The sequence below is a fragment of the Streptomyces sp. DT2A-34 genome, from assembly GCF_030499515.1.
Classification (GTDB): Bacteria; Actinomycetota; Actinomycetes; order Streptomycetales; family Streptomycetaceae; genus Streptomyces.
The window spans coordinates 2,112,937-2,169,546 of record NZ_JASTWJ010000001.1 but is presented as its reverse complement, the minus strand read 5'-3'; the positions used below and the strand labels follow the sequence as shown (position 1 = coordinate 2,169,546).

The 56,610-nt window shown below is 70.7% G+C and carries 48 protein-coding genes and 5 pseudogenes (2 of these 53 cut by a window edge); 26 read left to right on the top strand and 27 right to left on the bottom strand.

Going from position 1 to position 56,610, the window contains the following annotated elements; genetic code table 11:
• Together QQM39_RS09360 and QQM39_RS09355 are read left to right on the top strand one after the other, a co-directional pair.
• Positions 1-684, top strand: the 3' portion of a protein-coding gene (locus tag QQM39_RS09360; RefSeq protein ID WP_301996229.1) for a histidine phosphatase family protein. The gene continues 63 nt to the left of window position 1, outside the view; 684 of the gene's 747 nt are visible here — the last part of the coding sequence; the start codon falls outside the window, past its left edge; the stop codon is at positions 682-684.
• Between the two features lie 216 nt (positions 685-900).
• A complete protein-coding gene (locus QQM39_RS09355; protein ID WP_301996228.1) occupies positions 901-2,100 on the top strand; it encodes a condensation domain-containing protein in 1,200 nt (399 codons plus the stop codon).
• A 462-nt stretch (positions 2,101-2,562) separates the two neighbouring features.
• Here the strand turns inward: QQM39_RS09355 and QQM39_RS09350 are convergent.
• The 3 genes and pseudogenes from QQM39_RS09350 to QQM39_RS09340 form a co-directional block, all read right to left on the bottom strand.
• Positions 2,563-2,957: pseudogene (locus tag QQM39_RS09350) on the bottom strand (NADPH-dependent F420 reductase); the annotation flags it as partial.
• 821 nt (positions 2,958-3,778) lie between these two features.
• Positions 3,779-4,747, bottom strand: a complete 969-nt coding sequence (locus tag QQM39_RS09345; RefSeq protein ID WP_301996227.1) for a YihY/virulence factor BrkB family protein — start codon at positions 4,745-4,747, stop codon at positions 3,779-3,781.
• A 101-nt stretch (positions 4,748-4,848) separates the two neighbouring features.
• On the bottom strand, positions 4,849-5,277 hold the full coding sequence (locus QQM39_RS09340) for a hypothetical protein (protein ID WP_301996226.1): 429 nt from the start codon (positions 5,275-5,277) through the stop codon (positions 4,849-4,851).
• Positions 5,278-5,454: 177 nt separating this feature from the next.
• Here QQM39_RS09340 and QQM39_RS09335 point away from each other — a divergent pair, with 177 nt between their 5' ends.
• On the top strand, positions 5,455-5,625 hold the full coding sequence (locus QQM39_RS09335; RefSeq protein WP_301996225.1) for a hypothetical protein: 171 nt from the start codon (positions 5,455-5,457) through the stop codon (positions 5,623-5,625).
• A 12-nt stretch (positions 5,626-5,637) separates the two neighbouring features.
• On the opposite strand, the gene QQM39_RS09330 is transcribed toward QQM39_RS09335, so the two are convergent.
• Entirely contained in the window at positions 5,638-6,474 is an 837-nt protein-coding gene (locus tag QQM39_RS09330) for a DUF1206 domain-containing protein (RefSeq protein WP_301996224.1), read from the bottom strand.
• Entirely contained in the window at positions 6,471-7,289 is an 819-nt protein-coding gene (locus tag QQM39_RS09325) for a SigB/SigF/SigG family RNA polymerase sigma factor (protein WP_301996223.1), read from the bottom strand. Before QQM39_RS09325 ends, QQM39_RS09330 begins: the two co-directional genes overlap by 4 nt.
• Positions 7,290-7,697: 408 nt before the next feature.
• On the opposite strand from QQM39_RS09325, the gene QQM39_RS09320 reads away from it, so the two are divergent.
• The gene (locus tag QQM39_RS09320) at positions 7,698-9,074 is read left to right on the top strand and encodes a diacylglycerol kinase family protein (RefSeq protein WP_301996222.1); all 1,377 of its coding nucleotides are present in this window, start codon (positions 7,698-7,700) and stop codon (positions 9,072-9,074) included.
• Between the two features lie 191 nt (positions 9,075-9,265).
• Here QQM39_RS09320 and QQM39_RS09315 read toward each other — a convergent pair whose 3' ends face one another.
• The 5 genes from QQM39_RS09315 to QQM39_RS09295 all read right to left on the bottom strand — a co-directional run bounded on the left by QQM39_RS09315 (position 9,266) and on the right by QQM39_RS09295 (position 11,508).
• Positions 9,266-9,625, bottom strand: a complete 360-nt coding sequence (locus tag QQM39_RS09315) for an ANTAR domain-containing protein (protein WP_301996221.1) — start codon at positions 9,623-9,625, stop codon at positions 9,266-9,268.
• A 39-nt stretch (positions 9,626-9,664) separates the two neighbouring features.
• Positions 9,665-10,021, bottom strand: a complete 357-nt coding sequence (locus tag QQM39_RS09310; RefSeq protein WP_301996220.1) for a PRC-barrel domain-containing protein — start codon at positions 10,019-10,021, stop codon at positions 9,665-9,667.
• On the bottom strand, positions 10,018-10,419 hold the full coding sequence (locus tag QQM39_RS09305; protein WP_301996219.1) for an ANTAR domain-containing protein: 402 nt from the start codon (positions 10,417-10,419) through the stop codon (positions 10,018-10,020). The genes QQM39_RS09310 and QQM39_RS09305 overlap by 4 nt, the downstream gene beginning before the upstream one ends.
• 83 nt (positions 10,420-10,502) lie before the next feature.
• Positions 10,503-10,781 carry a hypothetical protein gene (locus tag QQM39_RS09300; RefSeq protein WP_301996218.1) on the bottom strand — a complete coding sequence of 93 codons (279 nt, stop codon included), beginning with the start codon at positions 10,779-10,781 and terminating at the stop codon, positions 10,503-10,505.
• Positions 10,782-11,310: 529 nt separating this feature from the next.
• On the bottom strand, positions 11,311-11,508 hold the full coding sequence (locus QQM39_RS09295; protein WP_301996217.1) for a hypothetical protein: 198 nt from the start codon (positions 11,506-11,508) through the stop codon (positions 11,311-11,313).
• 15 nt (positions 11,509-11,523) lie between these two features.
• Between QQM39_RS09295 and QQM39_RS46130 the strand changes: the two genes are divergently transcribed.
• Entirely contained in the window at positions 11,524-11,970 is a 447-nt protein-coding gene (locus tag QQM39_RS46130) for a hypothetical protein (protein ID WP_367668916.1), read from the top strand.
• Positions 11,971-12,025: 55 nt separating this feature from the next.
• Here QQM39_RS46130 and QQM39_RS46125 read toward each other — a convergent pair whose 3' ends face one another.
• From QQM39_RS46125 to QQM39_RS09280, 3 genes are all read right to left on the bottom strand, one after another.
• Entirely contained in the window at positions 12,026-12,385 is a 360-nt protein-coding gene (locus QQM39_RS46125; RefSeq protein WP_367669714.1) for an alpha/beta fold hydrolase, read from the bottom strand.
• Positions 12,328-12,726: an alpha/beta fold hydrolase gene (locus tag QQM39_RS46120; RefSeq protein WP_367668915.1), complete on the bottom strand. Its 399-nt coding sequence runs from the start codon at positions 12,724-12,726 to the stop codon at positions 12,328-12,330. Before QQM39_RS46120 ends, QQM39_RS46125 begins: the two co-directional genes overlap by 58 nt.
• A 288-nt stretch (positions 12,727-13,014) precedes the next feature.
• Positions 13,015-13,986 (bottom strand): SDR family NAD(P)-dependent oxidoreductase, encoded by a 972-nt coding sequence (locus QQM39_RS09280; RefSeq protein ID WP_301996215.1) that lies wholly within the window; start codon positions 13,984-13,986, stop codon positions 13,015-13,017.
• A 54-nt stretch (positions 13,987-14,040) separates the two neighbouring features.
• Here QQM39_RS09280 and QQM39_RS09275 point away from each other — a divergent pair.
• Positions 14,041-14,464, top strand: a pseudogene (locus QQM39_RS09275) (MerR family transcriptional regulator).
• Between the two features lie 26 nt (positions 14,465-14,490).
• Here the strand turns inward: QQM39_RS09275 and QQM39_RS09270 are convergent.
• Positions 14,491-15,255 carry a DUF899 family protein gene (locus QQM39_RS09270; protein WP_301996214.1) on the bottom strand — a complete coding sequence of 255 codons (765 nt, stop codon included), beginning with the start codon at positions 15,253-15,255 and terminating at the stop codon, positions 14,491-14,493.
• A gap of 205 nt (positions 15,256-15,460) precedes the next feature.
• Between QQM39_RS09270 and QQM39_RS09265 the strand changes: the two genes are divergently transcribed.
• Positions 15,461-16,798 carry a cytochrome P450 gene (locus QQM39_RS09265; RefSeq protein ID WP_301996213.1) on the top strand — a complete coding sequence of 446 codons (1,338 nt, stop codon included), beginning with the start codon at positions 15,461-15,463 and terminating at the stop codon, positions 16,796-16,798.
• A gap of 29 nt (positions 16,799-16,827) precedes the next feature.
• Positions 16,828-18,315, top strand: coding sequence for an NAD(P)/FAD-dependent oxidoreductase (locus QQM39_RS09260; RefSeq protein WP_301996212.1), 1,488 nt, complete (start codon positions 16,828-16,830; stop codon positions 18,313-18,315).
• A gap of 67 nt (positions 18,316-18,382) precedes the next feature.
• On the opposite strand, the gene QQM39_RS09255 is transcribed toward QQM39_RS09260, so the two are convergent.
• Positions 18,383-18,862: a DUF6174 domain-containing protein gene (locus tag QQM39_RS09255; RefSeq protein ID WP_301996211.1), complete on the bottom strand. Its 480-nt coding sequence runs from the start codon at positions 18,860-18,862 to the stop codon at positions 18,383-18,385.
• A 216-nt stretch (positions 18,863-19,078) separates the two neighbouring features.
• On the opposite strand from QQM39_RS09255, the gene QQM39_RS09250 reads away from it, so the two are divergent.
• A complete protein-coding gene (locus tag QQM39_RS09250) occupies positions 19,079-19,852 on the top strand; it encodes a carbonic anhydrase (RefSeq protein WP_301996210.1) in 774 nt (257 codons plus the stop codon).
• A gap of 35 nt (positions 19,853-19,887) precedes the next feature.
• Here the strand turns inward: QQM39_RS09250 and QQM39_RS09245 are convergent.
• Both QQM39_RS09245 and QQM39_RS09240 read right to left on the bottom strand, forming a co-directional pair.
• Positions 19,888-23,025 (bottom strand): annotated as a pseudogene (locus tag QQM39_RS09245) (FAD-binding and (Fe-S)-binding domain-containing protein).
• A 70-nt stretch (positions 23,026-23,095) separates the two neighbouring features.
• Positions 23,096-23,503, bottom strand: a complete 408-nt coding sequence (locus tag QQM39_RS09240; protein WP_301996209.1) for a MarR family winged helix-turn-helix transcriptional regulator — start codon at positions 23,501-23,503, stop codon at positions 23,096-23,098.
• Between the two features lie 24 nt (positions 23,504-23,527).
• Here QQM39_RS09240 and QQM39_RS09235 point away from each other — a divergent pair, with 24 nt between their 5' ends.
• The gene (locus QQM39_RS09235) at positions 23,528-23,956 is read left to right on the top strand and encodes a YceI family protein (protein WP_301996208.1); all 429 of its coding nucleotides are present in this window, start codon (positions 23,528-23,530) and stop codon (positions 23,954-23,956) included.
• Here the strand turns inward: QQM39_RS09235 and QQM39_RS09230 are convergent.
• A complete protein-coding gene (locus QQM39_RS09230) occupies positions 23,934-25,631 on the bottom strand; it encodes a hypothetical protein (RefSeq protein ID WP_302003532.1) in 1,698 nt (565 codons plus the stop codon). The two genes, QQM39_RS09235 and QQM39_RS09230, sit on opposite strands and share 23 nt — an antisense overlap.
• A gap of 134 nt (positions 25,632-25,765) precedes the next feature.
• The gene (locus QQM39_RS09225) at positions 25,766-29,791 is read right to left on the bottom strand and encodes a bifunctional nitrate reductase/sulfite reductase flavoprotein subunit alpha (RefSeq protein WP_301996207.1); all 4,026 of its coding nucleotides are present in this window, start codon (positions 29,789-29,791) and stop codon (positions 25,766-25,768) included.
• Positions 29,792-30,014: 223 nt separating this feature from the next.
• Between QQM39_RS09225 and QQM39_RS09220 the strand changes: the two genes are divergently transcribed.
• The 4 genes from QQM39_RS09220 to QQM39_RS09205 all read left to right on the top strand — a co-directional run bounded on the left by QQM39_RS09220 (position 30,015) and on the right by QQM39_RS09205 (position 32,911).
• Positions 30,015-30,434, top strand: a complete 420-nt coding sequence (locus tag QQM39_RS09220; RefSeq protein ID WP_301996206.1) for a cell division protein SepF — start codon at positions 30,015-30,017, stop codon at positions 30,432-30,434.
• A gap of 295 nt (positions 30,435-30,729) precedes the next feature.
• Entirely contained in the window at positions 30,730-31,908 is a 1,179-nt protein-coding gene (locus QQM39_RS09215; RefSeq protein ID WP_302003531.1) for an ATP-binding protein, read from the top strand.
• Complete coding sequence (locus QQM39_RS09210) at positions 31,905-32,231, top strand: nucleotide pyrophosphohydrolase (protein WP_301996205.1); 327 nt, start codon at positions 31,905-31,907, stop codon at positions 32,229-32,231. The genes QQM39_RS09215 and QQM39_RS09210 overlap by 4 nt, the downstream gene beginning before the upstream one ends.
• 209 nt (positions 32,232-32,440) lie before the next feature.
• The gene (locus QQM39_RS09205) at positions 32,441-32,911 is read left to right on the top strand and encodes a DUF6099 family protein (RefSeq protein ID WP_302003530.1); all 471 of its coding nucleotides are present in this window, start codon (positions 32,441-32,443) and stop codon (positions 32,909-32,911) included.
• Between the two features lie 539 nt (positions 32,912-33,450).
• Here the strand turns inward: QQM39_RS09205 and QQM39_RS09200 are convergent.
• On the bottom strand, positions 33,451-33,627 hold the full coding sequence (locus tag QQM39_RS09200) for a hypothetical protein (protein ID WP_301996204.1): 177 nt from the start codon (positions 33,625-33,627) through the stop codon (positions 33,451-33,453).
• A 241-nt stretch (positions 33,628-33,868) separates the two neighbouring features.
• On the opposite strand from QQM39_RS09200, the gene QQM39_RS09195 reads away from it, so the two are divergent.
• From QQM39_RS09195 to argF, 5 genes are all read left to right on the top strand, one after another.
• The gene (locus QQM39_RS09195) at positions 33,869-34,792 is read left to right on the top strand and encodes an LLM class F420-dependent oxidoreductase (RefSeq protein WP_301996203.1); all 924 of its coding nucleotides are present in this window, start codon (positions 33,869-33,871) and stop codon (positions 34,790-34,792) included.
• 454 nt (positions 34,793-35,246) lie between these two features.
• Entirely contained in the window at positions 35,247-36,749 is a 1,503-nt protein-coding gene (locus QQM39_RS09190) for a 3' terminal RNA ribose 2'-O-methyltransferase Hen1 (protein WP_302003529.1), read from the top strand.
• Positions 36,746-39,331 (top strand): polynucleotide kinase-phosphatase, encoded by a 2,586-nt coding sequence (locus QQM39_RS09185; RefSeq protein WP_301996202.1) that lies wholly within the window; start codon positions 36,746-36,748, stop codon positions 39,329-39,331. The genes QQM39_RS09190 and QQM39_RS09185 overlap by 4 nt, the downstream gene beginning before the upstream one ends.
• A 185-nt stretch (positions 39,332-39,516) precedes the next feature.
• Complete coding sequence (locus tag QQM39_RS09180; RefSeq protein ID WP_301996201.1) at positions 39,517-40,740, top strand: arginine deiminase; 1,224 nt, start codon at positions 39,517-39,519, stop codon at positions 40,738-40,740.
• An 86-nt stretch (positions 40,741-40,826) separates the two neighbouring features.
• The gene (gene argF / locus QQM39_RS09175; protein WP_301996200.1) at positions 40,827-41,834 is read left to right on the top strand and encodes an ornithine carbamoyltransferase; all 1,008 of its coding nucleotides are present in this window, start codon (positions 40,827-40,829) and stop codon (positions 41,832-41,834) included.
• Between the two features lie 49 nt (positions 41,835-41,883).
• Here argF and QQM39_RS09170 read toward each other — a convergent pair whose 3' ends face one another.
• The gene (locus QQM39_RS09170; RefSeq protein WP_301996199.1) at positions 41,884-42,336 is read right to left on the bottom strand and encodes an ATP-binding protein; all 453 of its coding nucleotides are present in this window, start codon (positions 42,334-42,336) and stop codon (positions 41,884-41,886) included.
• Between the two features lie 304 nt (positions 42,337-42,640).
• Here QQM39_RS09170 and QQM39_RS09165 point away from each other — a divergent pair, with 304 nt between their 5' ends.
• The gene (locus QQM39_RS09165; RefSeq protein WP_301996198.1) at positions 42,641-43,468 is read left to right on the top strand and encodes an enoyl-CoA hydratase family protein; all 828 of its coding nucleotides are present in this window, start codon (positions 42,641-42,643) and stop codon (positions 43,466-43,468) included.
• 3 nt (positions 43,469-43,471) lie between these two features.
• Complete coding sequence (locus tag QQM39_RS09160) at positions 43,472-45,865, top strand: bifunctional salicylyl-CoA 5-hydroxylase/oxidoreductase (RefSeq protein WP_301996197.1); 2,394 nt, start codon at positions 43,472-43,474, stop codon at positions 45,863-45,865.
• A gap of 31 nt (positions 45,866-45,896) precedes the next feature.
• Here QQM39_RS09160 and QQM39_RS09155 read toward each other — a convergent pair.
• From QQM39_RS09155 to QQM39_RS09140, 4 genes and pseudogenes are all read right to left on the bottom strand, one after another.
• Positions 45,897-46,817, bottom strand: a pseudogene (locus QQM39_RS09155) (GTP-binding protein); the annotation flags it as partial.
• A 1-nt stretch (position 46,818) separates the two neighbouring features.
• Positions 46,819-47,022 (bottom strand): annotated as a pseudogene (locus tag QQM39_RS09150) (phosphoadenosine phosphosulfate reductase family protein); the annotation flags it as partial.
• Positions 47,023-47,036: 14 nt separating this feature from the next.
• Positions 47,037-47,849, bottom strand: coding sequence for a PaaX family transcriptional regulator C-terminal domain-containing protein (locus tag QQM39_RS09145; RefSeq protein ID WP_301996196.1), 813 nt, complete (start codon positions 47,847-47,849; stop codon positions 47,037-47,039).
• A gap of 15 nt (positions 47,850-47,864) precedes the next feature.
• Entirely contained in the window at positions 47,865-49,478 is a 1,614-nt protein-coding gene (locus QQM39_RS09140) for an AMP-binding protein (protein ID WP_301996195.1), read from the bottom strand.
• A gap of 186 nt (positions 49,479-49,664) precedes the next feature.
• Here QQM39_RS09140 and QQM39_RS09135 point away from each other — a divergent pair, with 186 nt between their 5' ends.
• From QQM39_RS09135 to QQM39_RS09125, 3 genes are all read left to right on the top strand, one after another.
• Positions 49,665-50,882 carry an acyl-CoA dehydrogenase family protein gene (locus QQM39_RS09135; protein ID WP_301996194.1) on the top strand — a complete coding sequence of 406 codons (1,218 nt, stop codon included), beginning with the start codon at positions 49,665-49,667 and terminating at the stop codon, positions 50,880-50,882.
• Positions 50,879-51,277, top strand: a complete 399-nt coding sequence (locus QQM39_RS09130; protein ID WP_301996193.1) for a RidA family protein — start codon at positions 50,879-50,881, stop codon at positions 51,275-51,277. The genes QQM39_RS09135 and QQM39_RS09130 overlap by 4 nt, the downstream gene beginning before the upstream one ends.
• A gap of 252 nt (positions 51,278-51,529) precedes the next feature.
• Positions 51,530-51,988: a DUF6299 family protein gene (locus tag QQM39_RS09125; protein ID WP_301996192.1), complete on the top strand. Its 459-nt coding sequence runs from the start codon at positions 51,530-51,532 to the stop codon at positions 51,986-51,988.
• A gap of 957 nt (positions 51,989-52,945) precedes the next feature.
• Here the strand turns inward: QQM39_RS09125 and QQM39_RS09120 are convergent.
• Both QQM39_RS09120 and QQM39_RS09115 read right to left on the bottom strand, forming a co-directional pair.
• A complete protein-coding gene (locus QQM39_RS09120) occupies positions 52,946-54,289 on the bottom strand; it encodes an MFS transporter (RefSeq protein WP_302003528.1) in 1,344 nt (447 codons plus the stop codon).
• A 290-nt stretch (positions 54,290-54,579) separates the two neighbouring features.
• Positions 54,580-55,143 (bottom strand): hemerythrin domain-containing protein, encoded by a 564-nt coding sequence (locus tag QQM39_RS09115; protein WP_301996191.1) that lies wholly within the window; start codon positions 55,141-55,143, stop codon positions 54,580-54,582.
• A 365-nt stretch (positions 55,144-55,508) separates the two neighbouring features.
• On the opposite strand from QQM39_RS09115, the gene QQM39_RS09110 reads away from it, so the two are divergent.
• Positions 55,509-56,501: an NAD-dependent epimerase/dehydratase family protein gene (locus QQM39_RS09110; RefSeq protein ID WP_301996190.1), complete on the top strand. Its 993-nt coding sequence runs from the start codon at positions 55,509-55,511 to the stop codon at positions 56,499-56,501.
• A 42-nt stretch (positions 56,502-56,543) separates the two neighbouring features.
• On the top strand, positions 56,544-56,610 hold the start of the coding sequence (locus tag QQM39_RS09105; protein WP_301996189.1) for a carbamoyltransferase C-terminal domain-containing protein. The gene runs 1,568 nt beyond the window's last position; the window shows 67 of its 1,635 coding nt (coding positions 1-67); it begins with the start codon at positions 56,544-56,546; the stop codon falls past the right edge of the window.

Sequence of the window (56,610 nt, the reverse complement as noted above, 5' to 3'; positions counted from 1 at the left end):
GCAGCCGGACTCGGGAGGAATCAAACCGACGAGCAAATCGCCCCAGACGTGAGTCACTACCTGGGCCGGGTGCCCGACCCACCGCTGTCCGCTCTCGGCATGCGGCAGGCTGAGGCATTGGGAAGGGCACTGCTTGACGAGCGGACTCCCTTCACACCGACGCACCTGTACGCCAGCCCGACGACACGGGCAGTGCAGACCGTCCGTCCGCTCGCCGACGCCGCACGGCGGCCTGTGCTGTTGCACCCGGATGCCTACGAAGTCGGCGGGATCCACGTGTTCGACCCTCCGATGCGCACTCGCCAGGCCCGTCCGGGTGCGACGCTGATGGAACTTCTCCAGCACTGTCCGGCTGTCGAGGCGCCGCCCGGCCTCTTCCACTCCTCCGACGAGCCGTGGAGTGGTGGGCTCGAGACCCAGGACGAGCAGGCCGTCCCCCGCGCTCAACGCCTGCTCGCCCGACTACGCGAGGCGCACGGGCCGGACGACGTCGTACTCGTGGTCACCCATCAGCACTTCAGCCAGTTCGTGCTGGCGGCGGTGCTTGGCTGGGACGGACCGCCGTGGCAACGCTTTCGGCTGGACAACACCGGGCATCTGTCACTGAGATTTGGTGACGGACCCGCCAGCGTTGACTGGGTCAACCGTGTCGAGCACCTTAATCCAGAGGACATTTCGAACTGAGAAGGTCCGGCTTCGGTAATCAGCTGTGGGCAGGCGTGCAGATAGGTGCGCGATGTGAGCGTCGGCCGCCTACTTTTCGCCGCCCCCTTATCTTCGAAGACCATCGATGAGTCATCGAAGATTTTTAGTAGTCTGGTTCGCATCATGGATCACATAAAACAAACAAACGCACTGTCAGGGTCCGGTCTCCCTCTCAATTACGTACAGCTCGATCTAATGGCCAAGATCGGCCGGAATCCCGAGGCCGCGCACTTCTATGATGCGGTCTTCCTCTTCGTCGTGGCAGACGGCACGGACCCTGGGACCATACGTCGAGATCTTGAGCTGCTCTGGCGGCGACACGAATCGCTCCGACTCGCTTACGACCCGGGTTCTGGAACGCTCGTTGAACTCGACGACAGCGAATCCTCGATCCCACCGCTCGAGCACCGCGCTAACCTGGACGAAATTCGGCAACTCGCTCGCGACGTCCGTTACGGCTATCCGCTTCCGTGCGCGCCTCTCTTCCGGACCAGGCTCATTGCTGACTCCACGCAGACTTACCTGATACTCGCCATTCACCATCTCATCTACGACGGTTGGTCTTTGGGTGTGCTGTGGCGGGACCTGAAGGCAATACATGAGGCCACCGTGGGCACGGACGGCGAGGCAATTGTCGAACCGGCTCCGAGGGCGTCTACCCTGACAGCCAGCCAACATGCGGCGTGGGCCAGCGTCGGGGACGAGGCGTTGAGCCACTGGCGGCGTGAGCTCGAGGGCTACCGGCCTCCGCTCCTGGCACAGCCGGTGTCCCCCAACCGCCCGGAACCGGCGGCCTACGAAATGAGGACCAATACCTTCCGGCTCAGTGAGAAGGCGTTCCGTGCGGCCCAAGGCTTGGCGCGGGAGGCTCGGACGCCGCTCTTCACCGCGCTGGCGGCTACGTCAGCGCTCGCGCTTTCGCGGGTGACCGGTGACCGGGACTGGCTGATCGGCACCGATACCGCCAACCGTGAGGTGCGCGCGACCCGGGAGGTCCTAGGTTTCTTGGTGTCGACCCGAGTAGTCCGCCTGAGAGTCCAGGAAGGCCCCGTGAGTGCTGTGATGGCAGAGTTGTCAGCGGGACTCAAGCGGAGTCGGCCATACGCTGCCATCCCTTTCGAGAAGATCGCGATGGAGTGCGGCGATCCAGCCCTATTGAAGATCAACCAGGCGCATCGGACCGCGGTTACCCCTGAGGCTGTCGGCCTACGAGAACTGTCCATCGACGAACCGGCCCCACGGTACTGGCGTAGGTTTTTGTGGGCGTGGCAGCCTTCGCACAAAGATGTCGACTACTCCTTGATCTCACGATCTGACGTGGTCGATGAGGCGGTCGTCAGGGACCTCGCGCTTGAGGTGGAGCGCATCCTGGGGGTTCCCTCTCTGCCAGGCTGACGTGAGAAGCCGTATGTCAATCGAACGTGAACGCTCGATTCCTGCTGATCAGGCATGGTTTCGCTTGGGTTGGGGGAGGCATCGCGACGTCTTGTGTCCGCTTCATGGTCGAGGGGGCGCGGTGGCGTCGGTGCTGGGAATGCTGGAGGAGCGAGAGGCGGCTGGCAGCGTTCGTGTGGAGGGCTTGCGGGAGGAAGTCGTGCGGTTGGCTGAGGTGTTGGAGGCCGCGAAGATCGAGCTGGACCGGCGGGTGATCGCGCGGGAGGAACTGGTCGAGGCCCTGGCAGTCTCCGCGGCCGAGTCCACTGCCGTGACCCCCCACGACCGAGGCAGAGGAGAAAACGGCGCCGCGCTCGCTCCGGTGCCGGGCTCGTCGGCGCCGCCCTGGTGGAAAGGGCTGCCGGTGACGGTTCGGGCGCCGGACTATGAGCGCACTCTGGGCGCGGGCGACCACTGGCGTTATACGTCCTGGTGGCAGAGGTTGAAAGCCTTGACCACGTGGGCTCCTGGCGCCGCCACGACCAGTTGCTGCGCGGCTGAGGAACCTCCTCCCGTCAGCTGCCGGAAGCCCGGCCCGGCCGGGTTGGAGAAGTCGATCAGCACCTTGCCATCCAGAGCCGCGTGCAGGTCCCGGGCCGCGTCGCCTCCTGCCCCGAATGGCAGCGCGGTCAACACCACCTGACCGGAGTCGGCCGCCGCGCGCAGACTGGCAGGATTCGTGCTGCCTCGGATGCGCGTCGCGAGCCGCTCCGCCTTGTGTGCGTCCCGTCCCCCGATGGTCACCTCATGCCCGGCCCGCACCCAGTGGGTGGCGAGCGCGTCGGCGTGTTGCCAGTTCCCAGTACGGCGATCCTCATCACCAGATTGTTCGTGCCGAACCGACGTACGGCCGTGACGCTCATTTGACGCTCCGGGCGCCTGCTAGCCCGCATTTGGGATCCGAAAGCCTCTCTGACCTGCTGTTTTAACCATTGCGTCCAGGGTGACATGTTTCCGATGACTCATCACGTGGAGTGCGTGGCGATTCTGGAGCCGGTGGCTAAGGGGTCCTGACCTGTAGCTCAAGTACTTTCAGGCTGACCAGAGTCGGTGACGCGTCGAGGACTGGTGAGGCTCTCGATGATGCAGCCGGAAGGCCCAGCGGGACTCCGGCGGCAAGGCGCCGTTCTTTCGGGTCTATACAGGGCGTGCCTGTGCGGTGTGGGCTGGAGGCTGTGGAACGACGGGCCTGCTCCGAACGAACGGCAGTGCGCGCTGCTTGAGCGGCTCGCGGCTGGTGATGCGTGAGGAGGCCGGGCGCTGGCGGGAGGCTGTCGTGATCGGTGAGTACTGCGATGCCCTGGAGCGTCGTCTCGCTGAGCCGGATGGGGACTTGGGCGAGCAGGCCCTGTATTCGATCCGACTTCGGCTGGAGTGGGCACGCGCCTACTTGGGCGCCTCTGCCTGACGCGCGGAGCGCGGCCATCCACTGGCCCTCTCCCGTGGTCTTCACCTGCATCGACATGGAACAGGCCTTCACCGCGCTGCGCGGCTACGCCCGCGCCCACAACCGGCGCCTGTCCGAACTGGCCCGCGCCTTCATCGACGACTCCGAACCTCTCCCAGGCTTGGTGCCCTGACACCGTCGCCGAGGCGGTGACCGCACGCGGCTGCCCGAGTATGAAGAACCACGCTCGGATCACGGGCCGTGCTTCTGGAGGCGCGGTGCTGCTGGTGCGCCGCTGCCGGCTGACGCCCGCTGTGGCGCGGCGGCTGCGGGGCTGATGTCGGGCTCCGGGCCCTCGCCCTCGGCTGTCTCGCCGGACCGCACCGCCGGCCCCGTCTCGGTCGCTGTCCAAGCGGCGCAGTACAGCAGCAGCCTGGCCATGAGGTTGATCCACAGCACGACGGCGACCGGCACGGCGAAAGCGCCGTACATGCTCTTCCCCGCAACGCCCTGCAGGTAGCCGGTCAGCAGCCACTTGAGCAGTTCGAAGCCCACCGCACCGATCAGCCCGGCGACCACGACCGCACGCCGGCCGGGATGCACCTGCGGCAGCCGGGTGAGCACGTAGACCAGCAGGAGGAAGTCGACAACCAGGGCGATGGCCAGGCCGGCGAAGAACAGCAGGGCCCGTCCCGCCCCGCCCTCGATGCCGGCCTCGTCGGCGGCCCAGCCGACGGCGATGTTGGCGAACACCGAACTGCCGATCGCGACCAGCCCGACCGCGCCGAGACCGACCAGCACGACGGCGTCCTTGACCCTGAGCAGGATGGGATTACCCGGGTCCTGCTCCTTCTCCCACACCGCGCGCAGGCACCCGCGCAGGGCGCCGACCCAGTTGATGCCGATCACGAGCAGCAGCGCGCCCGCGATCAGCCCTACGGATCCGGCATGCGCGACGAGACCGTCCAGGTCCAGCAGGTCGGAGAGGCCCGGCGCCTGGTCGGCGATCTCGTCCTGGAGGTCCCCGAGCTGGTCGTCGCTCAGCAGCTTGGCGCTGATCGCCGCGCCCACGGTGATCAGCGGAAAGAGCGCGACGAAGCTGGTGAAGGTGATGGCCGCGGCGAGCCGGGCCCAGTGGACTGCATCCAGCCGCTCGAACGCCCGCCCAGCGTGCGTACGCATCAGCTTTCCGATCACCGGCAGCCTTCTCAGCCATTCCATGAGAAACACCCACTCCCTGCGTATCCCACAGCCCAGAAGAGAGGCATCCAGCGGAGGACCCGCACGGCCTTCCGACGTATGAGAGCGGCCGACCTGGATCGTCAGTGGGCGGCCCGGTGGCGGAACCAGTGGTCCTTGCGACGGGGGCGTTCGACCGGGCCGGCGGGGTCTTCGTCAGCCCCCTCCGCCTGCGCCGTCTGCGCGCGGGCGGAGCCGCGTTCGTTGATCAGAACGTCCCGTTCCTGTTCGGTCCCGGAAGTCTCGCGCTGAGGCTGTTTGAGCCTGCGACGTGCGGTGCGGCCGCGACGAGTGGCGTGGCGTGTACCGGTCAGCATAAGGATCAGCCCGAGCAGAGCCGCCGCCCCGACGACGATGCCGTAGAGGAAGAGGGTGCCGGTGGAACCGGTGACGTCGACTCCGAAGACGGAGAATCCGCCGGTGAAATCGTGGGCGCTGCCACTGTTGGAAAGAACCCCGGCGGCACCGATGACCGCCGCGGCAACGAGAATGACGAGTCCGAGGATGATCATGACGTGCTCCGGGATCTGCTTCCTGTCCTCACGGTAGAACCGTTCTGCCCGGCACGCCACCGCCATGGGTTGCGTTTACCCCGAAGTTGAGGTATGTGCGTGTCCGGAGGGCACCGCACTACTGGGTGGACGACCTCTCGTCCGCCCATCCGCCACGACCCCGGGAGGCGTAGCACCATGGCCTTCTTCCTGGTTCTTCTCAGCGGCGCCATCGCGCTGGTCGTCATCGGCGCTGTCGTCGACGGCATGCTGTATCTGCTCTCCATCGGCGTGCTGCTCCTCATCGCCGCCGTGCTGTACCTGCTCGTACGCTCGGTATCGCGCTCCCACCGACGCCCGGCCCACTGACGCGTGGAGCACTCACAGGCGGCGCCAGCGGGCCGAGGCGAAGGAGAAGACTCCGAAGAGAACCAGCCCGATCGCGACGGCAACCAGGAGCCATGGTCCCACCGGTGTCTGTGTGAAGCTGCGGAGCGTCGCGTCCACGCCCTTGGCCTCGTCCGGGTCGAAGCGGACGGCTGCCACCAGGATGAAGATCCCGGCCGCGGCGAACACCATGCCCCGTGCCACGCCTCCGCCGACGCCCAGAGCGGTGACGACCTGCTTCGTACGGTGGCTCATGGTGCCGGTGTCCAGCTGTCGCAGGAAGCGCCGCATGGCCGCCCGGACGGCGAGTACCGCACCGATGCCGATCAGGAGGCAGCCCGCGGCACCCACCAGCACCTGGCCGTAGGGCAGTTCGAGTGCCGATGCCGTCCAGTCCTGCGACTGCGCGTTGCCGCTGGAGCCCTGGCCGCCCTCGGCTGCGTACGCGGCCGTGGCCGAGCAGATGGCGGCGTAGAAGAGCGCCCGTCCGCCGTCAAGCACTCGCGAGGGCGCCTTGCGTCGAGGCCCCCTGCCAAGGACCGCGCGGGCGCCCCGCCACAACGCCATGCAGCCGAAGCCGACGACCAGCGCCCACAGCATGGTCCTGCCGAAGGGCTGCGCCGCGACCTGGGCCAGCGCGCCCTCGCGGTCCGCCGTCCCGCCGCCGCTGCCGAGGGCGATCCGGACGGCCAGTACACCGATGAGGACGTACACCACGCCGCGTGCGGCAAAGCCCGCCCGCCCGGCGGCGGTCAGCGTCTGCTTCTCCGCCGAGTGGCGGCTCTTGGGCCTGGCGGCCCGGCGCTGCCCGTGCGTCCGGGACGTTGTCACGGTGCCCTCCTCCGATCGTTGGCCTCAGCCATGACATGGCCGCGCAGGCGTCCACAGGTGCGGGTGATCAGGCGGGAGACGTGCATCTGGGAGATGCCGAGTTGCAGGGCGATGCGGTGCTGTGTCATCTCGCAGAAGAACCGCATGCAGAGGATCTGCCGTTCGCGTTCGGGCAGCTCCCGCAGCAGCGGGCGGAGCGCCTCACGGTTGACGATCATGTCGAAGCCGGGTTCCGGGCCACCGAGGGTGTCGGTCAGTGGGTGGCTGTCCGCGCAGTGGCCGGGCACGGCGTCCAGGGACAGGGCGGCGAAGCTCTCCAGCGCCTCTTGGCCCAGTCGTACCTCCGCCTCGGACAGGCCGCTGTGCGCTGCGATCTCGTGGACGGAGGGTTCGTGGCCGCCCCGCGACGAGCACTCATTGCCGGCGGAGCTGACCCGGCCGCGCAGTTCCTGTACACGCCGCGGCACATGCACGACCCGGAGTTCGTCACGGAAGTGCCGCTTCACTTCGCCGAGGATCGTCGGTATGGCGAAGCCCGGGAAAGCGGTGCCGGGACTGGGGTCGAAGCGGGTCACCGCCTTGACCAGGCCGAGTTGGGCAACCTGTTTGAAGTCCTCGAAAGTCTCGCCGCGATGGCGGAAGCGCCGGGCGAGCCGTACGGCCATCGGCCTCCAGGCGCACACCACTTCCTGCCGCAGCGCGGTCCTCTCCGGGCCCTCCGGCAGGGCGGCGATACGGCGAAAGGCGGCATCGGTGTCCGGGGCGTCGGCAAAGGAACGTGCGCTTCGCAAGCCCTGCGTGCGTTCGTGCGGCATGGGCGCGTCTCCCTGATCGGTGGCATCGCTCACCGTGGGAGCTGGCAGACCGCAGCGCACTGGGGAGCAGAGACAGCCGCTCCCACGGGCGTGCCTCCGGTCTGAAGCACCGCGGACGGGTTCCCGGACAGCCCGCCTTCAAACAAGTTCCGCGCCACGCAACCGCGGCTGCCTACGGGACGCGCGGGCGGCGAACGTGGCGCGTCGGAGGACCCGGCGCGCTCTCCAGCCGGCCCCCCCACCACGGGCCGTCCCCGCCCGGACAGCCCCGCCGGCCCAGCCGAACGGGACGACCCTGGGCGGTCCTGTCCGGACCTGATGGTCAACCGGCAGCGCGGCAGGCGTCGTTGGCTGATTCGTGTCGGCGGGCAGCCGCGTGGTCGCCACCGCTACGGGTACGCAGTCGCCATGAGACACCTCCGCGGACTCGATGCACGGCTCTTCGCGCGCGTCGCGTCGACCCGCCCCATGCTGCTGTGGCTGGCCGGTGCGGCCGTCATGGCTCTGTCCGGCAAGCGTGGAGCACGCCGTGCCGCCCTGCGCGGCACCGGCTCGCTGGCCCTGGCCTCCGCCGCCGTCGGCACCGCCGCCAAGTCGGCCTCCAGCCACCGATTTCTGCCTCGGCCCGCCACCCGGGCGTTGCCGTCCGGGCATGCGGCCGCCGTCGCGGCTTTCGCCACAGCCGTCACGTTGGAGTCGCCCTGGCTGGGCACCGCGCTCGTCCCCCTTGCCGCAGCATCCGTCGTCTTTCGCGCCCGCACCAGCACGTGCTCATCCGATGACGTCCTCGCGGGCGCCGCACTCGGGATCGGTATCGCTGTGGCGACCTGCCGTTGGTGGCCGCTGCACGTGGACGAACCAGCCGACACCGCCCGGCCGAACGAACCCGTCCCCGCCCTTCCCGCGGGTCTGGGGCTGATCGCCGTCGTCAACAGCGATGCGGGCGGCGACACCCCGGCCGAAGCCGAACTACGGATCCTCTTGCCGATGGCGGACATACGGCTCTGCGCGAGTGGCGTCGACCTGCACCTGGTACTCGACCAAGCCGCCAAGGACGTGCAAGCCCGGGGTGGCGCGCTCGGCGTCGTCGGCGGCGACGGGACGGTCAACGCGGCAGCAGTCCGGGCCACCGAGAGCGGACTGCCACTGGCCGTGTTCCCCGCCGGCACCCTCAACCACTTCGCCGCCGACCTCGGACTGGCGACCCTGAAGGCCACCGCCGGCGCCGTGGAGGCGGGTTCCGGCGGAGCCGTCGACCTCGGCCGGGTCACCTCCGCAGACGGTGCCGGCACGTACTTCCTCAACACCTTCAGTATTGGCGCCTACCCCGAACTCGTCCGGGCCCGGGAAGCCCGCGAGAGGCGCCTGGGCAAGTGGCCCGCCCTGTGCATCGGCCTGCTCCGCGTTCTCGCCGACGGCACCCCCAGCCAGGTCACAGTCGACGGGCGGCACCGACGGCTGTGGCTGCTGTTCGCCGGCAACAGCCGCTACGACCCGCCCGGCTTCGCGCCCTCCTACCGCCGCAGCCTCAACGACGGACTCCTCGACATCCGCACCGTCGACGGCAGCCACCCCTTCGCCCGCACCCGGCTCGTCGCCGCCTTCCTCACCGGAACTCTCGCCCGCTCCCGCGTCTACCAGGCCACCACGGTCACCCGGCTGCGGATCGACGGAATGAGCGAGGAAGAGGACTACACCCGTGACGGCGAAGTAAGTCCGGCCGCCGACACACTCCACCTCGACAAAGCGACACGTACGCTCACCGTCTACCTGCCGCCGCGGTGACGCCGTCGGCGGGGTGGCGCTCTTCGAGCGTTCTGCCTGCTCAACGGCTTCGGGGGCAGGGAAGGGGCAGGCCGGAGTTTGAGTTCCGCGAGGTGGGCTGCACAACGGAGGCGTCCGACGGCCGTCCGGGACGAAGGCACCGGAGAGTTGAGCTCACAGCTCCCGGTGCCGTCCGCTGGGCCCGCATGCCGTCACCGCCGGTCTGCCGGACGGAGGCACCGCAGCCCTCGGCGCAGCTCCCGCTGTATCGGTTCCGGGAGCGCCTCGTCCTTGGTCGTGGCGACCAGGGCCGCGGCCACGTCCCGGAGCTTGATGTTGCAGTGCTGCGACACGTCCACCAACAGGTCCCAGGCCCTGTCGCTGGGACATGGGGCCAGGGCCATCACCATGCCGCGGGCCTGGTCGATCACCGCACGGCTCGCCAGCGCGCGTCCCAACTGCTCGTTCGTGGCGCGTAGTTCGACGACCTCGGTCAGCAGAGCCGATTCCTCCGCCGACGCCGCGGCCGTCAACAACCGCTGTTCTTCGCGGGGCGTGGTCAGCTGGCGCATGGTGCGTACCTCACAGGCAGTCATCCCATCCATAGGGGGTCAGCGGCGCGCCAGTTGCCGTTCTCCGGCCGCACCGGGCTTGTAGGGCAGTCCGTAGTGCTTGAAGACCGCTTCCTCCTGCTCGGCGGGCAGCACATCGTCGGTACCGATCGAAGGGGCCTGCTTCACCAGCGTTCTGACATAACCGACCCTGAGATAGCCCGGCCCGACGATCGCGTCCCCAATGGGGACGAAGACAAGACGATGCCGGGTGGGCAGCCCGGTCCGTACCGTGGCCATGGCCGGCTCATCGGTGGTGGTGTCCACATAGACCGCCTCGAGAACACCGATCTTGCGCGACTCGGTGTCGACGACATCGCGGTTGCGCCATTCTCGGACGTCGGCTGCGTGAATCATGACCTTCTCCTTCCGGACGGCTCGTCCGCCGGTGGTGAGTCACATCCTCGGTCTTCCGCGTAGAGCCGCCGCAGCGCACGCCGCAGCGCCCGCTGCATCAGCGGCGAGAGCGGCTCCCCCTCCCAGGCAGCGATCATGGCCGCAGCCACGTCCGGAAGACTGGTGTTGCACTGCCGCGAGATGTCAACCAGCAGGTTCCTGGCCGGTCCACGGCGGCAGGGGACAAGGATCATCACCATGCCGCACGCCTGATCGATGACGATACGGCCGGCCAGTGCCCGCCGCAGCTGATCATTCTCGGCGCGCAGTGCGACGACATCCTGACCGGTGGCATTCTCCGCCGAGGCCTCAGCCGCCAGATCCCACCCATTCTCCGGGAGCAAGGTTGTGCGATGCATGGCATCTGCCTCTCCGCGATCTCCGTGCGTCCGGTGTGGCTGAAGCCGCCCCGGAATCTCTGGATGCCGGGCAACTTCATCGGTCACCCGCGGCGTTCATGGTCCCGCCGGTCCTCGCGCCTCCAGCGCGCCCGGTGCCGACGGCTGTAGCGACGGTTCCAGCGGTCCTGACGATCCCGGCGGTTCTCGTAGTCCCGGTAGTCCCCGAGATCGGAACCGTCGTCACGGATCCACCCTCCCCCGCGATCGCGGCCGTGCCGGGTGGCGCCGAAGACCAACACGGCCGCGGCCACCCACCAGATGGGGTTGATGAAGCCGAGGCCGAACAAGACCACGATCAGGATGAGAAGCAGAACGAACACGGCGGGCCTCCCGGAGCGGAACAAAGCATCACTGCCGGGGGCTGGGGCCAGTACGAACAGCGTAGCCTTCCCCCGAGGTTGCGGATAGCGACCCACGTCAGCGCCCTCCGCCGAGACCAGATGGCCACGTGCCGTCTGTCCAGGGAGCGCGGCGAGGGCTGGCGTGCGCGGTACGGCCCGAGTCCCCGGCAGCGTCGATCACCTCTCGCGCTCCTTCGAGGGCGCACCTCGTGCATCCGTGCCGGAACTTGCCCCGCCCCCAACGGGCCCCTCCCGCACCCGCCGTCGCCACGCCATTCCGGTGCGGCCTCGATGCGCCCCATGCGGGCACCGTCCATCCGCTGTCCGCCGTGTCGCACGTATCCACCGACAGGGGATCGAGGGTCTGCTTGTGCTGGTAGTGCAACAGGCAGAAGACGTACACGTCCGAGCGGCGCATCACGTCGGCCGAGGCGGTGCCCGTCTGGGCGTCCCAGCCAGAGGCCGGCGCGATGGAGAACGAGATGTCCGACAGCTGGGACTGCGCCCACTACCGCAGGTATGCCGCCGACTTCACTTCGACGCGCCACTTCCCGGGTGTGCGGATGTCAACGGTGTCCCATTCGGTGCGGGTGCCGATCGCGGCGCCCAGCGCCGTGGCTACGAGGTACTCGGCCAGGACACCGCGCATGGTGTTGTTGGCCAGGTCGGAGCACGCCCAGCTCCAGAAGTCGCCCAGCCTGCCCACCGGTTCGCCGTTGGGATGACCGTAGCCGCCGTACGAGGACAGTTGACGGGCCTGACGATGGATCGGTCGGGCCCGTCAGACGTTGAACTGGAGGCCGTGCGCACACCCGAGTTGCTGTGCCACTTCCATACCTCGCGCGCGGCCTTCGTCGAGGCACTGGCCGACGCGCTCTCGGACATCGGCCAACCCGACGCGCGGCACCGTGCGGAGCTCTTGGTCACCCTCGTCGACGGCGTCCTGCACCGTCGGCTTCTGCTGGGCCAACTCGCCTTGACCGAAGGCCAGTTGTGTGGAGAGCCGCCTGGGCCGGCCCGAACCCGCCTCGCCGCGGCAACTCACGGAGATGGCGGAGGCGTTGGCGGCGCTCGTGGCGGTGTCGGCCACCGGATCGCGGACGAAGCGCGGCCCACGGGGGAGTGCCGGTCCGCGGGGCCGCGGCCGACCGCAGGCGCCGAGCCTTGAAGGCGGATGGACCTCGTAGCCCGTCCCCAACCGCCGGGCCCGGCCCGGCCGGGTGTCAGGTGAGCCTGAGGAATTCGACGAGCGCCGCGTTCACCTCGTCCGGGCGTTCCTGCTGGGTCCAGTGTCCGCAACCCGCCAGTTCGAGGGGCTCGCGCCACAGGTTGGGCATGCGGGCGGGGAGGCTTTCGATGAATTCGGGGGTGCCGGGGAAAGCGGGAACGAGGTCGCGGTCGCCGTAGATGTACAGGGCGGGTGGGGTGACGACGGCGCCGTGCCACGGGGCGGTCAGTTCCCAGTTGCGGTCGAGGTTGCGGTACCAGTTGAGGGCGCCGGTGAAGCCCTTGGAGAAGCTCTCGGTCAGCACGTCGAGATCGTCCTCGGTGAGCCACGACGGCAGTACCTCGGGGTCCGGCATGTCCGCGAGCCAGCCCCGCTCGGGGTCGACCAGCGGCTGCTTGACGTCCCCGGGGGCGTCGCCGGAAGCCGAGTAGAAGAACTTCCGGAGCGTGGTGCGCGTGTCCCCCGGGACGGCGGGGGCACGCTCAGTCCCGCCACCGCGCGCACCATGTCCGGCCGCAGCAGTGCGGTGTACCAGGCGACCGGCGCGCCCCAGTCGTGCCCGACGACGTACGCCGTCTCCTCGCCCAGGGCGTGGACGAGGCCGACGACGTCACCGACCAGGTGGAGGATGCTGTACGCGTCGACGTCGTCGGGATGGTCGCTGCGTCCGTAGCCACGCTGGTCGGGGGCGACCACGCGGAAGCCCGCGTCGGGTCAGCGGGCCGAACTGGTGGCGCCAGGAGTGCCATGGCTCGGGGAAGCCGTGCAGGAGCACGACGAGGGGGCCTTCGCCTGCCTCGGCTATGTGCAGTCGGATCCCATTCACGTCGATGGTTCGATGCTGAATCATGTGCATGACCGTACGGCTGTGATCTCTGGGCGCTCTTTGGGCTGAGGCACAGGTTCTGGGGCGGCCCGGGTGCTCGAACCGGGCCGGGCGCGCGGCCGTCAGGGGCGGACGCCGTGCCGGCGAAGCGCGCGGGTTCAGCGAGGGATCGGGGTGGCGCCGGTCGCCGCGGCGGACAGGTCCCACAGCCGTGCGGCCGCCTCCGGGGCGATGGCGTACGCGCGGACGCCGCCGTCATCCATGGGCTCGGCGGGGTGAGAGACGCGCGCGATGTCGCAGTCTTCGAGGTAGAGCCCGCCACGGCCGTCGAGGAGTGGAGAGGTGGCTGCCCACAGACCGGTGGCGGCGCCTTGGGAGGGGGTCTTGAAGTCGGCGCCGATCACGTTGCCCTGCTCGTCCACCCAGCCGCGCTCGATCTGCTCCTGAAGCGTCATCTCGCGCTGGAGCCCGGTAATGATCTTGCCCGGGTGGAGGGCGAACGCCCGGACGCCGTCGTCGCGCCCGAGGGCGTCGAGCCGCACGGCGAACAGGGAGTTGGCGGTCTTGGACTGGCCGTAGGCCAGCCACTTGTCGTATCCGGTGCGGAAGTGCGGGTCGTTCCGGCGGATGTCGGTCAGGGTGTGTCCCGCGGAGCTGTTGACGACGACGCGCGCACCGGAACCGGCGGCGAGGAGTGGGTAGAGCTCGCAGACGAGCGTGAAGTGTCCGAAGTGGTTGACGGCGAGCTGGCCTTCCCAGCCGGGTCCGACGCGTCGCTCGGGGGTGGCCATGACGCCGGCGACGGCCATGAGGAGGTCGAGCCGGTCGAGGGAGTCGTTGATCCGCGCGGCGGCGGTGCGCACGCTGTCGAGGTCCGCCAGGTCCATGGGGACGACTTCGCAGCCGTCGACACCGTCAAGAGCGGCGCGGGCGATGCCGGCCCGGCGTGCCGGAACGATGACCCGGGCCCCGGCGGCCGCCAGGCCCCGGGTGGTTTCCAGACCGAGCCCGGAGTAGCCCCCGGTCACGACGGCAGTGACGCCCGAGAGGTCGAGGCCGGCCATGACGTCCTCGGCGGTGCTGGTGGCGCGGAAGGGCGAGCCGAGCGGCTGCTGATCAGTGGTGGTCATGACGACGACGCTACGATCTGGAGCGAGGTCTAGATCAAGTCCTAGGCTGGTGGCATGGCGACCACCGAGACCCCCGCGGAACCACTGAGCATCGGCCAGGTGGCCGAGCGGACCGGACTCAGCGTGCATGCGCTGCGCTTCTACGAGCGCGAAGGGTTTGCTGGTCGGACCTGTCCAGCGCACCGCGGGCGGTCGGCGGCGCTACACCACAGTCGACGTCGACTGGCTGCTGATCTGCGTCAAGTTGCGCGAATCCGGCATGCCGCTCGCCGAACTCAAGCGGTTCGCCGAGCTGGTGCGGCACGGTCCGGGCAACGAGGCCGAACGCCTGCGACTCCTCGACGCCCACCAGCAGCGCGTCGAGGCGCAGATACAGGCGCTGGAGGAGTGCCGTTCAGTCATCGCCTGGAAGGTCGGCGTCTATGCCGAGCACCTCGCCCGCGACGCGGCCGGGGGGCTCTGGGACCCGACAGTCTGAGCCCCGGACGGCCGTCGGGCTCGGGTTCACGCGCAGCAGCCTGAGCTGCCCGTGCCCGTGCCGGGCTGTCCGCTGTGGAGGTCGTCGTCGTGGCCGGCGGCGATCCGTGCCCATGGGGCGGTCGGCCGTCCGTCCTTGCGGAACTGCTGTCCGAGCGGCTCGTACGGCTGCGGCCAGCCGGGCGGGGAGTCCTCCCAGGTCTCCTGCCGTCCGTGGACGGTCAGGTCGAGGATGCCGTAGGACGGCGCCATGGGTTCGACGCCGCGGCCGGTGGTCCAGTACGTCTCGTAGACGCGGTCCCCGTCGCGGAGGTAGCTCGCCTTCATCCCGAAGTGGCGGCCGGCGACGAGCCGTTCGTGCGACTCGGCGGGTACGGAGTACCAGGGCAGGTCCCAGCCCATGAAGCGGCGGTAGCGGTCGGACTCCTCGAAAGGGCCCTGGCAGAAGACGGCGAAGGTGACGTCGCGCTGGTGCAGATAGGACAGTTCGCGGACCTGGCCGGTGAAGAAGGTGCAGCCCTCGCACTGGTCGGCGGCGGGACGGCCGTCGTGCCACATGTGATACGACACGAACAGCTGGGAGCGGCCTTCGAAGACGTCGATCAGGGGGACGCGCCCCTCGCCCGCCACGAGCGGGGCCGACGGGTCCACCTCGGTCATGGGCAGCCGTCGTCGGGCGGCGGCGATCGCGTCGCCCTCGCGGGTGTGCGTCTTCTCCCGGACGCGCAGCGTGTCGATCGCGGTCAGCCACTCCCGGCGGGAGACGACCGGCGGCTTGTTCACATCAGTCATGGCCGTACTGACCCCGCAGCTCGCAGAAAGTCATCGGTGGAGCCGTGGAGCCATGCCGGGACAGCGGCCGCGTTGACGCGGACTGTCACCGGATGTGCCTGCTCCCGTACAGTCCGTCGTGCCAGTGCTCGTACCCGTACTCGTGCCAGTACCCCGGCGCGGCCAAGTCCTCGGCCGGGCCCAGCGGTTGACCAGGAGAAGAAGCATGGAAGCTGAAGCCGGTCTCGCCTCCGTTCCCCGCGTTCCCGGAACGGGGCGGCCGGTTCCCGAAGCCGAGCCGGGGCTCGTGCGGCGGTGGCGTTCGGGGGGAGGTGAGCTGGTCGAGCTGCTGGCCCAGGTGCGCGAGCGGGTCGGCGGCGTCGCCGCGTTCCGGATCGGGCCGGCGCCCACCGTTCTCGTCACCGATCCGGCGGCGGTCCAGCAGGTACTCGCCCGGCACCCCGAGCGGTACGTCAAGCGCTCCCACCGCGCCCGTCTGCTGATCGGCGACGGCGTCATGGCCGCCACGGGCGAGGCGTGGAAGCGGCAACGCCGTTTGCTGCAGGCGCAGTTCACCGGCACCGGGATGCGCCGCTACGAGCAGCGGATCACCGCGGCCGCCCGGACCGCCGCCGAGCGCTGGGACGGGTACGCCCGTACCGGGGAGACCTTCGACGTCGGGCGGGAGATGCACCGCTTCGCCCTCGACGCCATCTGGCGCTCCCTCACCGGGCACCCCCTCGACGACGAAACCGAGCGCGAACTGGCCGCCGTAGAGGCCGTGGGGGCCGCCCTTCCGACCCTGCCCGCCGACCTCACCGAAGCCCAGGACGCCGTCGCCGCCGACCTCGCCCGGATCGACGCGGTCGCCCGGCGTGCCATCGAGGCCGCCCGCAGCGGGGCGGCCGGTCCCGACGGACCGGGCCTCGTGCACGTCCTGACCGACGCCGCCACCGAGCGCCCCGAATACACCGACCGGCTGATCCGCGACGAACTGGTCACGCTGCTCGCCGCCGGGCACGAGACCACAGCGTCCACCCTGACCTGGCTCTACCTGCTCCTCGACCAGCACCCCGCCGCCCGCGAACAGGCTCTCGCCACCGGCGAGGAAGGCTCACCGCAACGCCGCCAGGCCGTCCAGGCTCTGGTCCACGAGACGCTCCGCCTCTACCCCTCCGCCTGGCTCCTGCCCCGCCACGCCACCGAGACCGACACCCTCGCCGAAGGCCACACCATCGAGGCGGGCACCGACATCCTCGTATGCCCGTATCTCACCCATCGCGACCCCGAACTGTGGCCGGAGCCGGAGCGCTTCGACCCCCGGCGCTTCACCGCCCCGGACGGCCGCCCCGCCCACCCGGGCGCCTACTTCCCCTTCGGTATCGGCCCCCGCGCCTGCCTCGGTCTGCAATTCGCGCTCCGCGAATCAACCGTCCTGCTCGAACACCTGCTGCCGGTCCACACCCCGGCCTTCTCGTCCACCCCCACGAAGGCGAAGTACGGCATCACCGTGCGCCCCGACGGCCCCGCCCCCGCAACTCTGGTAACGCCAGCGGGAAGTTGACACCGACCACCCAAGGAGAGTGACAGCGGATGAAAGCGTGTGTTGTCGGGGCCGGCCCCGGGGGAATCGTCACCGCCAAGGTGCTGCTGGAGAACGGCTTCGACGTCACCGTCTACGACAAGTACCAGCAGGTCGGCGGGATATGGTCAGCGGGAGGCTGCTACGACGGCCTGTCCAACCAGTCCGCGCTCCGCATCTTCGAGTTCGCGGACCTGCCCAACCGCCTGCACTTCGCCGCCGCGGCGGACACGCAACGCTACCTGGAGGACTACGCCGAGACCTTCGGTGTGCTGGACCGCGTCCGACCCGGCACCGAGGTGGTGTCCATCCGGCCGGTGGACGGGCCCGGGCGGTCGGGCGCCTCCGGCTGGCTGATCGACTCTCGGCCCGTCGGCGACAAGGCGGCGGAGGTGCAGCGCGAACGATTCGACTACGTCGTCGTCGCCAGTGGGGCTCATCATCATGCGCACGTGCCCGAACTGCCCGGGCGTGAGCTGTTCCAGGGGACCGTGCTGCACTCCAACGAGGTGCGGGCCGGGACGTTCACCGGCCGGCGCGTGGTCGTCGTGGGCGGCGGCAAGTCCGCGTTGGACCTGGCCACCCGCGCCGCACACGAGGCGGCCTCGGCCACCCTCGTGCAGCGCAAGGTGAACTGGATGGTTCCCGAGCGGTTCCTGCTCGGGCTGGTCGGCTACAAGTGGATCCTGTTCACCCGGCTCGGTGAGGCGCTCCTGCCCCGCTACCACGATCCGGCCTGCGTCCGTCCGATCGATCGCCTCGACGAGCGGGTCAAGAAGGCTCTGTGGTGGCTCATCACCCGCGACACGCTGTTGTCCACCGGGCTGTACCGGCTGCCGAGGCAACTGCGGCCCGCGCACGCGCTCCCCTTCCACCTGGCCCACGCCGGAGTGATGCCACGCGGCTACGTACGGGCCGTCCGCCGCGGCCGGATCATCCCCAAGGTCAGTGCCGTCGAGGCGTACACCGGCCAAGGGCTGCGACTGGCGACCGGCGAGGAAGTGGCGGCGGATGTCATCGTGTTCGCCACGGGGCACCACAAAGTCTTCCCGTTCCTGGACCCGAGCGTGCGCGTGCACGATTCCGCCGGGCGGCTGCGGCTCTACCGGGGCATCGTGCCACCCGGCGCCGACCGGCTCGGATTCGTCGGTTTCCGGCAGGTCTTCAACAACATCATGGGCGTGGAACTCACCGCGCACTGGCTGACCAGTCACTTCCGGGGCACGCTGCGCACCACCCCGAACGAGCGGGAGATGCGGGACGCCATCGACGCTCGCCTGGCCTGGCAGGAACAGGTGCTGCCGGGCTCCGGCGGCTACGACTTCGGCCCCTACGACATCCACTGCGCCGACGAACTCCTGCACGACATGGGGCTGCCGTCCCGCCGCGCCGGCAACCTGCTGGCCGAGTACCTGCTTCCCGGCGGAGTCGCCCAGCGCTACGCGGGCCTGACGCGATCGAGTTCGGCGACGGGTTCGGCGACGGGTTCGGCGAAATGACCGCACAGCGGCCGTCGCCACATCGGCGAAGGACGCGACCAGCTTCGAACCGGACGCGACTGGACGGTCAGCGGCTGACGCGCCGGCCGTCGGTCGGCTGGTAGGCGCTGATGACGTAGCGGGCCTCGTCGTCGATCGCGTCCTCCTCCCAGTCCAGGGAGATCCGCACAGGATGCCCGTCGGCCGCGTACTCCACCTCGGCCGTGTCCGCGTCGTCCCGTCGCGCCTGCTCCAGTTCGCCGAGGAGCCCCCCGATGGTGGGCACCGCCTCGGGCACGTCCTCGACCACGTGCCGGCCGCTGTCGTCGAGGCCCACCGCCTTGGCCACGGCACCGTCACGAACGGTGATCCGGAAGGTGCCGAGCAGGCTCCGCTCCCCTTCGCTGGAGCGGAGCGTGTAGGTGTACGAGGCGGGCTCCTGCCACGTGGCCCGGGCGGACGCCGGTGCCGTCGACGTCTCGTTGTCACAGGCGGCGACCGCACAGAGCATCCCCGCGATCAGCGCGAGTCGGGGCACGGGGCGGGCAGTGAGACGTACGGCGGTCATGGCGGCGGTCCCTTCGACGACGGTCACCTCTGTGACGCCGGTCGCCCCGGGAACGTTCGGCGGAGCACGGGCCCGCCGGCGCCATCGGCGGCCACTACGACGTGATTTGGATGCGCGTTTCCCGTCCCCTGTATCTGGCCTGTACGGGCGTTAACCGCTGATTCGAAACAGTGGCATCACCCGCGTCACCAGGGAAAACAGAAAGGGACGAGTGCCATGGGCAGCGCCTCGCAACCGCAGCGGAGAGCCTTTCTCACCGGAGGGATACTCGCCACCGCGGCCGTGATAACCGGCTGTTCGTCGAAGACGGACACCGGTACGGCAGCGAACAAGACGGCAGTCGTCGGAGCGGCGTCGACCCCCTCACCCTCCGCGATCGCACCCCCGGACTCGCCATGGGCGGCGTTCGCACGGCTGATGGAGGGCAACAAGCGCTGGGTGGACGGCAAGCTCCAGCACCCCAACCGGGATCTCGACCGGCGCGCGTTCGTCGCCCCGGAGCAGGACCCGTACGGCGTCATCCTCTCCTGCATCGACTCCCGGGTGCCGCCGGAGCTCCTCTTCGACACCGGGCTCGGCGACCTGTTCGTGATGCGCACCGGCGGGCAGGTCGTGGCACCGGTGGTCACCGGTTCCGTCGAGTACGGGCCCATGACCTCGGGGACCCCGCTGATCGTCGTACTCGGCCACCAGCGCTGCGGCGCGGTCAAGGCGTCGTACCAGGCCCTGAAGGACAACAAGCCGCTGCCGGGCACCCTGCAGTCCATCGTCGAAGCCCTCCGCCCGGCGTACGAGGCGATCGCCCAGCAGAAGCACGCGGACCCGGTCGAGGCCATGACCCGCGTCCACGTCAAGCAGACCGCCGCCGATCTGCGGAGCAACGCCGATCTCGCCCCGCTGGTGAAGAAGGGCGACCTGGCCGTCGTCAGCGCCTACTACTCGCTCGACACCGGCCGGGTGGAGGTCCTCACCGGAGCGCCTTCCGCCTGATGCGGGATGACCGGCCGCCACGGGCCGGCCGGTCATCACCTCCGCATGCCCCGAACCGCCCGAGCCATCCCCGCGGCCACCCCGCCCACCGCCACCCCCGCCGAAGCGAGCGCCAGAGCCCGCGCCCGGCGCCCCGGAGGTGCCGGCCGGGCGCCCGGGGCGACCCCGTACGCACTGGCTGCCACCTCGGACGACGGCAGTGCCGACGCCAGCAGTTCCGCCAGGTGGACCGCCTCGTGGCCGCCGCTGTCGAGCTCGTGGATCTGCGTACGACAGCTGAAGCCGTCCGCGAGGACCACGGTGCCGGCGTCCTCCTCCCGCAGTCACGGCAGCAGGGCGCGTTCCGCGCAGGCCCGGCTGACCTCCAAGTGGCCCTGCTCGAAGCCGAAGTTGCCGGCCAGGCCGCAGCACCCGGAGTCCAGCCGCTCCGCGTCGACCCCGGCCCGGCGCAGCAGCTTCGCGTCGGCCTCCCAGCCCAGTACGGCGTGCTGGTGGCAGTGCACCTGGGCCAGCGCGCGGGCCGTGCGGTCGGGCACCTGCGGGGGCTCGTATCCCGGGCTGTGCTCGGTGAGCAACTCCGACAGTGTCACCGTCTGCTCCGCCAGCCTGCGCACGTCCCGGTCGCCGGGGAACAGCTCGCCCGCGTCCGACCGGAACACGGCCGTACAGCTCGGCTCCAGGCCGACCACCAGCCCGCTGTCCCGCAGATGACCGGCCAGGTGGCGCACGGTCCGGGCCAGGACGCGTTCGGCGACGTCCAGTTGACCGGTGGAGATCCAGGTCAGGCCGCAGCACAGTGGCTCACTGGGCATGGTCACGCGCCAGCCCGCGTGTTCCAGCAGCTCCACCGCCGCCTGACCGACGTGCGGATGGAAGAAGTTGGTGAACGTGTCCGGCCACAGCAGCACCGTCCCGCGCTCCCCGGCACCGGAGGAGCCGGCCGTCCCACGGCGGGCGAACCACCGCTGCAGCGACTGCCGTGCGAACAGCGGCACTTCCCGGTCCTCGACCCCCGCCATCGCGACCGCCGCCCGGGACAGCGGCGGGGTGTGGGTGAAGGCGTTCACCACGGGGCCGAGCCCGCCGCGGCCCACGGCCTGGGCGACGACCGGCAGCCAGCCCATCGACAGATCGGAGCGGGGCCTGAGCCAGGGCCGCCCCGCGTAGTGGTGGGACAGGAACTCCGCCTTGTACGTCGCCATGTCGACATCGGCCGGGCAGTCGCTCTTGCACCCCTTGCAGGCCAGGCACAGATCGAGCGCGTCCTTGACCGCCTGCGAACGCCAGCGGTCCCGGATCGCGCTGTCGCCGTGCCCGTCGAGCATCTCGAACAGCAACCGGGCCCGGCCGCGCGTGGAGTGCTCCTCCTCCAGCGTGACCTGGTAGGACGGGCACATCACCGCACCGCCCTCGGTTTCGAGGCGACGGCACTTGCCCACGCCCACGCACCGGTTGGCGGCCTCGGCGAAGGACCCGCCGTCGTGCGGGAAACGGAAGTGCAGGTCGCGGGGGTCGTACGGCGCCCAGTCGCCGCCCAGCCGCAGGTTCTCGTCGAGCCCGTACGGCGCCACGACCTTACCGGGGTTCATCCGGTCGGCCGGGTCGAAGACCGCCTTGAGCCGCCCGAACGCCTCCACCAGCTCCTGGCCGAACATCCGCGGCAGCAGCTCGCCCCGGCTCTGCCCGTCCCCGTGCTCGCCGGAGAGGGACCCGCCGAACTCGACCACGAGATCGGCCGCCCGCTCCATGAACCGCCGGTAGTCGGCCACCCCCTCGGCGCTGTACAGGTCGAAGGGGATCCGCGTGTGCACGCACCCCTGCCCGAAGTGGCCGTAGAGGCTGGGCCCGGTGTCGCTGAGGTACCCGAACTCCTCGAACAGGCCGCGCAGCCGCCGCAGATACTCGCCGAGTCGCTCCGGCGGCACCGCCGAGTCCTCCCAGCCCTCCCAGGTGTCCGGGCGGTCGGGGATGTGCGCGGTGGCGCCGAGACCGGCCTCGCGGAGCTGCCAGAGCTGCTCCTCGTGGGCGGGGTCGTCCAGGAAGGCGACCTCCGCGTCGTGCTCGGACTCGTGCAGTGCGTCCAGCATGCGGTGCGCGTGCTCGTCGGCCTCCTCGACGGTCTCGCCGCCGAACTGCGCCATCAAGAAGGCGTCGCCCTCGGGCAGTTGGCCGATCGCCTGCTCATTGAGGTGCTTGAGCCGCTCGTCGTGGACCAGACGGCGGTCGACGCCCTCCAGCGCGATCGGCTCGTACGGCAGGATCGCCGGTACGGCCTCGGCGGCGAGCGCGATGTCCGGGAACCCCAGCACCACCAGCATGCGTTCCTTCACCACCGGCACCAGCTCCAGCTCCGCCCGCAGGACGGTGACCAGCGTCGACTCGCTGCCGACCAGCAGCCCGGCGACGTCGAAGCCGTGCTCGGGCAGGAGCGAGTCCAGGTTGTAGCCGGAGACCCGGCGCGGGATCCGCGGGAAGCGGCGGCGGATGTCGCCGGCGCAGCCGTCGCGCAGGGCGCGCAACTGCCGGTACACGGCGGCTCGCAGGTCACCCTGCCGCTCGATCTCGGCGTACTCCTCGTCGCTCGTCTCCCCGCACCAGAAGCGGGTGCCGTCGTAGAGCAGCACTTCCAGACGGGCGATGTTGTCGACGACCTTGCCGTGCGCCTGCGCGGTCGCGCCGCACGAGTTGTTGCCGATCATGCCGCCGATCGTGCAGTTGGCGTGGGTGGCGGGCTCGGGCCCGAAGCGCAGGCCGGTCGGGGCGAGTTGCCGGTTGAGCTCGTCGAGGACGATGCCCGGCTGGACGACACACGTACGGGCCTCGACGTCCACCGACTCCAGTCCCGTGCAGTACTTCGACCAGTCGATGACGACGGCCGTGTTGGTGCACTGCCCCGCCAGAGACGTCCCGCCACCCCGCGACAGCACGGGCGCGTCGTGCTCCCGCGCGACGGCCACCGCCTCCGCGGCCGCCTCAGGGGTGTGCGGTACGACCACACCGATCGGCGTCTGGCGGAAGTTCGAGGCGTCGGTGGAGTACGCGGCCCGGCTTCCGGCGTCGAAACGGACCTCCCCGTCGACACGCTCCCTCAGCGCCGCCTCCAGGGCGGCCGGGTCGGACGGGGGCACGGCTTCGGGCCGTACGACGGGAGCGGGCAGGTCCGAGATGCCCATGAACCCCTCCTCGGTGTCGGTGCGGGGACCGCCCGGGTACCCGCACCCGCACCGGCGACTACTCCGGCGACTACTCCGGCGACCACTCCGACGTCGCCTCCGCCGCGAAGCCGGGCATCAGCGCGCACATCGCCTGGCGCTGGGTGGGGCCCATGAACCGGGCCGGCGCCTCCTTGACCGTCTCGGCGAGGACCGCGGAGGCCTCCTCGATCAGGCCCCGCGCCTTCTCGGTGCGGGTAACCTCGACGCCCCGCTTGTCGCCGCAGACCGACTTGCGGGTGACCAGGCCGGCGTGCTGGAGGCAGGCGATCTGGTAGGTGAGCCGGGTCTTGGGGCGGCCCAGGAGTTCGGCGATCCGCGTCATGCGCAGCGCCTGGCCGGGGTCCGCGGCGAGCAGGCACAGGATCAGGAACTCGTCGTGCGAGACGTCCAGCCGTTCCTTGACGACGGTGCGCAGTTCCTGCTCGACGGCTCCCATCGCGGCCAGCATCAGCATCCAGGCGTGCAGCTCGACGGGCAGGAGTCCGTCGCCGTCGCCGTCGCCGCCGAAACCGGAACCTGGCAGCTCGACCCCGCCGCCTCCACCGTCGCCCTCCGGCACAAGACCTTCTGGGGCCTGGTCACCGTGAAGGGCACCTTCGCCGCCGTCACCGGCAACGGCGAGGTCCGGCCCGACGGCTCCGCCGTCGGCACGATCACCCTGGACGCCGCCTCCCTGGACATCCGCAGCGCCAAGCGCGACGAGCACCTGCGCGCCGCCGACTCCTTCACCGCCCGCCTCGCCGGCGCGGACGCCGACGCGCTCACCCTGGACGCCGAGTTCACCGTGGACCGCGACCAGTTCGGCATGGACTGGAACCAGCTCGGCATGATGCGTGGCCTGACCGCGGTCGCCGCCACCCTCCGCTTCACCCGGACCGCGGCAGCCTGACGTCGGCGCTCGACAGCGTCTGCGGTACGGCGGTGAAGGCCCGCAGCCGGATCCGTACGCCCGGACGGGGAAGGGCGAACCTCTCTGCGGGCGGCCGGAGTTCATAGCGTGCCGTCGTGTGAGCGGCCAGCGCGGCGGGTCCTCGTGCGACCGTCCAGTACTGGTCCATGCCCTGGCCCGTGGTGAGCGTGAAGTGGGGCGTCAGGGCGGCGGAGTCCCTGTTCGTGACCTCAACGTCCAGGACGGTCACGGCAGTCGGCGTCGCCCACCGCGCCGACGTCACCCGCATCCCCAGCGGCGGCGTCCCGGTCGCCGCCCATGCCGCGCTCGCCAGGGCCGGGGTGAGCAGCAGCGCGGCCGCCGCGATCCGCGCCGGACGCCGCAGGAGCACCCGAGGGCGTGGCTGCCAGGCGGTGGCGAACTCCGACGCGGGCGCGGTGACCGCCGCCGTCAGCCACAGCGGCGTCATCATCAGGTAGTAGCCGTCCTGCGACCGGGTCGCCAGAAAGAACGCGCACCACGGCAGAACGGTCGCCGCGGGCCCCAGCCGCCGCACGAACAGCACGAAGAGCACGAGCAGACCCGCCACCAGCAGCATGCTCGCGTGCGAGTACCAATCGAGCCGGTCGCTGCCGTCGGTGAAGTACAGCGAGACGCCGACCACGCCCTGCCCGTGGATCACCGCGCCCTGCGTCAGCGGCAGCGCGATGCCCCGGATCCAGGTGCCCGGCTCGCTCACCACGAAGTACGTGTTGAGCAGCAGCCATACGACCCCGGCGGCCCCGGCGACCCGCGCCACCACCAGCGCCGCCGCCCGAGCGCCCAGCTCCCCGCGCCGCACGGCGTAGATCCCGGCCAGCAGGAACGGCGCGACGAACCACGGCAGCTGCTGCGCCGCACACGCCGCCCCCAGACACGCCGCCCGCGCCAGCCCGGCCGCCCCGAGCCGCCCGCCCCGCCCGATCCGCGGCCACCGCACCACCACCGGCACCAGCAGGGCCAGCGCCACGATCGCCGGATAGCCGAGGCGGCCGTACGAGGGCAGGAACCCGAACCCCAGGTACGCCATGGTCGCCGCCGACCGCCACGGCGTGGGCAGCATCCGCCACAGCGCGACGGCGCCGGCGACGAGGGCGGCCGTGCTCACCGCCGTCGCGGGCGTGCCCCCGTGCCCCAGCCACAGCAGCGGTGCCGTCAGCAGCGGGGCCAGGGGCGGGTAGCCGTACGTGAAGTCGTAGCCGCCCGTCACCGTCGGCGTGAGCGCGACGCCGTGGCCGAAGAGCCAGGGCCACGGCTGCCCGTAGACGGGATGCCCGGCGACCAGTTCCCGGGCGGCCTGGGTGGTGAGGATCGCCTCGTCGCTGCCCGCGTGGTTCATCGCCCACGCGCAGAGCGTCAGCGTCACGGCGGTCACCAGGACGCACAGGTCGAGGCGGGCCAGCGACCTCGCCCGCCGTACCACCAGCGCCAGCACACCGCAGACCAGCATCGAGGCGTAGCACACCGAGATGGCCGCGGCCACGACGAGTCGGTGACTGGCCGCCTGCGTCCAGATCGCGCGGGTGCCGATGAAGAGGCTGATGTCCGCGAGGAGGGTCAGCACGCGGTGCCACTGGGCAGGGGGTTCCGGGACCGTGGCGGGCACCGACCACTGCGTCCGTCGGCCGGGTGTCACCAGCTGCTGTTCTGCCAACTGCACGGCACCGGACGGTAATCAGGCCTGGTGAGCAGGGTGTCGAGGGAGGTGAAGAGCCCGGTGTGAGGCAGGTGAGAGATCCCCGGCGCCTGCTGGGGCCGCCCCGGCGGAGGTCAGTAGACGTCTCGGACGTACCGCTTCGCCGCCGCCAGCTGCTTCACATAGGCCGACGCCTCGGCCTCCTCCAGCCCGCCATGCGCGACCGCGATGTCCCGCAGCGCCCGGTCCACGTCCTTGGCCATGCGCGAGGCATCACCGCAGACGTAGAAGTGGGCGCCATCCTGGAGCCAGCGCCACAGCTCCGGGCCGTGTTCGCGCATCCGGTCCTGGACGTACACCTTGTTGCGCTGGTCGCGGGAGAACGCGGTGTCCAGCCGGGCGAGGGTGCCCTCGTCGAGCAGCGCGGTCAGCTCGTCCTCGTAATAGAAGTCGCTGGCCCGGTGCTGCTCCCCGAAGAAGAGCCAGTTGGGCGCCTTGTGCCCGAGCGCGTGCCGCTCCTGCAGGAAACCGACGAAGGGCGCGACACCCGTGCCCGGACCGACCATGATCATCGGCGTGGCGGCGTCCGCGGGCGGCCGGAAGTGCGGGGAGCGCTGCACGAAGACCGGCACCTCGGTGTCCGGCTCGGCGTCGGCGAGGAAGGGCGAGCAGACCCCGCCGCGCGGCCGGCCGTGCAGGTTCTCGTACCGCACGACGGAGACCGTCAGCGAGACGCTGTGCGGATCGACGAGCGGGCTGGACGATATGGAGTACAGCCGCGGCTGGAGCTTCTTCAGCACCCCGGCCCACTCCTCGGCGCCCGCCCGCACGGGGTGCTCGGCGATGACGTCCACCGCCTGCCGACCCCAACTCCACTGCGCCAGCCCGTCCTTGTTGTCGGGCCGCAGCAGCCGACGCAACTCCCGGTCGTCGCGGACGCGTTCGGCGACGAAGCGGAGCAGGTCAGAGGTGATCCTGGTGATGTCGAGGTGCCGGTGCAGGGCCTGAGCGAAGGAGACCTCGCCGACCCCGTCCACCTGCACGGCCGTTGAGCCGTCGACCCCCGTCACCGCGAGCCACTCCTCCACCAGCGCGGGCGAGTTGACCGGACGGACGCCGAGCGCGTCGCCCGCCTCGTACGTCAGCGAGGTCCCGCTCGTGTCGAAGGTGAAGCGCCGCACCTCCTTGCCGGCGCCGGGCAGGCTGAGCAGCCGGTTGCCGACGAGGCGGGCGGTGGCGGGGGCGGGCTTGGGACCGGCCTTCGGGGCCTTCGGCTTCTCGACCGCGGGCACGTCCGTGCCGCCGCCCAGCGCCGTGAGGACCTGGTCGAGCCACACACCGGCGGACGGCTCGTAGTCCGGTTCGCAATCCGTACGGGGGGCCAGGCGCACCGCGCCCAGCTCGTCCAGCCGGGCGTCGAGCCGCCGCCCGTGCCCGCAGAAGTCGTCGTACGACGAGTCACCGAAGGCGAGTACGGCGTACCGCACGCCGTTCAGCCGTGGAGCGCCCTCGTCGGCCAGGGTGTCCCAGAAGCCCGACCCGTTGTCGGGCGCGTCGCCGTCGCCGAACGTGCTGGTGATGAAGAGCAGATCGGCCGTGCGGGCGAGCGCGCCGATGTCGGTCTCGTCCATGCCCACCAGGGTGGTGCGGTGCCCCGCAGCGCCCAGCCGCTCGGCGGTGGCGGTGGCGAACTCCTCGGCATTGCCCGTCTGCGAGGCCCACAGCACGACGACCTCACGGCCGTCCTGCGCACGCGGTCGCGTCAACGTGCGCGAGTACATGCCGGCCAGGACACCGTTCACCCACAGCGCGTGCTCGGGGCTGAAGGGCGCGTCCGGCGGGAGCACGGGGACACCCGGCGCGCCGGCGTCGAGGCCGGCGAGAAACCCGGTGAGGTAGAGACGTTCCTGTGCGGACAGGACGGGTGGCGGCGCGGGTTCGAGCCCGAAGGGATCGGCGGTGCCGGGGGTGACGGCTGTCGGCGTCAGTGCCTCGACCGGCCTCTCCGACACGGGAGTCGCCACCTTGGCCAGCGACACGGCGCACACCTTGAACTCCGGCTGGAAGGAGATCGGATCCACCGCGTCGCTCGTCACCGCGTTGACGCTCAGGTACTCCCCGAAAAGGTCGTTCCAGTGGAACGGAGCGAAACACCCCCCGGGCCGCACCCGATCCGTCACCACCGCCGGCAGCACCGCCCGCCCCCGCCGCGAGGCGACCTCCACCCGGTCCCCGTCGGCGATCCCCAGCTCACGCGCGTCCTGCGGATGCACCTCCACGAACGGCCCCGGGTTCAGCTTGTTGAGCTTGGCGACCTTCCCGGTCTTGGTCAGCGTGTGCCACTGGTGCTGCACACGCCCGGTGTTCAGTACGAAGGGGTAGTCGTCGTCCGGCATCTCGGCGGGCGGCATGTGCGGCCGCGCGTGGAAGACACCCCGCCCGCTCGCGGTCGGGAACCGCAGCTCGCCGTTCGAGTCGACGTACCGGATCGGATTGCGCTCCGGCCCGTCCACGTCGGCGGCCGGCCACTGCACGGGCGTGGTGCGCAGCCGCTCGTACGTCACCCCGCGCAGATCCCAGCCGGTCACCGGGTTCCAGGCCCGCCGTATCTCCTCGAAGACGTCCTCGGCACTGTCGTACGAGAACCCCTTCTCGTACCCCATCGCGCACGCGACCGCCGCGATGATCCGCCAGTCCGCCATCGCCTCGCCCGGCGGGTCGGCCACCGGCCGGGTCAGCGTGAGGTTGCGCTCACTGTTGACGAAGACACCCTCGCCCTCGGTCCACATCGCGCCGGGCAGCACCACATCGGCGTACGCGTTGGTCTCGGTCTCGCCGAACACGTCCTGCGTGACGACGAACTCGGCGGCCTCCAGCCCCTCGATGACGGTACGGCGATTGGCGACCGAGGCGACGGGGTTGGTGCAGATGATCCAGCAGGCCTTGATCTCCCCGTCGGCCATCTTCTCGAACATCTCGACGGTGCCCTTGCCGACCCCGTCGGCGCGCAGGGTGCCCGGCGGCAGCTCCCACAGCTCCTCGACGAAGGCCCGCTCGGCGTCCACGGCGACGGACCGCTGCCCCGGCAGCCCCGGCCCCATGTACCCCATCTCGCGCCCGCCCATGGCGTTGGGCTGCCCGGTGAGCGAGAAGGGGCCGGAACCCGGGCGGCAGATCGCTCCCGTGGCCAGATGCAGGTTGACCAGGGCGTTCGTGTTCCAGGTGCCGTGGGTGGACTGGTTGAGCCCCATCGTCCAGCAGCTCATCCACTCGCCCGCCTCGCCGATCAGCCGGGCGGCGGTGCGCAGGTCGTCCTCGGCGATTCCGGTGATCTCGGCGACGACGGCCGGCGCGTAATCGGCGAGGAACTCGGGCATCGCCTCCCAGCCCTCGGTGTGGGCGGCGATGAAGTCGGGGTCGGTGTGGCCGTTCTCGACGAGCAGGTGCAGCAGGCCGTTGAGCAGGGCGAGGTCCGTCCCCGGCTTGACCTGGAGGAACAGGTCGGCCTTGGCGGCGGTGGCGGTGCGTCGCGGGTCGACCACGATGAGTTTCGCGCCCGCCTTGACCCGCTCCATCATCCGCAGGAAGAGGATGGGGTGGCAGTCGGCCATGTTCGAGCCGGTGACCAGGAAGACATCCGCCTTCTCGAAGTCCTCGTACGACCCGGGCGGCCCGTCGGCGCCGAGGGACAGCTTGTAGCCCATACCCGCGCTGGCCATGCAGAGTCGCGAGTTCGACTCGATCTGGTTGGTGCGGATGAACCCCTTGGCCAGCTTGTTCGACAGGTACTGGGCCTCCAGGCTCATCTGCCCGGAGACATAGAAGGCGACCGCGTCCGGCCCGTGCTCGTCGATGATCGCGCGCAGCCGCCGGGCCGTCTCGGAGATCGCGTCGGCCATCGGGGAGGGCACCGGCTCCTCGCCGCGGTCGTCCCTGACCAGCGCGTTCGTGAGCCGCCCGGGCGCGGCGAGCATCTCGGCCGTCGTCGCGCCCTTGGTGCACAGCCGGCCCGCGTTCGCCGGGTGCGCCTTGTCGCCGGAGGCCTTCAGGACCGTACGCCGCCCGTCGGGCCCCATCCCGACGTCCAGCAGGATTCCGCAGCCGACCCCGCAGTATGTGCAGACCGTTCGGACCTGAGTCGTCGAGGTGGTCTCGGTCACACGCTGTCCTTCTCCGGCGGTCGGGGTGGTGAGTGAAGCGTACGAATTGCCCGTTACGTCGATGTCACATCCCTTGATCATGAGGAGTTACGTCGGCCACACAGCCGCCGATGGCCCGATGTGAGGGCGATGTGAGGGGTGCGGGAACGGCGCGATGCGGTCGCGCATCGTGTCGCTGTTGGGCCGAACGGGTGACTTGGCGTAAGAATTGGCTGGTGCAGGCATGGAAGGCAAATCAACACGGGGGGAGCCGGTGAACAGCCACGACGTCACCGATGAACAGTGGGAGGGGCTCGCCCAGGTCGTGCCGTTGCGCGGCCGTGACGCCTGGCCGTCCGCGGTGGACCACCGAGTGTCCCCGGAGGCGGTGACGGAGCCGCGTCGCCGGTTCGTCGTCCTACGGGTCAACGTGTTCGCGGACGCCCGCGACGTCGCCGAGACACTGATGGCGGGGATTCCGGTGCTGCTGGATCTGACGGGGGCGGAGACCGAGGTCGCCAAGCGGGTCCTCGACTTCAGTACGGGCGTGGTCTTCGGCCTGGCCAGCGGGATGCATCGGGTGGACCGGAATGTGTTCCTGCTGACGCCGCCGGGGACCGAGGTGAGTGGGTTGATGGAGGGGGCGGGGGCTCCAGGGCACTGAGGGGGGCCTGCGGGGCCTGGTGCGCCGGGGCCTGCGGTTTCCGGTGCGCGACGGGGCTTGGGGTTTCTGGCGCGTGAGGGGGGCTGCGGTTTGCGGTTTCCGGTGCGTGAGGGGGCCTGCGGTTTGCGGTTTCTGGCGCGTGAGGGGGCTGCGCGGGCGCTCCCTCGATCGTAGGAAGGGTGCCGGGGTGGAACGGTTCGCCTGATGGCGGGGGTCCTACGGTCCGGACATGGCTGTGTCCTCTGTGTCTGGTGCCGCTTCCCCCACCCCTGGTGTCGCTTCCCTCCCGTCCTCCATGGAGTCCGTGGCCGAGGCGCATACCGGCCGGCCTCGCGTCACCGAGCTGCGGCTGTCCGCGTTCGCCGGGCATCGGCGGGCCGCGCTCGCGCTCGGGGCGTTCACGCTCTTCGCCGGGCCGAGCGGGTGCGGGAAGACGACCGCGCTGCGGGCGTACGAGGCGCTGGCACGGCTCGGTGGCGGTGCCGGGGTCGGTGAGGTGTTCGCCGATCCGGTGGCCTGCGTGCCCGAGCGGGCCCGGCCCGATGCCCAACGGCGGCGCGGCTTCCGTATCGGCTGCACGGCCGACGGTCCCGAGGGCCCGGTCCGGCTCGATGTCGCCGTGCAGGCCGAACCCGAACTGCGCATCGTGGGGGAGCGGTTGAGCGCGGGGGGTGTTGTCCTGCTGGAGACGGCCCTGCGTGATCCGAGTCGGCCCTATGTGCAGGCCGCCTGGCACACGGCCGGCCAGTCGCCGGTGACGCGGGCGCCGCTGCCCGACGATCGGCTCGGGACCGCTCTGCTGCCGCTGCGGGTGGCCGGGAAGACGGACGGGCAGCGGCGGGTGCTCGCCGCCGCGGAGCAGATGGTGGTGGCGTTGCGGTCGGTCTTCGCCTGCGATCCCCGGCCCGAACGGATGCGGGCTCCCGTGCCGATCGGTTCCGGGCGGCTGCTCGGGGGCTGCGACAACCTCGCCGATGTGCTGTGGCGGACCCACGCCGAGTGCGGGCGGCGGCATGCGCGGTTCGTGGCCGCGGTGGGGGCGGGGTGTGCGGGCGCGGTTGCGGATGTGGTTGCCGAGGTGCTGGGGGACGGAACGGTGCGGGGGGTGCTCGACCGGGGGGACGGGGTTCGTACGGAGCTCGGTCGGCTGGGCGATGGTGAGCTGCGGTATCTCGCGCTGTCGTTGGTGCTGTTGACCGGGCCCGGGGTGCTGGAGGTCGACTCGGTCGGTGAGGTGCCCGCGGCCATGCAGACGCTGACCGTGCTGGCGGATGGGCTCGACCGGGGGCTGGATCCGGGGCAGCGCGGGGAGTTGGTGCGGTTGGCGGCGCGGATGTGTGAGCGGGGGCATATTCGGGTGGTCGGGGCGGTGAGTGAGGTGGCGGGGGTGCTGGGGGCTGCGGGTACCGCCGCTACGGGGGATGAGGGCGTGGCGGAGGTGGGTGGCGTCACGGTGGTACACCTGGTGCCGTGAACGAACCTCTTGATGTGGCCAAGCTGCAGCGCAGGCTGGCCGAGTTCGCCGCCGCACGGAACTGGCAGCCGTATCACACGCCGAAGAACCTCGTCGCCGCGCTCAGTGTCGAGGCGTCCGAACTGGTGGAGATTTTCCAGTGGTTGACGCCGGAGGAGTCGGCGCGGGTCATGGACGACCCGGATACCTCGGCGCGGGTGAACGATGAGGTCGCGGATGTGCTGGCCTATCTGTTGCAGCTGTGCGAGGTGCTCGGGATCGATCCGTTGGCGGCGCTGGACGCGAAGATCGACCGGAACGAGCGGCGGTTTCCGGCGCCGTAGGGAGGGGGCGGCGCGGGGAGGGGCGGCGCGAGGGAGGGGCGCAGTCCGTTTTCACTCTCTGTGTTCATTTCGGGGGGTGTAGCCGAAAAGTTGTCCGCAGATTTCCGTCTTCCTCTGGCTTTTTGTCTCAAGGGCCTTCACTCTGGGTAGTGGACAAGGGAGTTCGGGTGGACGCGTGGGCAGCGCGTCGGGACAGACGGGGACTGCGGATGGACGCGGTGCGGCTGATCGTGACGAGCAGGCGGGCGCTGGCGGGGAGCAGGGGTGCGCTGGAGATCATGACCGAGGTGTGGCAGGCACAGGCCCTGGCTCAGGCGATAGGGAGTCGGCTCGCGGTGTTCGGGCCACCTGAACTACGGGGCGAGGCGCTGGGGTTGACGGAGCTGGCAGGGCGTGGCTGCGGGGTCCTGCAGGCGCCGGAACTGGCGGACGGGTCCTTACGCGCGGCCCAGCTCACGGAGTTGGGTGAGGCGCGGCAGGCGCTGATGCATCTGGGCAGCCTCTTGGGGGAGGTCGGGATCGCCCTCGTCGGGATGGCCAGCTCCGCGGATGACGAGGCGACGTACTGGCAGTGCATGGAGGCGATCGACGCGGCGGACGAGTCTCGGGATCGGGTGCTGGAGATGCTGCGAAGACTGGCGGATCGGGATCAGGTGTTACCGGAGAGGGAGGCGGGGTAGCGTCCGCTGGTTGGGCGGGGTGCCTGCGGCGGCCTGTGCGGGTGGGGTGGGGGTGCGGGTAGCGCCTGCGGGTGGGTTGTGGGTCGGGGCCGTGCCGGGGGGTGTCCGTCCTCGGTCGGGCGGTGGGCGTTGGGCTAGAGGTGCTGTGTCTTGACGCCCGACTCTGCGGGCGGACCCCCCCGGCACGTCCCCTTGCCGCCGTACGCGCGTGCGGGCCGTCCCACGCCTCAGCCGCAGGCCATCCGACGCGCGGGTCCTCCGAAGCCTCGGTCGCGGGCCGTCGGAAGCCTCGGTCGCGGGTCGTTCCGCCCAGCCGCGTGCATTCCGCCCCGGCCGCGGGCGGTCCCGCCCAATCCGCGGGCAGTCGTGCCGCTGGGGCGGCACGGGTGGGCGCGGGCGGCACCCCGTCAGCGCCGGGCTGCGTGATGCCCTCTGCTCAGCTCTGGCGCCGGGTGCCGCGGCAGGCGGGCGGTGTCCATGACTCGGCCCAGCCGACGCAGTCACCCCGCAGTCACCCCCAGCCGTAATCAGACGGGCCGTCAGCCGGTCTCCCCGTCCTGCAGGTGGCCGCGCCCGGACCCCCCGGTCGACTGCAGGTCCGCGTCGAGGGCCGACAGGTCCGCGTTCAGGGCTGCCATCAGCTCCTCCATCTGCTGTAGCAGTCCTTTCGGCTGGCCGGTGCCGCCGCCCTGCTGTGGCGGGAAGTTCTCGGACATGACGGCCTCCTCGGCCTCCGGCCCGCGATGGAAGTGGGCCGACACGGTGACGCTCCGGCGCTCGACGGCCGGGGCGGGGGCCGGGCGGTCCGGCTCCGACCGAGCCAACGATCACCGTCGGGGGCGGTCACTGGCCCGGGCAGGGGGCGGCAACGGGGTGGACGGAATTCACCCGACCGTGGACGCGGAGGGCCGGGGGACCGGTTCGGTCCACCGATGGCGCGGCGTGCAGGATGGACGTATGGATCTTCGCATCTTCACCGAGCCCCAGCAGGGCGCCACCTACGACACCCTCCTCACCGTGGCGAAGGCCACCGAGGACCTCGGCTTCGACGCCTTCTTCCGGTCGGACCACTATCTGAAGATGGGTTCCGTGGACGGTCTTCCCGGCCCCACCGACGCCTGGATCACGCTCGCCGGCCTCGCGCGGGAGACCAAGCGGATTCGCCTCGGGACCCTGATGACCGCCGGCACCTTCCGGCTGCCCGGCGTGCTCGCCATCCAGGTCGCCCAGGTCGACCAGATGTCCGGCGGCCGTGTCGAACTCGGCCTGGGGGCGGGGTGGTTCGAGGAGGAGCACCAGGCGTACGGCATCCCGTTCCCGAAGGAGAAGTTCGGGCGGCTGGAGGAGCAGCTTGCGATCGTCACCGGGCTGTGGGCGACCGAGGTCGGTGCGACCTTCGACTTCCACGGGAAGTACTACGACCTCAGCGACTCGCCTGCCCTGCCCAAGCCCGCCCAGGACCGGATTCCGGTTCTGATCGGCGGACACGGCACCACCCGTACTCCGCGGCTGGCCGCCAAGTACGCCGACGAGTTCAACATGCCGTTCGCCTCGGTCGAGGACAGCGAGCGGCAGTTCGGGCGGGTGCGGGCCGCCGCTGAGGAGGTCGGCCGCAAGCAGGACGAGCTCGTCTGCTCCAACGCTCTCGTCGTGTGCGTCGGCAAGGACGACCAGGAGGTCGCCCGTCGTGCCGCCGCGATCGGACGTGAGGTGGACGAGCTGAAGCTCAACGGGCTCGCCGGCTCCCCGGCCGAGGTGGTCGAGAAGATCGGCCGGTACCAGGAGATCGGGTCGCGGCGGCTCTACCTCCAGGTCCTCGACCTGGCCGACCTGGACCACCTCGAGCTCATCTCCTCCCAGGTCCAGTCGCAGCTGTCGTAGCCACGCCGTGCCTCGGGCAGCGATGGCATGGACGCGCTGCCCGAGGCGCCGTCCGCGCCCTGCGGAGATCCGTCATGGAGGACTCCTTTTCGCGGGTGCGGTGGTGTGCCGTGGAATTGCCGAGGAGTTAACGGTTCGCCTTCGCCTCGGTCAAAACGGACTGGTCTTGGCGGTCATGTTCTCGGGCGTTTGTCTCTCCGGTTTCGGGACTCTCCGGTGATCGGTGATTCTTTTCCGGTCCTCAACGGCCGCTTATTCCTACGGCCTTCAGGTTCACCGAGACGCCGCTGCACCAGGGCGCGGGCGTCGCCGTCGGTGGAATTCTCCATTCCCTCCAGGGTTTCCGGTCCATCGCCGGTGATGGCGGTGGCCGGCGAAAAATGCCTGCGTACGGCCGGGCGGCGGACTGTACGTTGTGGTGTCCGCAGTTCAGACCACATTCGAGGCAACCACCGTGTTCCTGACGATCAGTACCACCGGCACGCCGGAACGCCCGGCCACCGATCTCGGCTACCTGCTGCACAAGCACCCCGAGAAATCGCAGGCGTTCTCCACCTCCTACGGCAAGGCGCACGTCCTCTACCCGGAGGCGGACGCCGAGCGCTGCACGGCGGCGTTGCTGCTGGAGGTCGATGCCGTGGCACTGGTCCGGCGCGGTAAGGGCAAGGGCCGGGGCGGAGCGCCCGACGCGGCGCTCGCGCAGTACGTCAACGACCGTCCGTACGCGGCCTCCTCGCTGCTGGCCGTGGCGCTGAGCGCCGTCTTCTCCAGCGCGATGCGGGGCGTGTGCAACTCCCGGCCCGAGCGCGTCGCGCAGCCACTGCCTCTGCGTATCGAGGTGCCCGCGCTCCCGGCCCGAGGCGGCCCGGAGCTCGTACGACGGCTCTTCGAACCGCTCGGCTGGGCGGTGACCGCCGAGCCCGTGCCGCTGGACACCGAGTTCCCTCAGTGGGGCGACTCGCGGTACGTCCGTCTCGTCCTGGAGTCGGACGCGCTGACCCTCGCCGAGGCCCTGCGTCATCTGTACGTCCTGCTGCCGGTTCTCGACGACGCCAAGCACTACTGGGTCTCCTCCGACGAGGTCGACAAGCTGCTGCGGGCCGGTGCGGGCTGGCTGCCGGACCACCCGGAGCAGAAGGTGATCACCAGCCGGTATCTGTCGCGCCGCTGGTCGCTGACCCGGGAGGCGATGGAGCGGCTGGAGCTCGTGCGGCTCGCCGAGGCCGACGACAGCGAGGTCGAGGACATCGACAACGCCGTCGAGGCGGAGGGGGAGACGGAAGAGAAGCCGACGCCGCTCGCCGTGCAGCGGCGGGACGCGATCACCGCCGCGCTGAAGGCGTCCGGTGCCGCCCGAGTGCTCGACCTCGGGTGCGGGCAGGGGCAGTTGGTGCAGGCGCTGCTGAAGGACCCGGCGTTCACCGAGATCGTGGGCGTCGACGTGTCGATGAGGGCGCTGACCATCGCCGGTCGGCGGCTGAAGCTGCACCGGATGGGGGAGCGGCAGGCCTCGCGGGTGAAGCTCTTCCAGAGCTCCCTCGCCTACACCGACAGCCGGCTCAAGGGCTACGACGCCGCGGTGCTCAGCGAGGTCATCGAGCACCTCGACCTGCCGCGGCTGCCCGCCCTCGAGTACGCGGTGTTCGGCTCCGCCCGCCCGCGGACGGTTCTGGTGACGACCCCGAACGTCGAGTACAACGTCCGCTGGGAGTCCCTTCCGGCCGGGCACGTCCGGCACGGCGACCACCGCTTCGAGTGGACCCGTGAGGAGTTCCGGGCCTGGGCGGAGGCGGTGGCCGGACGGCACGGGTACGGCGTGGAGTTCGTGCCCGTGGGGCCCGACGACCCGGAGGTGGGGCCGCCCACCCAGATGGCCATGTTCGAGATGAGCACGGCCGAGATGAGCACGGCCGCCACGAAGGACGACGTGAACGAGAAGGAGGCGAAGGCCGCATGAGCGAGACCACCCGGGCAACCGAGGGGCGGGTCCTGCCCGTCACCGACCTTTCCCTCGTCGTACTCATCGGCGCCTCCGGCTCCGGCAAGTCCACCTTCGCCCGCCGGCACTTCAAGCCCACGGAGGTCATCTCCTCCGACTTCTGCCGCGGCCTGGTCTCCGACGACGAGAACGACCAGAGCGCGACCCGGGACGCCTTCGACGTCCTGCACTACATCGCGGGCAAGCGCCTGGCCGCCGGCCGTCGTACGGTCGTCGACGCCACCAGCGTGCAGCAGGACGCCCGACGGCAGCTGATCGGCCTGGCCAAGCAGTACGACGTGCTGCCGATAGCCATCGTGCTCGACGTGCCGGAGCAGGTGTGCGCCGAGCGCAACGCGGGCCGCACCGACCGGGCCGACATGCCGCGCCGGGTCATCCAGCGGCACACCCGTGAACTGCGCCGGTCGCTCAGGCACCTGGAGCGCGAGGGCTTCCGCAAGGTGCACGTCCTGCGGGGCGTCGAGGACGTCGAGAACGCCACCGTCGTCACCGAGAAGCGCTTCAACGACCTGACCCACCTCACCGGCCCCTTCGACATCATCGGTGACATCCACGGCTGTGCCTTCGAACTGGAGGCGCTGCTCGGCAAGTTGGGCTACGTCGACGGTGTGCACCCGGACGGCCGTACCGCCGTCTTCGTCGGCGACCTCGTCGACCGCGGCCCGGACAGCCCGGGTGTGCTGCGGCGTGTCATGTCGATGGTGAAGTCGGGCAACGCGCTGTGCGTGCCGGGCAACCACGAGAACAAGTACGGGCGTTACCTCAAGGGCCGCAAGGTCCAGCACACCCACGGGCTGGCCGAGACCATCGAGCAGATGGAGGGCGAGAGCGAGGAGTTCCGGGCCGAGGTACGGGAGTTCATCGACGGGCTCGTCAGTCACTACGTCCTCGACGGCGGCCGGCTGGTGGTCTGCCACGCCGGTCTGCCCGAGAAGTACCACGGGCGTACGTCCGGCCGGGTGCGCTCGCACGCGCTGTACGGCGACACCACCGGGGAGACCGACGAGTTCGGGCTGCCGGTGCGCTACCCGTGGGCGGAGGACTACCGCGGCCGGGCGGCTGTGGTGTACGGCCACACTCCGGTGCCGGAGGCCACATGGCTGAACAACACCATCTGCCTGGACACCGGTGCCGTCTTCGGCGGCAAGCTGACCGGACTGCGCTGGCCGGAGCGGGAACTGGTCGACGTACCGGCCGAGCAGGTCTGGTACGAGCCGACGAAGCCGCTGCGGGCGGAGGCACCCGGCGGGCACGACGGGCGACCGCTGGACCTGGCGGACGTGCACGGGCGCAGGGTCGTGGAGACGCGGCACGCCGGCCGGGTGTCCGTCCGTGAGGAGAACGCGGCGGCGGCCCTGGAGGTCATGAGCCGCTTCGCCGTCGACCCGCGCCTGCTGCCGTACCTCCCGCCGACGATGGCACCGACGGCCACGAGTCACGTCGAGGGATACCTGGAGCACCCGGCGGAGGCCTTCGCGCAGTACAAGGAGGACGACGTCGAGCGGGTCGTGTGCGAGGAGAAGCACATGGGTTCGCGGGCGGTGGCCCTGGTGTGCCGGGACGCGGAGGTCGCGCGCAAGAGGTTCGGGGTCGACGGTCCCACCGGGTCGCTGTACACCCGTACCGGTCGCCCCTTCTTCGACGACGAGTCCGTGACGGAGACGATCCTGGAGCGGGTCCGGGGCGCTGTGACCGAGGCCGGTCTGTGGGCGGAGCTGGAGACGGACTGGGTGCTCCTCGACGCCGAGCTGATGCCGTGGTCGCTCAAGGCCTCCGGCCTGCTGCGCTCGCAGTACGCGGCGGTCGGCGCCGCCTCCGGGGCCGTGTTCCCCGGTGCGCTGGCCGCCCTCGAGGGCGCCGCGGCGCGCGGCGTCGACGTGTCGGGGCTGCTGGCGCGCCAGCGCGAACGTGCCTCGGACGCCGCCGCGTTCACGGAGGCGTACCGCCGCTACTGCTGGACGACGGACGGCCTGGACGGCGTACGCCTGGCCCCGTTCCAGATCCTGGCGGTTCAGGGCCGCAGCCTCGCCGCGCTCCCGCACGACGAGCAGCTCGCGCTCCTCGACCGGCTGGTGGAGCACGACAGCACGGGGCTGCTCCAGACGACCCGACGCCTGTACGTCGACACCGGCGACCCGGACTCGGTCCAGGCCGGCGTCGACTGGTGGCTGGAGATGACGGGCCGCGGCGGCGAGGGCATGGTCGTCAAGCCGCTCGGTGCGGTGCTGCGACGGGGGTCCCCCCGCTCGAGCGAAGCCGAGAGTGGGGGAAAGGCGGGCCGCTTGGTGCAGCCGGGTATCAAGTGCCGGGGCCGCGAGTACCTGCGGATCATCTACGGTCCCGAGTACACGCGCCCGGACAACCTGGCTCGGCTGCGGCAGCGGTTCCTCAACCACAAGCGGTCCCTCGCCCTCCGCGAGTACGCGCTGGGGCTGGAGGCCCTCGACCGGCTGGCGGACGGCGAGCCGCTGTGGCGGGTGCACGAGGCGGTGTTCGGGGTGCTGGCGCTGGAGTCGGAGCCGGTGGACCCGCGGCTGTGACGGTCATGCCGGGGAGCGGCTGCCGCTGAGTTCCCGGCCACCAGTGACGTACTGGTGGCCGGGGCGGCCAGGATCCGACCGCTCGCCCCCGTCCCGGTGCGTGCGGCCTGCTTTCCGTCAGAGAGACGAAAACGGAAACGGTCGAGCAGGGGGTGAACTCGGTCGCCGATGGTCAGGATGGAGGCATGGGATTCCATGTCGACTCCGAGGCCGGGCGGCTGCGCCGCGTCATCCTGCACCGGCCGGATCTCGAGCTCAAGAGGCTCACCCCCAGCAACAAGGACGCGCTGCTCTTCGACGACGTGCTGTGGGTGCGCCGGGCGCGCGCCGAGCACGACGGGTTCGCCGACGTCCTGCGTGACCGTGGCGTCACCGTCCACCTCTTCGGCGACCTGCTCACCGAGGCACTGGAGATCCCGGCGGCCCGGCGGCTCGTCCTGGACCGGGTCTTCGACGAGAAGGAGTACGGGGTCCTGGCCACGGACCACCTCCGCGCGGCCTTCGAAGGCCTGCCCTCGTCCGAGCTCGCCGAGGCCCTCGTCGGCGGCATGACCAAGCGGGAGTTCCTGGAGGCGCACCCCGAGCCGACCTCCGTGCGCTTCCATGTCATGGAGCTCGACGACTTCCTCCTCGCGCCCCTGCCCAATCACCTCTTCACCCGCGACACCTCCGCCTGGATCTACGACGGCGTCTCCGTCAACGCCATGCGCTGGCCCGCCCGCCAGCGCGAGACCGTGCACTTCGAGGCGATCTACCGGCACCACCCGCTGTTCCGTGAGGAAACGTTCCACGTCTGGTCCGAGGGGCAGGCCGACTACCCCTCCACCATCGAGGGCGGGGACGTCCTGGTGATCGGCAGCGGCGCCGTCCTCATCGGGATGAGCGAACGGACCACGCCCCAGGCCGTCGAGATGCTCGCCCACAAGCTGTTCGCCGCCGGGTCGGCCCAGACGATCGTGGCCCTCGACATGCCCAAGCGGCGCGCCCTCATGCACCTCGACACCGTGATGACGATGGTCGACGGCGATGTCTTCACCCAGTACGCCGGGCTCGGCATGCTCCGCTCGTACACCATCGAACCGGGCGCCGGCGACAAGGAGCTGAAGGTCACCGACCATCCGCCGGAGCACATGCACCGCGCGATCGCCGCCGCCCTCGGTCTGAGTGAGATCCGGGTCCTGACCGCGACGCAGGACGTCCACGCGGCCGAGCGCGAGCAGTGGGACGACGGCTGCAATGTGCTGGCCGTCGAGCCGGGTGTCGTCGTCGCCTACGAGCGGAACTCCACCACCAACACGCATCTGCGCAAGCAGGGCATCGAGGTGATCGAGATCCCGGGCAGCGAGCTGGGGCGGGGGAGGGGTGGGCCGCGCTGTATGAGCTGTCCGGTCGAGCGGGAGGCTGTATAGGGCGGCTGTATAGGGCGGCCGTATAGAAATGCTGATGGTCGTATAGACTTCCAAGGTCCCTGTTCTCGTACCTCTGGAGCGCCCCCATGGCGACTGTCCCGACCGCCCTCGCCGGCCGCCACTTCCTCAAGGAGCTCGACTTCACCGCGCAGGAGTTCCGCGGACTGATCGAGCTGGCCGCGGAGCTGAAGGCCGCCAAGAAGGCCGGGGCCGAGACGCAGTACCTGCGGGGCAGGAACATCGCGCTGATCTTCGCGAAGACCTCGACGCGCACGCGCTGCGCGTTCGAGGTCGCGGCCGCGGACCAGGGCGCCTCGACGACGTACCTCGACCCGTCCGGCTCACAGATCGGCCACAAGGAGTCCGTGAAGGACACCGCGCGCGTGCTGGGGCGGATGTACGACGGGATCGAGTACCGCGGGGACAGCCAGGCGAAGGTGGAGGAGCTGGCCGCGTACGCCGGCGTGCCCGTCTACAACGGCCTGACCGACGACTGGCACCCCACCCAGATGCTCGCCGACGTGCTGACGATGACGGAGCACAGCAGCAAGCCGTTCGAGGAGATCGCCTTCGCCTACCTGGGCGACGCCCGCTTCAACATGGGCAACTCCTACCTGATCACCGGCGCCCTGCTCGGCATGGACGTCCGGATCGTCGCGCCGAAGACCTACTGGCCCGCCCAGGAGATCGTCGACCGGGCCCGGGAGCTCGCCGAGACCAGCGGGGCGCGCATCACCCTCACCGAGGCGGTCGGGGAGGGCGTGGCGGGCGCCGACTTCGTCGCCACCGACGTCTGGGTCTCCATGGGTGAGCCCAAGGAGGTCTGGGACGAGCGGATCGCCGCGCTCGCTCCGTACGCCGTGACCATGGACGTCCTGCGCGCCACCGGGAACCCGGACGTCAAGTTCCTGCACTGCCTGCCGGCCTTCCATGACCTCGGCACGAAGGTGGGCCAGGAGATCTTCGAGAGCCACGGGCTGGAGTCGCTGGAGGTGACCGACGAGGTGTTCGAGTCGGCGCACTCGGTGGTCTTCGACGAGGCGGAGAATCGGATGCACACGATCAAGGCGGTGCTGGTGGCGACGCTGGGTTGAGTGGCGGCAGCCGCACATTCAACACAGCCTCGCGCCCCTCGGGGGCGCGTCACATCGGGCGGCGTTGAGCCGGCACGACCGGCAGTCTGAACCACACCGCCTTGCCGGAGTCGGTGGGGCGGTGGCCGCAGGACGAGCTCAGGGTGCGGATCAGCAGCAGGCCCCGCCCGTGCTCCTGCCAAGGGTCGGGCTCACCCTGGGTCGGCCGGGTCAGGTTGCCCGGCGGTGCCGGGTCCGGGTCGTGCACCTCGACCTGGCAGCCGGACGGCAGCAGCTCCACCACCAGCTCTATCGGGCCGTTCCCCGCGGTGTGCTCCACGGCGTTCGCGACCAGCTCCGCGGTGAGCAGCTCCGCGGTGTCGCTGTCGGCGGCGTGCTCCAGCTCGGCCAGCGCCGTACGGACCAGTGCGCGGGCGACAGGCACGGCCGCGACGGTGTGCGGCAGTGCGATGCGCCAGGAGGCGGAGGCTGCGGGGCGATCTTGCAAGGCGGGTCCGTTCATGAGCAGGCTGTCCTGCTTTCAACCTTATGAATGGTACGGCGCCACCCGGCAGAGGCATCCGAAGGGCACCGTTCGGGACCTTCGGCCCCGACTGCTGGGCGGCTTACCCGGGTGAACGGTCGGCCTCCCGCGGCTGATCCCGCCGTTACGGCGGTGTCGCGGAGTCGTGACGGATGTGACGGGACCAGGTCACACCCGAACGGTCTATTGCGCACTCATGACGACAGTCAAAGTTAGGTGATAACTTCGAGGGGTAGAGCTCCGTGAGGCAGTGCCCGCCGTCCGCCCGAGGAGGCCGCACGTCATGAGTCCCTTCACCGGCTCCGCCGCCCGCACCTCCGACTGGAAACATCTGCGGGTCGAGCACGCCGACGGGGTCGCCACCGTCACCCTCGCCCGCCCCGAGAAACTCAACGCGCTCACCTTCGGCGCCTACGCCGACCTGCGCGATCTGCTTGCCGAGCTGTCCCGGGAGAGGGCGGTACGGGCCCTGGTGCTGGCCGGAGAGGGCCGCGGTTTCTGCTCCGGCGGCGACGTCGACGAGATCATCGGCGCGACCCTGTCCATGGACACCGCCCAGCTTCTCGACTTCAACCGGATGACCGGGCAGGTCGTGCGGGCCGTGCGGGAGTGCCCGTTCCCGGTGATCGCGGCGGTGCACGGGGTGGCGGCCGGGGCCGGAGCGGTTCTGGCACTCGCGGCCGACTTCCGGATCGCCGACCCCACCGCCCGCTTCGCCTTCCTCTTCACCCGGGTGGGCCTGTCGGGCGGCGACATGGGCGCGGCGTATCTGCTGCCGAGGGTGGTGGGGCTCGGTCACGCGACCCGTCTGCTCATGCTGGGCGAGCCGGTACGGGCCCCGGAGGCCGAGCGGATCGGCCTGATCAGCGAGCTGACGGACGAGGGCAGGGGGGACGAGGCCGCACAGGCCCTCGCCCGCCGCCTGGCCGACGGCCCGGCCCTGGCCTACGCGCAGACGAAGGCCTTGCTGACGGCCGAGCTGGACATGCCGCTGGCGGCGGCGGTGGAGATGGACGCGTCGACGCAGGCCCTGCTGATGAACGGCGAGGACTACGCGGAGTTCCACGCGGCCTTCACGGAGAAGCGTCCACCGAAATGGCAGGGGAGGTAGGGCATGACCTCGGCCGAGGGGACTGCACCCACCCCAGGGGCGCGGGGCCGTATTGCATGTGCGGCTACCGCCGCGCGGGCGCGACCAGCCACAAAGAACCCGCAGCCGCCGCCGACGACCAGCCACCCCCTACGAGTCGCAATCACCGGCGGCGGCCCCGGAGGCCTCTACGCCGCAGCCCTCCTCAAACGCCTCGACCCATCCCGCGAGGTCACCGTCTGGGAACGCAACGCCCCCGACGACACCTTCGGCTTCGGAGTGGTCCTCTCCGACGAAACCCTCGGCGGCATCGAACACGCCGACCCAGTCGTCTACGAGGCCCTACAACAGCACTTCACCCGCTGGGACGCCATCGACATCGTCCACAGAAACACCCGCCAAACCTCCGCAGGACACGGCTTCGCGGCCCTCGGCAGAAAACGGCTCCTGGAAATCCTGCACGCCCGCTGCCGCGACCTCGGCGTAGAGCTCCGCTTCCGCTCCGAGGCCCCCTCCTCCGCCTGGCTGGCGGAAACATACGACCTCGTCATCGCCGCAGACGGTGTGCACAGCGCCACCCGCGAGGCCTACACCCATGTGTTCCGCCCCCATGTGGCCGAACACCACTGCCGCTATATCTGGCTAGCCGCAGACTTCGCCTTCGAATCCTTCCGCTTCGAGATCGCCGAGACCGAGCACGGCGTGATGCAACTGCACGGCTACCCGTACGCGGCCGACGCCTCCACGGTGATCGTCGAGATGCGGGAAGAGGTCTGGCAGGCGGCCGGGTTCGCGGAACTCGACGAGCAGGAGTCCGTCGAGCGCTGCGCCAAGATCTTCGCGGAAGCGCTCCGCGGCCGGCCCCTGAAGTCCAACAAGTCGGCGTGGACCAACTTCCGCACCGTCGTCAACGAGCGCTGGTCGCACGAGAACATCGTGCTGCTCGGCGACGCCGCCCACACCGCCCACTTCTCCATCGGCTCCGGCACCAAGCTCGCCGTCGAGGACGCCCTCGCGCTCGCCGCCTGCCTGGAGGAACAGCCGGACATCGCAAGCGCCTTGAGCGCGTACGAGGAGGAGCGCAAGCCCGTCGTCGCCTCCACGCAGCGCGCCGCCCGCGCCAGCCTGGAGTGGTTCGAGAACCTCGGCCTCTACCTCGACCAGCGGCCCCGCCAGTTCGCCTTCAACCTCCTCACCCGCAGCCGCCGCGTCACCCACGACAACCTGCGCCTGCGCGACGCCCACTTCACCGAGGCCGTGGAGCGCGACTTCGGCTGCCCGCCCGGCACGCCCCCGATGTTCACGCCGTTCCGGCTGCGCGGCCTGACCCTGCGCAACCGGGTCGTCGTGTCCCCGATGGACATGTACTCCGCCACGGACGGCGTCCCCGGAGACTTCCACCTGGTCCACCTCGGCGCCCGCGCCCTCGGCGGCGCCGGACTGGTGATGACCGAGATGGTGTGTGTCAGCCCCGAGGGGCGGATCACCCCCGGCTGCGCCGGCCTCTACAACGGCAAACAGGGCGAGGCCTGGCGGCGGATCGTCCGGTTCGTGCAGACCCAGGCGCCCGGCACCGCGATCGGCGTGCAGCTCGGCCACAGCGGCCGCAAGGGCTCCACCAAGCTGATGTGGGAGGGGATCGACGAGCCCCTGGACGACGGCAACTGGCCCCTCGTGGCCCCGTCCCCGATCCCCTACAAGCCGTACAGCCAGACTCCGCGCGAGCTGACCCGCGCCCAACTCACCGACATCCGCGAGCAGTTCACGGCCGCCGCCTGGCGCGCCGCCCGGGCCGGCTTCGACCTCCTCGAACTGCACTGCGCGCACGGCTACCTGCTCTCCGGCTTCCTCTCCCCGCTGACCAACCGCCGCACCGACGCCTACGGCGGCTCCCTCGACAAACGGCTCCGCTTCCCGCTGGAGGTCTTCGACGCCATACGGGGCGTATGGCCCGAGGAACGGCCCATGACCGTCCGCATCTCCGCCACCGACTGGGCCGACGGCGGCACGACGGCCGAGGACGCCGTCGAGATCGCCCGCGCCTTCGCCGCGCACGGCGCCGACGCGATCGACGTGTCGACCGGGCAGGTTGTGGCCGACGAGCAGCCGGAGTTCGGGCGGTCGTACCAGACGCCGTACGCGGACCGGATCCGGCACGCCACCGGCCTCCCGGTGATCGCCGTCGGCGCGATCTCCTCCTGGGACGACGTCAACTCCCTGATCCTGGCGGGCCGCACGGACCTGTGCGCCCTCGCCCGCCCCCACCTGTACGACCCGCACTGGACGCTGCACGCCGCGGCCGAGCAGGGCTACGACGGGCCGGGCGTCGTCTGGCCGGCTCCGTACCGGGCGGGCAGCCGCCGCCCGCAGACGGGACGCACGGACGCCCCCAAGCCCCGCCTGACGCTCGGGACTTGAGGGCGTACGACCCATCTGTGGGGGAGGCTTTCTACAGGTCGACCATCCCCGCGGTCAGTGTCGCACCGTCCGCGGGGTCGATCAGGAGGAACGCGCCCGTGCGCCGGGAGACCGCGTAGTCGTCGAGCGCGAGTGGCTCGGCGGTGTGCAAGGTGATCCGGCCGAGATCGTTCGCGGTCAGCTCGGCTGCGCCGGCCAGGTCCTCGACGATCGCCTTCACGATCCGCGTCGTGTGCCTGACCAGCACGCGGTCACCGGCCTTCAGCGGCCGGTCGGCCAGATGACAGACCGCGGCCCGTACCTCTTGTGTGAGCGTCGGGGCGTCGACACCCGCGGTGATGAGGTCGCCGCGCGCGACGTCCCGCTGGTCGGCGAGACGGACGCCGATCGACTGCGGCGCGTACGCCACGTCGACGTCCCTGCCGAGTACGTCGATGCCGGTGATCTCGGAAGTCCCGCCGGACGGGTGCACGGTGACGCGGTCGCCGACCCGCAGCGTCCCCGACGCCAACTGCCCCGCGTAGTGGCGGACTTCGCCGTGCCGGATGACGTACTGGACGGGGAAGCGGGCGGGGGCGTCGGCCGGGTCGGCGCCGACCGGGACGTTCTCCAGGAACTCCAGGAGCGCCGGGCCGCCGTACCAGTCCATGTGAGCCGAGCGCTCCACGACGTGGTCGCCGACGAGCGCCGAGACCGGGATCGGCGTGCAGCCGGGCAGGCCCAACTCGGCCGCGTGGCCCGCGAAGGCCTCGACGATACGGTCGAACGCCTGCTCCTCGTACCCGACCAGGTCCATCTTGTTGACGGCGAGGACCACATGCGGCACCCGGAGCAGGGCTGCCACGGCGGCGTGCCGGCGGGTCTGTTCGACGACGCCGTGGCGGGCGTCGACCAGGATGATCGCCAGCTCGGCGGTGGAGGCGCCGGTGACCATGTTGCGGGTGTACTGCACAGACGTCCAGCTCGGTCCAGTTGGACAGCGGGAACACGCGGACGTGCTCGCCGGGCGCGTGGCGGCCGTTGTACAGGTTCCACAGCTCGGGCCGCTGCCGGCGCGGGTTCCACTGCGAGAACTCGTCCCGCAGGCTGAACACCCGCTCCTTCGCCCGAGCCTTCTCCTCGTCGCGCCGCCCGCCGCCGAAGACCGCGTCGAACCTCAATGGTGTTGAGGTCACAGGCCCGCGTACGTGGCCCCCGCGTCCCTCAGCCGCTCGTGCAGTCCCCGGAAGACGGCCGCCGAGCGGACGCCCGGCCAGTCCTCGGGCAGCAGCCGGGCGGGCAGGCCGGGGTCGGTGTAGGGGAGGTGGCGCCAGCAGTCGAGGGCGAGGAGGTAGTCGCGGTAGGCCTCCTCGGGCGGGGTGTCCTGCCGGTGCTCCCACTCGTGCAGCACGCGCGCGTGGCGGTCGAGGAACGCCTCGTGCTCCTTGGCGATCGCGGCCAGGTCCCACCAGCGGGCGACCGTCTCGGCGGTCGGCGCGAAGCCGAGGTGCTCGCCGCGGAAGAAGTCGACGTACTCCTCCAGGCGCAGCCGCTGCAGGGTGTGCCGGGCCTCCTCGTACAGCCGTGCCGGAGCGATCCACACGCCCGGCGCCGCCGTCCCGAAGCCGAGCCCGGCCAGCCGGGAGCGCAGTACGTGCCGCTTCTGCCGCTCGGACTCCGGCACCGAGAACACCGCGAGCACCCAGCCCTCGTCCTCGGGCGGCGCGGTGGTGTAGATGCGCCGGTCGCCGTCGTCCAGCAACTGGCGGGCCTCCGGGGACAGTTCGTACCCGGCCGCGCCCTGGGCGGTACGGGCCGGCCGCAGCAGCCCGCGTCGCTTCAGCCGCGACACCGAGGAACGTACGGAGGGGGCGTCCACGCCGACCGCGGCCAGCAGTCTGATCAGCTCGGCGACCGGCACCGGGCCGGGCATATGGCGGCCGTAGGCGCCGTAGAGCGTGACGATGAGAGACCGTGGTGCATGCTGGTCGGACACGTTGATCATCTTAGGTCGTACGGATCACTGCTGGTCACCCTGCGGGTCACCATCCGCGCGAAGCCGGAAACGCTGGAGCTTGCCGGTTGCGGTGCGCGGCAGCGCGTCCAGGAAGACGATCTCGCGCGGACACTTGTACGGCGCCAGCTCGCCCTTGACGAACGTGCGCAGGGCCTCAGCGTCCCGTCGCGCACCCTCCCTGAGCACCGCGTACGCCACCACGACCTGACCGCGCGCCTCGTCGGGCCGCCCCACCACCGCCGTCTCCAGCACATCCGGATGGCGCAGCAGGGCCTCCTCGACCTCCGGGCCCGCGATGTTGTAGCCGGCTGAGATGATCATGTCGTCCGCGCGGGCGACATAGCGGAAGTAGCCGTCACTCTCCCGGACGTAGGTGTCGCCCGTGATGTTCCAGCCGTCGCGCACGTACTCGCCCTGCCGGGGATCGGCGAGATAGCGGCAGCCGACCGGCCCGCGCACGGCGAGCAGACCCGCTTCCCCGTCGGGCTGCTCCCGGCCCTCGCGGTCGACCACGCGCGCTTGCCAGCCCGGCACCGGCACCCCGGTCGTGCCGGGCCTGATGTGCTCGTCGGCCGCCGAGATGAAGATGTGCAACAGCTCGGTGGCGCCGATGCCGTTGATGATGCGCAGGCCGGTCCGCTCGTGCCAGGCCTGCCAGGTGGCGGCGGGCAGGTTCTCGCCGGCCGAGACACAGCGGCGCAGGGAGGAGATGTCGTGCGAGTCGAGCGCGTCGAGCATCGCGCGGTAGGCCGTGGGCGCGGTGAACAACACGGACACCCGGTGCTCGGCGATCGCGGGCAACAGCTGCTTCGGGCCGGCCTGTTCGAGGAGCAGCGCGCTGGCGCCGGCCCGCATCGGGAAGATGACGAGCCCGCCGAGGCCGAAGGTGAAGCCGAGCGGGGGACTGCCGGCGAAGACATCGCCCACATGGGGGCGCAGCACATGTTCCGCGAAGGTGTCCGCAATTGCGAGCACATCCCGGTGGAAGTGCATACATCCCTTGGGCCGTCCGGTGGTACCGGAGGTGAAGGCGATGAGCGCGACGTCGTCGGCCGCGGTGTCGACGGCGGGGTACGGCGCCTCGGGCGCCGGCCGGTGCAGCAGGTCGTCGGGGGTGTCACCGCCGTACGTCGCGATCCGCAGCCCCGGTATCTCGGCCTTGGCGAGGTCGTCGACGGCCCGTACGTCGCACAGCGCGTGCCGCACCTGGGCGATCTCGCACATGGTCCGCAGCTCGTGGGGCCGCTGTTGGGCCAATACGGTGACGGCGACCGCGCCGGCCTTGAGCACCGCCAGCCAGCAGGCGGCCAGCCACGGCGTCGTCGGGCCGCGCAGCAGCACCCGGTTGCCCGGGACGACGCCGAGGTGGTTGGTGAGCACATGTGCGAGCCGGTCGACGCGGGCGCGCAGTGTGCCGTACGTCCATGTGGCGCCGGACGGGGTGTGGAACACGGGCCGCTCGTCGTCAGGGCCGTCGAGCAGTTCGGCGGCCGCGTTGAGCCGATCGGCGTAGCGCAGCCCCGGAAGGTCGAAGCGGAGCTCGGGCCACTGGTCGGGCGGCGGCAGATGCTCGCGGGCGAAGGTGTCGACGTGGGCGGAGCGGTGCAGACCGGCCATGGCGGTTCGCCCCCTTGCCGTGTGGGCTGCCTTGTGGGCGTCGTGCTTCTGGGCTCGCGGTGGGCTCGCACAGGGAGCGTATCGTGTTGGTGACGACAGTCAATGGTGCGCGATACCGTCGGAGAGGGCTCGTCGAAGGGGTCCGTCGAGGGGGCCGTCGCTGACGGCTCCGCAGGGAGGTCGGCAATGCCCGCATTCTCACTCGATCCGCCGCAAACCGCATGGTGTGCCGAACTGCGCACCCTGGCCGCCGAACGACTGCGCCCGCTCGCGGAGAAGGGCGAACCCGGGCACGTCAACCGCCCGCTGGTCGCCGAACTCGGTCAACTGGGCCTGATCGAGCGGCTGTTCACCTCGGGAGCCGTCGACCTGTGCCTGATGCGGGAGTCCCTCGCGTACGCCTGCACGGAGGCGGAGACCGCGCTGGCCCTCCAGGGCCTGGGCGCGCATCCCGTCCATGCGTACGGCACCCCGGCCCAGCGCGAGCGCTGGCTGCTCCGGGTGGCCGAGGGCAGCGCGGTGGCGGCCTTCGCGCTGAGCGAGCCGGGGGCCGGGTCGGACGCGGCGGCGCTGGAGTTGCGGGCGGAACGGGAGGCGTCGCGGCCGGGGGAACTGGGAGGGCCGGGGGAATCAGGAGAGCCGGGGGAATCGCCGGCCGCCCCGCTTGCCGCCGAATCCGACGGCCCCGCCCGCTGGCGGCTCACCGGCGAGAAGTGCTGGATCTCCAACGCTCCCGAGGCCGACTTCTACACCGTCTTCGCCCGCACCACCCCCGGCGCCGGCGCCCGTGGCGTCACCGCCTTCCTGGTCCCCGCCGATCGCCCCGGCCTCACCGGAGCGGGCCTCGACATGTTGTCCCCGCACCCCATCGGCGCCCTCACCTTCGATGCCGTCCCCGTCACCGCCGAGGACATGCTCGGCGGGGCCGACCGCGGCTTCCGGGTCGCGATGGGCACCCTCAACCTCTTCCGGCCCAGCGTCGGCGCCTTCGCCGTCGGCATGGCCCGGGCGGCCCTGGACGCGACCCTCGCCCACACCGCTCAACGGGAGGCGTTCGGCGGCAAGTTGAAGGACCTCCAGACGGTCGCCCACCAGGTCGCCGAGATGGCCCTGCGCACGGAGGCCGCCCGTCTCATGGTGTACGCGGCGGCGACGGCGTACGACGAAGGCGCCCCGGACGTCCCGAAGCGGGCCGCGATGGCGAAGCTGCTCGCCACCGAGACCGCGCAGTACGTCGTCGACAAGGCCGTCCAGTTGCACGGCGCCCGCGCCCTGCGCAGCGGCCACCTTCTGGAACACCTCTACCGCGAGGTGCGGGCGCCGCGCGTCTACGAGGGCGCCAGCGAGGTCCAACGGGGCATCATCGCCAAGGAGTTGTACGCGAACATGGAGGCCGGTCAGTGAGCACCGAGCGCGTCAACCCGCCCCGCCTCTCCCCGGCCACCGGCTTCTCCCACGCGGTCGTCGCAACCGGCTCACGGGTCGTCTTCCTGGCCGGTCAGACCGCCCTCGACGCGGACGGCAAGGTCACCGGCGACACCCTGCCAGAACAGTTCGAGCGGGCCCTGGCCAATCTGCTGGCCGCGCTCGACGCCGCCGGCGGCACCGCTGCCGACCTCGCGCGGGTCACGGTCTACGCCACGGACGTCGCCGCGTACCGCGCCAGGGCCGCCGAACTCGGCCGTATCTGGCGGCAGTTGGCGGGGCGGGACTATCCGGCGATGGCGGTCGTCGAGGTCGTACGCCTGTGGGACGAAGAGGCGATGGTGGAGCTCGACGGGTTCGCCGTACTGCCGTAGGCAGGCTCCAGCCCTGTTCGCTGGTGGGAACACATGGTGCACCTCCACATTGGGCGGACGAGCTGTGTGGGTGGTCCATATGGGTAGACCATGCTCCCGTTGCGCGGTGTCGATATGTGGCTCCGGCGCGGGGCATCGGAACGGCCCGATGTCGGGGCGGACTCGCCACCGAAGGGGTGACGGTCACGGAGATGGGCGCACCCGCCAGGTACCAGTGGAAGGCCCCATTCCGATTATCCGGGAGGTCGTCCCATGCCCCTGCGCCCCGCTCTCGCCACCGCCGCCGGTGCCGCCCTGCTTCTGCTGGTCGCCGCCCCGTCGGCCCCCGCCGACTCCGCCGCCCCCGCCGACCCCAAGGAGACCGTGACCATCGACGACACGGGCCGTATCGCCGCGGACGGCACCGTCACCCTGTCCGGCACCTACCGCTGCGTGGACGCCACGGGGCCCGTGTTCGTGAGCGCCACCATCGGCCAGCGGTCCTCCGACCTCCGGCACGGCATCGGCGGCACCCTCGCCGTGTGCGACGGCAAGGTGCACAGCTGGAAGAACATCGGCAAGCCCCAGACGGGCACGTCCTCGGGCCCCCTCAAGGCAGGCAAGGTGTACGTCGAGGCCACCATCGTCGAACTCCACCCCGTGGGCGGCCTGCCCCTGCCCCGCTTCCACGCCCTGCAGGACAAGCAGGACATCATGCTGACCAAGAGCTGACCGAGAGCTGTGGGCCGGGCCCTCGGGCCCGGCCCCAGGCCGCCGACTTTCCCCGATCCGGCCGAGATCGTCGAACTCTGGCCACATCGGGGTCAGTTCGCGCCGGTGCGCCTTCCTGCCAGCCATTCGCCCTTGTCTCGACTAATCGCCGAATGGCAGCCTGAGGTCGGCCGGTCGGGCGAGTGCCCCGAAATCCGGTGCGATAAATTGAGTCGTCAATCAATTTGACCAGGAGAAGACGCTCGAAAACGCACTCCGGCGGGGGGCTGCCGGGCAGTGATCCCGAACCGGATTGCTATCCGATTCGGCCGGCTTGACTCAACGGGGGTAGTTTCGTGGTGCACGAACGGAATGTTCGTCAGTCGCGCCTGCATGTCCGGGGCGGTGTGCCTGGGCAGGTCGTCCAGCATCGCGCGGAACCATTTGCCCTGGTAGGGCTGCGCCTCGTACCTCAGACCTGGCGCAGGGTCGCGTCGTTTTCGCGTGGTGGCCGGTTTCGATCACACGCGTCTCAGGCGCTCGAAGTCGAGCCGCCTGCCACTTGATGGCCACTTCACCCCGCTGCTTTTACCTGGAAAAGCTTTGCGAAGTGCCCGATCGGCGGGCGGCAACCGCTACCGGCCCGCTTTTCCCGGATGCCGGCCCGGAGTCACCTCTCGTTGATTCCGTCCGCCCTGCTGAGGAGCTGAATTGCCCCAAGATCGCGGAGCACATGACTTACCCGCCATAACCGAGTTTCTACTTTCCCGCGTCGTTGAGCTGCTGGATGTACCCAAGGACGCGGTGGACCGTCGGGCGCCTTTGCACCGATACGGAGGCTCCTGTGCCGGCAGCCGAGGTGCCGAGCACCTCCCGACGGCGCGGGAGCCTCGTACGGTGCGGACGCCGACCGGACGGTCCGGCGACGTCACCGGCAATCCCTTCGCTGCCGGGCCCCGTCAGGCAGCCGTGCCCCCGTCAGGCAGCCGTGCCCAGCGCTGCCAGGCCCACGTCCCCGTCCTTCGTCGGCAGGGGCACCGGTGCCGGCGTCCGGCGAGCCCGTAGGACGAGGCCCGCGCCGATCGCGCCGGCGATGATCAGTCCGCCTGCCACCAGGGCTCCGCGTGCCCCCGCCAGTTCCATGAGCAGGCCCAGCGCCGGCGGGCCGCCGAGGCCCCAGACCGTGCCGATGCTGCTCCACACGCCGAGCACACGTCCGCGCAGGTGAGCGGGCGGGTCGGTCTGCAGTACGGCGGTCCCGGCGGTGTCGGAGACGGACTCCACGACGGTCATCGGCAGGACCAGGACCAGCAGAACCGCCAGCGACGGCGACAGCCCCGCCGCCACCTGCAGCAGGCCGCCCGCGGCCGCCAGCGTGCCCACGAGCCGCACGGAGGGCCGGCGCAGCCTGGCGCCGAGCACGGCGCCCAGGATGCCGCCGACGGCAAGGACCGTGGAGACGGTGCCGAAGGAGCCCGCGCCGCCCGCGAGCGGCCCGGTGACGAGGACGGCCAGGGTGAGGCCGTAATTGCGGCCGAAGACCGAGCTGATCCCGGTGACGGCGGCGAGCGCGACCAGACGGGGCCGGCGCGCGAAGAAGAGCAGACCCTGGCGCACGGTCATGTCGGGCTCCGGCTTCCCGCTTCCGGGCCGTGGAGCGGCGCGCTCATGGGCGGCGTGGCGTACGGCGCCGGGTGCCGGGCGCAGGAAGGGGATGACCGCGGTCACGAAGAGGAACGACAGGCCGTTCGCGGCGTACGCGGCGGCTGTGCCGAGGAAGCCGACCGTCACCCCCGCCAGGGCGGTGCCCACGAGCCGCCCCGCGTTGTGCACCAGCGCGCCGACGCCGATGGCGGAGGGGACGTCTTCCACGGGGACGAGGTCGTTGCCCAGCAGGGCGCACGCCGGGCCGTCGACGGTGGCGATCATGCCTGTCACGGCGGCCAGCACCATCAGGGACGTCAGGTCGAGCCGGTCCAGCGCCACCAGTACGGCCGTGGTGAAGGCGACCGCGCCCAGCAGTGCCTGGCTGACGGCGGCCGTCAGCTTGAGGGGCCAGCGGTCCACGGCCGTGCCGCCCAGCAGGCTCATGAACAGGGCGGGAGCGGCCTGGACCGACATCGAGAGTCCCGTCGCCGCCGCGGAGCCGGTGATCTGGAGGACCAGCAGGTTCTGGACCGTGAGCTGCATCCACGTGCCGGCGTTCGACAGAAAGTTGGCGACGGACCACCAACGCATGCTGCGGTACCTCAGCGACCGCCAGGGCGCGCGGGACGCGCCCGTGGACGGGGCGGAGGCGGATTTCGGGGCAGGCGAGGGCAGGGCAGGGGGGAAGACACAGTGCGGTACCCGGAACCAGAGAGTCGGAGGAGGACAGGGGAACCGGAGTCACCGGCTGCGCTGCGCGGAGGTTCCACCGAGTCGGTCACGGCGCGGACCATCGTGACAGACAGGACCCCCCGCACGACGGCGCCTGCCCTGTCGCGCCGCCGCCCGAGGGGTCAACTGCCCCGGGAAATGCCCTATTTCGTGGTCGAGTGTGCTTGCTCACAGCCCTCGGGCGGGCCAGACCGTACGGTCGTCCACCCGGGCGCGGTCGGTCCTTCTCGCAGTCAGTCCTTCTTGCCGCGGCCGCTCAGCGCGTCGCGCATGCGGTCCACCAGGCCGGCTCCGGGTGCCAGGAGCTTGTTGGCCGGCGGCTTGTCCGGTGCGGACGGGTGCGGGCGGGTCGGGGCCATCTTCTTCGCCATGCGCACCTTGTCGCCCAGGTCGTCCAGCGCCTGCGGGGGACACGCCGCGCGCAGCTTGGGGAAGAGGTTCTGCTCCTCGTCGGCGATGTGCGAGCGGACCTCACTCATCAGCATCCCGATGAGCCGGTCGAACTCCGGGTCACCGGCGTCGCACCCCTCCAGATCCTTCATGATCCGCTCGGCCTTGGAGTGATCGTCGATCTCCTTGTCGGCGATGGCGTCCCCGCCCGCCACGTGCTCCCGCACGGCCGGGTAGAGATACTCCTCCTCGGCGACCGAGTGCCGCACCAGCTCCATCGTGACCTGCTCGGCATACACCTTGCGGTCCTTCTCACCGGTCGGCAGCCCCTCGATGCGACCGAAGAGCTCCTCGACCTCGCGGTGATCGGTCACCAGCTCGTCGATGACGTTCCCGCCATGACCCATGTCCTCCACCTCCAGCCTGGACAACGGCGGGCCGGGCGGACCCGCCGCGGCTCCGAGTGCCCGCAGTCGGCCGGCTCACACGGGAGTCGCGCATGGCTGCGAACCGTCGCATAGTGGAGTCGGAATCAGCGTGTGGAAAACAACTGGCACGGGAACCCCGTGTCACTGCGTCGCCGAAAGAGGGCGACCCACGGGGGCGGTCCTGCTGCTCAGTGCCACCGCGACCTGATCCTTCAATTCGCAACAGCTCCGAAAGCTCGCCGAAGCTTTCCGCGACTGTCCCCATATCCCCCCTGTAGCGCGCCGAACGGCGCGGTGGGGCGTCCCGACCGCTGATGCGTCGTCGTGCGGACGAAGGAACTTCCATGACCAAACTTTCGCCATGCACATGGCGTCATGCCCTAGTGACGGGCGGTGCCGGCTTCCTCGGCAGTCATCTGTGCGAGCGGCTGCTGGATTCGGAAGTCGAAGTCGACTGCGCCGACAACCTGTGCTCCGGGTCACGCGAGAACGTCGCGCACCTCGCAGAGCGCCGCGGTTTCCGGTTCGTCGAGTGCGACGTCTCCTCACCCGACGCCGCCGAGCGGCTGCCGGGGCCGTACGACCTGGTCCTGCACTTCGCGTGCCCCGCCTCACCCGCCGACTACCTCCGGCTGCCGCTGGAGACGCTCGACGTCGGCAGCCTGGGCACGCGCAACATGCTGGCCGTGGCGGAGCGTGACCGCGCGCGTTTCCTGCTCGCCTCGACGTCCGAGGTGTACGGCGACCCCCTGCGGCATCCGCAGCGCGAGGACTACTGGGGCAACGTCAACCCGGTGGGGCCGCGCAGCGTGTACGACGAGTCCAAACGGTTCGCCGAGGCACTGGTCACCGCTCATGTGCACGCCAGGGACGCGAACGCGGGCATCGTGCGCCTGTTCAACACCTACGGGCCGCGTATGCGCCCGCACGACGGGCGTGCCGTCCCCACGTTCGTCAGTCAGGCACTGGCCGGCGAACCGCTGACGGTGGCGGGGGACGGCCGGCAGACGCGCTCTTTGTGCTACGTCGACGACACGGTCGACGGCGTCCTGCTCGTGGCCGCGAGTCACTCGGTGCGCCCCGTCAACATCGGCGGCAGCGACGAGGTCACGGTCGGCGAGATCGCCCACCGCGTGGTCGAACTGACCGGCTCCTCCTCCTCGATCGTGTACGTCGACCGCCCCACCGACGATCCGCAGCGACGCCGCCCCGACACCGGCCTGGCCCGTGAACTGCTCGGCTGGACGCCCCGCGTGCCCTGGGAGGAAGGCATCAAGCAGACCATCGCCTACTTCGCCACGGCACAGCCGGCACCCGAGCCCGCCCCGCAGGCGTGAACCCCGCACTCCTCACCCCCGTACGCCGCACGGAGGCATCGCATGCGTGTCCTGGGAATCAACGCCCTCTTCCACGACCCGGCCGCCGCCCTCGTCATGGACGGCAGGA

Bases quoted from the DNA above. Each gene is read 5' to 3' on its own strand.
- QQM39_RS09305 (WP_301996219.1), bottom strand. From the start codon at position 10,419: ATGCATCGCACAACCTTGCTCCCGGAGAATGGGTGGGATCTGGCGGCT.
- QQM39_RS46125 (WP_367669714.1), bottom strand. From the start codon at position 12,385: ATGCCGGACCCCGAGGTACTGCCGTCGTGGCTCACCGAGGACGATCTC.
- QQM39_RS46130 (WP_367668916.1), top strand. From the start codon at position 11,524: ATGACCGTAGCCGCCGTACGAGGACAGTTGACGGGCCTGACGATGGAT.
- QQM39_RS09160 (WP_301996197.1), top strand. From the start codon at position 43,472: ATGACCTCGGCCGAGGGGACTGCACCCACCCCAGGGGCGCGGGGCCGT.
- QQM39_RS09170 (WP_301996199.1), bottom strand. From the start codon at position 42,336: ATGAACGGACCCGCCTTGCAAGATCGCCCCGCAGCCTCCGCCTCCTGG.
- QQM39_RS09355 (WP_301996228.1), top strand. From the start codon at position 901: ATGGCCAAGATCGGCCGGAATCCCGAGGCCGCGCACTTCTATGATGCG.
- QQM39_RS09115 (WP_301996191.1), bottom strand. From the start codon at position 55,143: ATGGGTCATGGCGGGAACGTCATCGACGAGCTGGTGACCGATCACCGC.
- QQM39_RS09215 (WP_302003531.1), top strand. From the start codon at position 30,730: ATGGAGTCCGTGGCCGAGGCGCATACCGGCCGGCCTCGCGTCACCGAG.
- QQM39_RS09240 (WP_301996209.1), bottom strand. From the start codon at position 23,503: ATGGGAGCCGTCGAGCAGGAACTGCGCACCGTCGTCAAGGAACGGCTG.
- argF (WP_301996200.1), top strand. From the start codon at position 40,827: ATGGCGACTGTCCCGACCGCCCTCGCCGGCCGCCACTTCCTCAAGGAG.
- QQM39_RS09320 (WP_301996222.1), top strand. From the start codon at position 7,698: ATGAGACACCTCCGCGGACTCGATGCACGGCTCTTCGCGCGCGTCGCG.
- QQM39_RS09205 (WP_302003530.1), top strand. From the start codon at position 32,441: ATGGACGCGGTGCGGCTGATCGTGACGAGCAGGCGGGCGCTGGCGGGG.
- QQM39_RS09310 (WP_301996220.1), bottom strand. From the start codon at position 10,021: ATGATTCACGCAGCCGACGTCCGAGAATGGCGCAACCGCGATGTCGTC.
- QQM39_RS09180 (WP_301996201.1), top strand. From the start codon at position 39,517: ATGGGATTCCATGTCGACTCCGAGGCCGGGCGGCTGCGCCGCGTCATC.
- QQM39_RS09255 (WP_301996211.1), bottom strand. From the start codon at position 18,862: ATGACCGCCGTACGTCTCACTGCCCGCCCCGTGCCCCGACTCGCGCTG.
- QQM39_RS09135 (WP_301996194.1), top strand. From the start codon at position 49,665: ATGCCCGCATTCTCACTCGATCCGCCGCAAACCGCATGGTGTGCCGAA.
- QQM39_RS09200 (WP_301996204.1), bottom strand. From the start codon at position 33,627: ATGTCCGAGAACTTCCCGCCACAGCAGGGCGGCGGCACCGGCCAGCCG.
- QQM39_RS09335 (WP_301996225.1), top strand. From the start codon at position 5,455: ATGGCCTTCTTCCTGGTTCTTCTCAGCGGCGCCATCGCGCTGGTCGTC.
- QQM39_RS09110 (WP_301996190.1), top strand. From the start codon at position 55,509: ATGACCAAACTTTCGCCATGCACATGGCGTCATGCCCTAGTGACGGGC.
- QQM39_RS09340 (WP_301996226.1), bottom strand. From the start codon at position 5,277: ATGATCATCCTCGGACTCGTCATTCTCGTTGCCGCGGCGGTCATCGGT.
- QQM39_RS09195 (WP_301996203.1), top strand. From the start codon at position 33,869: ATGGATCTTCGCATCTTCACCGAGCCCCAGCAGGGCGCCACCTACGAC.
- QQM39_RS09165 (WP_301996198.1), top strand. From the start codon at position 42,641: ATGAGTCCCTTCACCGGCTCCGCCGCCCGCACCTCCGACTGGAAACAT.
- QQM39_RS09280 (WP_301996215.1), bottom strand. From the start codon at position 13,986: ATGACCACCACTGATCAGCAGCCGCTCGGCTCGCCCTTCCGCGCCACC.
- QQM39_RS09270 (WP_301996214.1), bottom strand. From the start codon at position 15,255: ATGACTGATGTGAACAAGCCGCCGGTCGTCTCCCGCCGGGAGTGGCTG.
- QQM39_RS09250 (WP_301996210.1), top strand. From the start codon at position 19,079: ATGGGCAGCGCCTCGCAACCGCAGCGGAGAGCCTTTCTCACCGGAGGG.
- QQM39_RS09325 (WP_301996223.1), bottom strand. From the start codon at position 7,289: ATGCCGCACGAACGCACGCAGGGCTTGCGAAGCGCACGTTCCTTTGCC.
- QQM39_RS09260 (WP_301996212.1), top strand. From the start codon at position 16,828: ATGAAAGCGTGTGTTGTCGGGGCCGGCCCCGGGGGAATCGTCACCGCC.
- QQM39_RS09345 (WP_301996227.1), bottom strand. From the start codon at position 4,747: ATGGAATGGCTGAGAAGGCTGCCGGTGATCGGAAAGCTGATGCGTACG.
- QQM39_RS09140 (WP_301996195.1), bottom strand. From the start codon at position 49,478: ATGGCCGGTCTGCACCGCTCCGCCCACGTCGACACCTTCGCCCGCGAG.
- QQM39_RS09185 (WP_301996202.1), top strand. From the start codon at position 36,746: ATGAGCGAGACCACCCGGGCAACCGAGGGGCGGGTCCTGCCCGTCACC.
- QQM39_RS09145 (WP_301996196.1), bottom strand. From the start codon at position 47,849: ATGATCAACGTGTCCGACCAGCATGCACCACGGTCTCTCATCGTCACG.
- QQM39_RS09125 (WP_301996192.1), top strand. From the start codon at position 51,530: ATGCCCCTGCGCCCCGCTCTCGCCACCGCCGCCGGTGCCGCCCTGCTT.
- QQM39_RS09220 (WP_301996206.1), top strand. From the start codon at position 30,015: ATGGAAGGCAAATCAACACGGGGGGAGCCGGTGAACAGCCACGACGTC.
- QQM39_RS09265 (WP_301996213.1), top strand. From the start codon at position 15,461: ATGGAAGCTGAAGCCGGTCTCGCCTCCGTTCCCCGCGTTCCCGGAACG.
- QQM39_RS09315 (WP_301996221.1), bottom strand. From the start codon at position 9,625: ATGCGCCAGCTGACCACGCCCCGCGAAGAACAGCGGTTGTTGACGGCC.